This is a genomic window from Pseudomonas sp. GW821-FHT02C04, assembly GCF_059421845.1.
The window spans coordinates 115,343-164,627 of sequence record NZ_JBWKVT010000012.1; the positions used below are offsets into that span (position 1 = coordinate 115,343).

The window sequence follows — 49,285 nt, forward strand, 5'->3', positions numbered from 1 at the left end:
GACAACAGCCTGCGCCTGCCGGGTGAAACCCATGAGCGATTGCTCGATTACTTTTGCGAACACTCGGGCGATCCGCTGTTCGGCCTCAACGCCGCGAATTTCGTGCTGCCCAACTCCTGGAGCGTGCTGGGCTACATCACCATGAATTGCGCGACACTGGGCGACGCCATGAGCCGCATCATGCCGTTCGAAAAACTGGTGGGCGACATGGGTGTGAGCCGCGCCGAGGTGCAGGACAGCCACGTGCACCTGATCTGGAGCTGCCGCTTTGAGCGCCCGCGAATTCGCCGGCATCTGGTGGAAAACGTGCTCGGTTCCTGGCTGCAATACGCACGCTGGATTGCCGATACCCAACTGTCGCCGGCCGCCGTGTGGCTGGAGCACTCACGCCCGGCGGACACGACGCTGGCGCAGTACGAGCAGTTTTTCGAATGCCCGGTGCTGTTCGATCAGCCCTATTCCGCGCTGATCGTGCCGTTGCCGTATTTGCAGTTGCCGTTGCGTCAGGCCGATGCGCATTTGCTGCGCACGCTGGAAGAGCACGCGCAGAGCCTGATGGCGACGCTGGAGGATGCGTCGCTTGAGCAACGGGTCAAAAGCATCCTGCGCCAGTTGCTCAAGGAAGGTCTGCCGCGCAAGGAACAGGTGGCCGAACATCTCGCCGTCTCCGTGCGCACGCTGCAACGCCAGTTGCATCAGGCCGGCACCTCGTATCAGCAGATCCTCGATGACTTGCGCCAGGAACTGGCCGAGCATTATCTGTTGAACAGTACGTTGCCGATTCAGGACATCGCCCAGTATCTGGGCTTCACCGAACCGCGCTCCTTTCACCGCACATTCAAGAGCCGACGCGGGATGCCGCCCGGCGAGTTTCGCCAGACTCACCGGGTATCGAACGACAGTTAGAGACTGATCGCGTTGGTGAACACCAGGCGATTGCCGAACGGATCGGCGATGGTCATGTCCTGACTGCCCCACGGCATGGCCTGAATGCCTGGGTGCGAGAACTTGTAGTTTTTGGCCAGCAGTTGCTGCTGGAACGCCTCAAGCTCATCGGTCTCGATCCGCAGGGCCGAACCCGGTGTCGCATCGCCGTGATGTTCGGACAGATGCAGCACGCACTCACCGCGCGAGACTTGCAGGTACAACGGGAAGCCGGGTTCGAAACGGTGCTGCCAGTCGATCTTGAATCCGAGGAAGTCGACATAGAATTCCACGGCCTTGGCTTCATCGAAAATTCGCAGGATCGGGGTGGTTTTACCGAAGCTCATGGGCATGTTCTCGCGTATGGGATTCGCCCGCCTGAGGCGGGCGTGTCAGGTTCAAACGGCCTGCTCAGCGCACTGTCTTGAGCGTGAGGTCATGGTAGTAGTGGTTGTTCTTGTCGGTACGGGCGAAGAAAAAGTAGCCGTAGTCCTGCAGGTAGTAGTACGTATCCACCCGGCCGTACTGATCATTTTTCTGCTGGCAAGAAAGTTCTTTGGCCCCGCCGCTCAGCGTGGCATTGAGTTCATTGGCAGACAGATCACGAACCACCGTGCATTCATTGCGGCGAGTGATTTCGCCAAGCTTGCCAATCACCGAATTGGACGTGCGCAGTTGCATGATGTAACCCAGCTTGCCGTTGACCGGCATGTGCTGCCAGTCACCACTGAAGCTGAGCTCCTCCACGCTGGAGCCGTCTTTCATCGACGACGGCTTGCCCACGCCGAACTCCGTTTGCCTCACCAGCTCGAACAGCCCACGGAAGGTCACGCTTTTGCCCTCGTAGCCGTTGCCCGTCAAGCGCTGGGTCGACTGGCCACTGACAGCGTCGACACCGAGGAAACGTTCCTCGCGCATGTCCTTGGTCGTGGACTCGTAAGTGGACTTGCCTACCACTTCCACGTAGCTCAGAGGCTTGCTGACCGGGGTCATGTTCAGGTTCTTGATCGCGGAAAGTACCTTGTCGGATACCATCGGCAAAGTCGTTGGCTGGGTCTTCTTGGCACGGGGTACGAACACCGGCAACTGCGCGATGGATTGCGGCTTCTCACAGGCCAGTTTGAACAGCATCTCGTAGTCGTCATTGCTTCCGGCAATTGGCTGGGTGGCCAGCGAAGTGCGGTCCTGGCCGTCGGTCACGGTGTTGTCGACATTGAGGTCATACCCCCCGATCGGACGGAACACCTGTTTGGAACAGTTGACGGCATAGTGCTCACGCTTTTGTGCATAAGGCGCGTTGTAGGGCATATCGAACGCTACATACGGATTGTCGTAAGCGGCCCAGAACTTCAACTCATTGCCTTCGGTCTTGAGGCTGTTGCGGTCGATCATCACCCATTGCTGTTCGCCACTGCCCTTGACCACACGCCAGTCCGCCTGTGGCGTCTGCGCGCAGGCACGAATGAAATCAGGGTGACGCTTGAACGTCGGATACGCCGACGCAGGAATCGGCAAGCCCACGCTGTACTCGCGGCCATTGCCCCCCAGGTAGCGACGCACGGAACTGGTCAGGTACAGCAGGCTGCCGCGATCCGCCGTGCAAGAGGCTTCAAGTTGCGCGAGGATCCCTGATCCCGCTTGAGCGTTGCCTGTGTCGCTGGTTTGAAAGCTCAAGACATCGCCTTCGCGAATGATCGAGTCCTGCACGATCGGACGCATCAGGATGCCCCCTGTTTCAGCCTGGGAGGCGGCGGTTCTGGCCAGCGGGGTGACGGCGCAGCCAGTCAACAGGGTGACGGCTGCGAGCAAACTGACGCGATACATGAAACTCCCTGGGCGACGTACGCCAAATCCACTGAATGTCAGCGATTCGGCTTGGTCGGGGGAATCTTTAGTCTCAATGTGCCATCACCCTATTAATCCAGCTTCCCTGCCCTCACAACGCGCGCGCGAATCCCGCGCGCAAATCCCCCTGTCTGGCCAGGAACCGGCCTGCACTTCGCCCGCTGGCCTGGCCATCGCGGTAACTCAATACACCGCTGATCCACACCCCATCGATCCCTTGCGCAGCTCGCTGCGGGTCATTGAAATCCGCCACGTCACGCACGGTCACCGGGTCGAACAACACCAGATCCGCCCAGTGTCCTTCACGAATTTCGCCCCTTTCCTTCAAGCCAAAACGCGCCGCCGACAGACCGGTCATCTTGTGCACGGCGGTGTGCAGCGGAAACAGCCCGACATCGCGACTGAAATGCCCGAGCACCCGCGGGAAAGCGCCCCACAGGCGCGGGTGCGGGAACGGGTCTTCCGGCAGGCCGTCGGAGCCAACCATCGACAGCGGATGAGCGAGGATCCGGCGCACGTCGTTCTCGTCCATGCCGTAATACACCGCGCCCGCTGGTTGCAGGCGTTTGGCGGCGTCGAGCAATGACAGATTCCATTCGGCGGCGATGTCGATCAAGTCGCGACCACTGACATCCGGATGTGGTGTCGACCAGGTGATGGTGATGCGGTGGGCGTCGGTGACCTGCTTCAGATCCAGGGTCGAAGAACTCGCCGCATACGGGTAGCAATCGCAGCCGACCGGGTGAGTCTTCGCCGCTTCTTCCAGCGACGCAAGCAACTGCGGACTGCGCCCCCAGTTACCGGCGCCGGCACATTTGAGGTGAGAGATGATCACCGGCGATTGAGCATGGCGTCCGATGCGGAAGGCCTCATCCATCGCTTCCAGCACCGGTTCGAATTCACTGCGCAGGTGCGTGGTGTACACCGCGCCAAATGCATTCAGTTCTTCAGTCAGTTGCATGACTTCATCGGTGGACGCGGAGAACGCACTCGCATACGCCAGACCTGTGGATAAACCGAGGGCCCCCGCCTCCAGGCTTTCACGCAACTGCTCGCGCATCGCGCTGATTTCATCGTCGGTCGCGGTGCGAAACAGATCATCGAGGTGATTGCTGCGCAGCGCCGTGTGGCCGACCAGTGCCGCGACGTTAAGCGTGGTGTTGGCCGCTTCGACCGCCGCCCGGTAATCGCTGAAGCGCGGATAGACAAACGCCGCCGCCGAGCCGAGCAGGTTCATCGGATCCGGCGGATCACCGCGCAAACTGACCGGCGCTGCACTGATCCCGCAGTTGCCGACGATCACCGTGGTCACGCCCTGGCTGAGCTTGGGCAGCATCTGCGGCTGGCGAATCACCACGGTGTCGTCGTGGGTGTGCACGTCGATGAAGCCCGGCGCCAGCACTCGGCCGGCGGCGTCGAGTTCATCGGTGGCGCTCACATCGCGCAAGTCACCGATGCGCGCGATGCGGCCATCGAGGATTGCCACGTCGGCGGTGTAACCCGGGGTGTTGCTGCCGTCGATGACCAAAGCGTTGCGAATCAGGGTGTCGTACAGCATGTCAGTCTCCGGCGGCAGCTCGGCGTCAGTGTCTGCCTTTGATCAAATGGTGATCGAATCCTTGTTCGATCAGGTAGCGCCAGGCCACCTCGACTTCCTCGGGAATCACCTGCTCGGCCTGGAAGCCCAGCGAAGGGTAAACCATGATCCGGTGTACATCCCCGACCATTTCGTCGATCAGCCCCAGGACCCCGATCAGGTTGCTGACTTCTCCCGGAAAACCGAACGACGGCGCGTCCACCCAGGTCTCAAGCCCTGGCCATTGAACGGGCAAGGTCAACGCCACGCGCCGGATCGAATTCGGCTTGGTCAGGAACGTCGCCCGACGCACGTCCGGGAACAACTCCCTGGCAAACGCGATGTTCTCGGCGAAGTTGGTGGCACGGGATTCGAGGGTGAATTGATCCGGTGAAACACCTTGAATCATGGCCCGTTGCGCAAAAATATCGGCTTCGGTCCGTTCCCACAAATGCTTCGTCCAGTTTCCCGTGTTGCCGGTAAACAACAGATGCGGGGCGACACCTTTTTTCAGCAACTGGCAGGCGTAATCACAGACCCGCAGGTCGTAGGAGCCGCACACCACAATCAGCTCACAGTCACTGTGTTGGCGCCCTGCTCCGAGGAAATTCCACAGGACGGTCGCGTGTCGCATGGTCGGTGTCATTAGCGTGCGAACCTCTGGGCAAGCTGCCCGCTGATAAACAACCCACCGTCGGCATAGAGGTGTGTATCCACCCCGCCCTGCGAGACCGGGAGCGCTGTGAAATCCGCATACGTACGCAATGCCCCGTGAGCGGTCAGCGTCGGATCGTCGCCAATACCGATGCACAGCGCGCCGCTGCTGACCGCCGACTGCACGCCGCTGACGGAGTCTTCGAAGACCAGGCATTCATCGCTCTGACGCTCCAGTCGGGCGGCGGCCAGACGATAGGGATCAGGGGCCGGTTTGCCACTGCGCACATCGTCGCGGCAGATGATGCAGTCGAAAACCGCCGTCAGGTCGTGTTGCTGCAGGACGTGATCGACTCGCGCTCGCCAGCTGCTGGTCACCAGCGCCAGCGGCACGCGCCCATTCATTTGGGCGATGAACGCAGCGACACCCGGCACCAGCGAACAGCTCGAAACCTCTTCGATGGCGTCGACTTCTTGCTTGATGGCCACGCGCGTCTGTTCGTCGAACTGACCAAACAGGGCCTGCAGGGTATAGCCGCCCGGGCGGCCGTGAATGTGATCGTCGATGAACGCCTGATCGACGGCAACACCGTAGTTGCGCGCCACCGTGGTCCAGGCGAACTCGATGACCTCGCGAGACTGGATAAGCACGCCGTCCATATCAAAGCAGACGGCTGTAAACGTTCGTTGTGTCATCGGTTGCACTTCGCATTTTCTGGTGAGCAATGAATGCCAGCACGGTACCCATCAGGGCAAACAGCGCCATGACATACCAGGACCATTGTGGCTGCGTCTCGTACAGATACCCGGCAAAGGGTGTGGCCAGGCCCATGGGCAAGGCAACCGCCAGCGAGTAATAGACACCCTGGGTAAACACCTGGATGTCTGGTGGTGCATGGTCGCGAATGCAGCGCATGATCGCCGAGTGATACGCCGCGAAACTCAAGGCGTGCAGGCATTGCCCCAACAGGATCACGGGCACCGCATCGCTGTCGGAGAACAACGCCCAGCGCGCCGCCGCACAGACACTGGAAAACATCACGATGGACAACGGCGAACAGAACGACAGGACTTTGTTGGAGAACGCGAAATAAGTGATTTCCGCGATCACCGCCACTGACCAGAACACCCCGATGGCGGTTGAAGAGTAACCCTTCACACCCCAGCCGATCGACGCCGTGGAAAAGTACAGGGTGTGACTCAGTTGAATGAAGCTGGCCGCCGCAATCGCGATCAACAGACTTTTCTGCGCGAACAGTGCCTTCCAGTCCGGTCGTTCGATCGTGCGGCTGACCGGTTCCAGATATGCACGGGAGACCTGACGTTTCAGCCACAGACACGCCAGTGCGGTGAGCAACATGCACACGGCAATCACCACCGGCACCCATGACTGGCTGTACTGCGCAAACAACAGGCCGCCGAAAGTCGATGTCAGGATGAAAGCCGAAGAGCCCACCGCGCGGACCCAACCATAGTTCTGCAGAGCTTGTTTGTCACGCTTGAGCAGATAGGACTCGGACAGCGGCAACACCACCATCCACAGCCCGCCAAACAGAATGCTCAGGCACACGAATCCCCACAGGTGCACCGGCATGAAATAGAACAGCAACGTGCACAACGCCGCCGAGAAGCCGAGAAACGCCGCGAGCCGCAATTGGTCCACGCGCCAATCGGCCACGTACGTAATCAAGACCCCGGTCACCACCTGGGGCCAATAGACCGCCGCGATCAGCAGGCCAATCTGGCTGGCGCTGAAGCCCAGCGAATTCAGCCAGGTCGGCCAGAATGGGTAGATGATGCCTTCTGCCGCAAAGAACCCGAAAAAGATCAGATACATGGGTCAACCATACGCTCGATGCTCCTGAACAGGGCTCCAGCGGAGCCCTGTAACCATCCTTCCATTACTCGAAGCGTTGTTGGGTGAAGCTGTTTTTACCTTTGCGCCAGACAATCAGCGATTCACTCATCACCACCAGATCGACCATCCCTTCTTTCAACGCATCCAGCGCATCCTGAGGCGAACACACGATCGGCTCTTCGTGCCGGTTGAACGATGTGTTGATCAACGCTGCCTGACCGGTCCGGTCATGCCAGGCATTCAACAGACGATGCATGAACGCATCACGCTCAGGGCGAATGATCTGCGGCCGCGCCGTGCCGTCGATATGCACCACCGCCGGGCTCGCTTCGCTGAACTGCGGATGACAATCGTAGGTCATGGTCATGGTGTCTGCTGCCACTTGATCCTCGTCCCACCCGACATAGCAGGCCGCCGCCTGTTCGATGGCGGTGACCGGACCGAAGGGCATGAACTCCGTGCGGTGCATGCGTTTGTTCAACCAGTCGTTCACTTCGCCATCCTGCGCGTGATAGACGATGCTGCGGTTGCACAGAGAGCGCGGGCCGAACTCCATCTTGCCCTTGAACATGCCCAGCACCTGGTTTTCCATCAGTGCGTCGGTCAGCACGTCGATGATGTTCGACGGTGTGTGGTAACCGAGTTCTGGATAGTCGCGATGGATCAGGTTGATGTTCTGCGAAACGCTGCGCGATTCCGGCCCGAGTGTCATCGCCGGGTTCTTGAAGCGGGTGCCGTTTTCCAGGTACGCCGCCCCGACGGCCGCCGCCAGTGCCAGCCCGCCATCGCCCATGCACGGCAGCACATAGACGTTTTTCACGCCGGGAATCTCGCGCAGGCGCTGGTTGAGTTTGACGTTGCCAAACACACCGCCGGCCAGGCACAGGTTGGTGCTGCCGCGTTGTTCCAGGTGATGTTTGACGATCGCCACCAGCAAGTCTTCGGAGTGACGCTGCACGGCGGCGGCGATGTCCTCGGGGGTTTCCCGAGAGAAAAGCGTTTCCAGTGATTCGCTGTAGTTGTTGTAGGACGGCACGAACAGCTCGCCGCAACGGGCCTTGATGCGCCCGTCTTCAAAACGGATCATCTGCTGCATCACCCCCAGCAACTTCTGCGGATCGCCAAAAGCAGCCAGGCCCGTGACCTTGCCTTCATGCCGGTTCGGTTTGTAGCCCAGCAAATGGGTGATCCGGCCGTAGAAATAACCCAGGCTGTCGATGCTGGTTTCGCGCTGCAGCACCGTGGTTTCGGTCGGGCTGTACCAGGTCACGGTCAGCGACTGGAAGTCGCCGCGCCCGTCACAGGTCAGGGTCAAGGCCTCATCGAACGGCGAGCAGACATAAGCACCGAGGGCATGGCATTCATGGTGATCGATGTAATACGCCTTGCCGGCCAGGCCATTGGCGACAATGTATTGGTCGAATTCGGCGCGCTTCTCTCTGTCGTTTCGGACTTCATCGGTGACTCGCTGGCGGAACTGCGCCAGGCCTTCGGGGTTGTTCCGGACTTCCTCGACGATTCGGTCGAAATACAACTCAAGGTGTTTATCTGCGTTGAAACCGGCATTCCATCCGTAAGCCACGTAGTCGAGATCTTCCAGCGACACGCCGGCCTGGCTCAACACAAACTCGATGGATTTGGCAGGCCAGATCTTGTGGTCCTTGATACGGGTGAAACGCTCTTCGCTGACTGCCGAGAGAATCTGACCATCGCGTACCAGGCAAGCGCCCGACAAATCGTTATTGGTAATGCCCAAAATGACCATAACTACTCCTTGTTCTTGCCAATTTCGCGGATGAGTGTGCCCACGACCGAAGAGCGCAATGCTCCGGCCAAGGCGCGTGGCGCCGTGTCATGAACCGTGAGGAGGCGAAATCATCTGGTTCGCCCGGGATATGCCTTTACGTGCAGGCAGCAGAGGTGCGTATTGCCATCGCAAATTCCTTTTTGCAGAAAAATTCCACGGGCGTTACCCACCGACCTGGCCTCATGGCCAGACCACCAGTGGGTGCCCGCTATCCTACAAACCGGCCAGCTGCGTTGGCCATGCCTGTGCGGGGATCAGACTAGTAGGAAATTTCTGAACGTTTCGATGAGCCTCGGCATCCTGTCCGTCTTTTCCGGGGCATAAAAAAACCTGTGGGAGCCGGATGGCTCCCACAGGTTCAAGTGTGGTGTGTGGACTCACACCATTTCGTTGCGAATCCATTCAACTACTGACGTGCGCTTCGGGGCCCAGCCCAGCAGTTCGCGGGCATGCTTGCCACGTACCCGGCTGTTGGAGCCCAGGCCATAGTTGGCCATTTCATAGCCCCACTCTGCTTCGGCGTCTTTCAGCGGCCAGTCTTGTGGCTGGCCCAGGTTCAGGGCTTCGGCCATGGCGGTGGTCATGTCGATGAACGACGCTTCGCCGCTTTCGACGAAGTAGAACGTGCCCGGGACGTTTTTGGTCAGGGCCAGCAGGTACAGCGCAACCACGTCTTCGATGTGCACGTTGGACCAGATGTTCTGGCCGGTACCGACATGACGCACCACGCCGCTTTTGCGCGCCTGTTTCAGCAGGCGCGGCAGTTGCACGCTGTCGCGATTGACGCCCAGGCTGTGACCGTAAATCAGGGTGTTACAGATGACTGCCGAGTTCACGCCGTCCTTCGCTGCCGCGAGGATCAGGTTGTCGATGGCCACCCGTGCGGCTTTGTCGACAGTCGGCTCCGGCAGGTTGTCTTCGAAGTAGATGACGTCGCTGGATTTGCCGCCAGAAGCGTCACCGACGATGCTCGACCCGCTGGTGTGCAGGAACACTTTGTTCGAGCCGCGCAGGGCATCGAGCAAGGCTTCGACGGCGCCACGATGGTCGCTGCTGGCGGCGTTTATCACCGCGTTGGCGGCGCGGGCCTGCTCGGCCAGCAGTGCCTTGTCGTCAAGGGTGCCGATCACCGGGGTGATGCCCAGTGCTTTCAGCTCATTAGCCTGCTCGGCGCTGCGCACAAGACCGGTGACGGTGTGCCCGGCCTTGACCAGACCAGTGGCGATGGAGCCGCCGATAAAACCGGCGGCGCCGGTGACGAATACGTTCATGGAGAAACTCCCTGCGTGAATAAATGATGCAACGAGTATCGACCGGCGAGCCCTGTGGAAAAACCCGCCCTCAACCAATTCACTCTTGCGCAGGGGTCACGAATCAGCCTTTGAAATCGGCGCTGGCGTAAGCCGCCAGTTTGCTCTGGATGAAGTCCAGGAAGCACTGGATCCGCAGCGCCAGTTGCGAGTTGCGGTAGTACACCGCGTTGATCGGCTGGCGATAACCGCTGTTGAATTCCGCCAGCAACACCTTGAGGCGCCCGGCGCGAATGTCGTCGATGGTCATGAAGTGCGAGAGGCAGGCAATGCCCTGGCCTTCCAGCGCCAGATGCCGAACCGTCTCGCCGCTGGAGGCGCTGATCGCCGGGGTGATCGGCCAGCGATCGCCGTGCACGTAACGCAGCGGCCACTGGTTGAGGCCTTCGTTCTGGGTGAAGCCGAGCAAGGTGTGTTCGCTGAGGTCGGCCACTTCCAGCGGCGCGCCGTGTTTTTCCAGATAGGCGGGACTGGCAACGATCAGCAGCGGACTGCAACCCAGCGAGCGGGCATGCAACGTCGAATCGGCGAGGGTGCCGATGCGGATGGCGACGTCGGTGCTTTGTTCCAGCAGGTCAATGATCAGGTCATTACTGTTGAGTTCGAGCTGGATGTCCGGGTACAGCCGCCGGAATTCGTCGATGTACGGCACGATGGCGTGGAGCATGAACGGCGATGCGGCGTTAATTCGCAGCCGTCCTGATGGCGTCTGTTGGCGCGAAGAGAGGCGCTCCTCGAGCTGATCCATCTGGTCGAGAATCAGCTTGGCCTGCTCGAAGAAATACTTGCCTTCCTCGGTCAGGTCCATGCGCCGGGTCGTGCGGTTGATCAGCGTGGTATCGAGCTTGGCCTCCAGCCGCGACAGCGTGCGGCTGACCGCCGACGGCGTCTGTCCGACCTGCTCGGCGGCGGCGGAGATCGAACCGCATTCGATCACGCAGACGAAAATCTGCAACTCATCGGATCTGGCTTTCACGGGTGTCCTCGAATCGAAAGGCCTGCTGCGCAAGCTCAGGCCTTCGATAGTAGCCGAGCGTCAGGCCTTGAGGCCAAACACCTCGGTCAGATGCTGCTCGTAACGCGCCACATCCGCCTCGATGTTCGGGCGTTTCATCACGTCCACACAGAGGAACGTCGGCAGACCGGTCATGCCGAGGAACTCGTTGGCCTTGTGGAACGGGAAGTAAACAGCGTCGACGCCTTTGGCTTCGAAGAAGTCGGTCGGATCATCGAACGCCTGCTGCGGTGCGTTCCAGGTCAGCGACAGCATGTACTGCTTGCCCTGGATCAGGCCTCCGCTGCCGTACTTCTGCGAGGAGTCGGAACGGGTGCGACCGTCGCTGGCGTACAGACTGCCGTGGCCTTCGGTGAAGACTTCGTCGAGGTACTTTTTCACCGTCCACGGCGCGCCCATCCACCAGCCCGGCATCTGATAAATGATCACGTCGGCCCAGAGGAATTTGGCGACTTCTTCGGCGACGTCGTAACCCTCGTCGATGAAGGTGGTCTTGACGTCGAGACCGCCACGATCCAGCACGCTCAGCGCCGCTTCGTGCAGGGTGGTGTTGTAGCGACCGTCGGAGTGGGCGAATTTTTTACCGCCATTGAGCAACAGCACTTTTTTCATGGGACAGCCTCGATCGGATTCCGATGCGCAGCGCAGAGCGCTGGATGGAGAAGGGGAAAAATTGAATGGCGGCAGATTAGCGATCCGCCTCGCGCGGAATAAGCACCGCTTGCGCAAAATTCATTTGAGTAAAACGCACGAATCCAATGCTGATTGTTGCCTTAGGATTGGCCGCCATCTGAATCTGAGGAGTTTTTTTGCGATGAGCGAACGCCAGGGTTTCATCCTGCACGCCAAGACCCGCCCGGAAAAAGCCGAGGCCTTCGAAGCGTTTTTCCGCGCTTATGTCGAGCCGAGCCGCGCAGAGCCGGGCTGCATCGAGTACCACATGCTGCGCGACAAGGAAGATCCGAGCCTGTTCATTTTCTACGAGATCTGGGAAACCCAGGCGCATCTGGACGTGCACTCGAATCTGCCGCACATGCAGCAATTCCTGGCCCAGCGCATGGAGTATCTGGAGCGGGATTTCGATATCCGCCCGATTGAAATGCTCAGCGATTCGTCCGCTAGCCGCTGATCAGCAGATGGGCGCCGAGCGCGCCCAGACCGATGAAAAACACCCGCTTGAACAGCACGGCGCTGATGCGCTGACGCAGCCATTGGCCGAGCAGCATGCCGAGCACCGCCGGGATCAGCGCCAGCAACGAGGCGCTCAATTCTGCGCCGCCGAGCGACCCGCGCCAGAGCAATCCGCCGGCCAGCGCCAGGGTCGACACGGTGAAGGACAGGCCCAGCGCCTGCACCAGTTCATCGCGGTTCAAACCCAGGGCCTGCATGTACGGGACGGCGGGAATCACGAACACGCCGGTGGCCGAAGTGATGATGCCGGTGATCACGCCACACAGCGGCCCCAGCCACGGTTCATGACGGCGACTGACACTCAGCGTCGGCAGGAACAACCCGCTCAACGCATAGAGCAGCAGCGCCGCGCCGAGCCCGCGCACGACCCAATGCCCGCCTGACATGCCGATCCACAAAGTGCCGACGGCCGTGCCGAGAAAGATCGCCAGCAGCATTGGCCACAGCCGTTTCACCAGCCCGCGCAAATGCCCGCCGAACGCCAGTTGCCAGATGTTGGTGAGGGTCGCCGGAATGATCAGCAACGCCGCAGCCTGCGACGGTGCCATAGCCAGACCGAGCAGCCCCATGGCGACAGTGGGCAGGCCGAGGCCGATCACTCCTTTCACCAGACCGGCGACGACGAAAGTCATCAGCACCAGCAAAGACAGGGCCAGACCGAGGTTTTGATAGAAATCTGCGAGTGCGTTCATGGCGATACTGTGCGCCTGCGCGGGTGAACTGAAAATCTGTCATACACTGAGGCAGCCTCTCTTTCAGCAAGAGCCACGACCGATGCACTTCGACCTCACCGACCTGCGCCTGTACCTGCACATTCTCGACAGCGGCAACATCACCGCTGGCGCCGCTCGCAGTCATCTTTCGCTGGCGGCGGCCAGTGCGCGGATCCGGGCCATGGAGGCGTCGCTGGGCACCGAGTTTCTTGAGCGCGGGCGCCGTGGCGTCACGCCGACCCCGGCCGGTAAAGCGTTGGCGCAACATGCGCGTGTGTTGCTGCAACAGGCCGAACGCCTGCAACAGGATCTGGCCGAGTACGCCCGGGGCGTCAAAGGCCAGGTGCGGTTGCTGTGCAACACCACGGCCCTCAGCGAATACCTGCCGGAGGTGCTGGCGGATTTCCTGCGTGAGCATCCCAATCTCGATATCGATCTGCAGGAGTTGCCCAGCGCCCGCATTACTCATGCATTACGCCAAGGGGCGGCGGATCTGGGCATCGTCTCCGATGCGATCGACACCACCGACTTGCAGACCCGAGCCTTTCGCGATGATCCGCTGGTGTTGATTCTGCCGCTGGAGCATCCGCTAGCCGACGCCGCCGAGGTCAGCTTCAGCGATGCCTTGCATCACGATTTTGTCGGCCTCAACGCCGACAGTGCCTTGGCGGTGTATCTGGAAGAACAAGCATTGCATGGCGGTTCGCGGATGCAGATCCGCATCCGCGCCGATGGTTTCGACGGGGTGATGCGCATGGTGGCCCGGGGCGCCGGCATCGGCATCGTGCCGCTGGCGGCGGTCCAGCGTGCCGCGCCGCAGGCCTTCAAGTCCCTGCCGATGAATGAAGCGTGGGCCAGGCGCAAACTGTTGCTGTGCGCCCGCGACTTCGCCGCACTCCCCGCCTACGCCCGCGCCTTGCTGGACGCCTTGACTCTGCCCTGAGGGGCAGACTTTACCCTTGAGGTTTCTTCCTCAGGGGCAGTCATGATGGGCAAGCGGATTTTGTTGATTCTCGGCCATCCATCCAGCGAAAGTTTCTGCGCCGCACTGGCCGGACACTACCTGGCCTCGGCCCGCGAGGCCGGGCACGAGGTGCGGCAACTGTCCCTCGGCCAGCTCGATTTCGACCCGATCCTGCGCGACGGCTACAGCCGAGTTCAGACACTTGAACCGGATCTGCTCCAGGCCCAGGCCGACATCCTGTGGGCCGAACACCTGACGCTGGTGTACCCGATCTGGTGGGGCGGAATTCCGGCGCTGCTCAAAGGTTTTTTCGACCGGGTCCTGCTCCCGGGTTTCGCTTTCAAATACCGCCAGGGCAAAGCCTTTCCCGACAAACTCCTGCATGGTCGCAGCGCCCACTTGCTGGTCACCATGGACACGCCGCCCTGGTATTACCGCTGGATCTATCGCATGCCTGGCCTGCACGAAGTGCGCAAGAACACATTGGCGTTCTGCGGTATCGAACCCCGACGCACGTTGACCTTCGGGCCGGTACTCGGCGCCAGCGACCATCAGCGTGAAACCTGGCTGAAGCAGGCCGGATCCATTGCCCGCCATTGAGTTTTCCGTTATTGCTGCGCAGGCCCGCTGACGGAGAAAAGGGATTTGCACATGTACATCGGCCAGGCCGCACAACGCTCGGGAACCACGATCAAGACCATCCGCCATTACGAATCGATCGGTCTGCTGCCCGAGGCCCGGCGCCAGGGCAAATACCGGGTTTACGATCCGCAGACGGTCGAGCTGCTGAGCTTTATCAAATGCGCACAGGCGCTGGGTTTTCGCCTCAGGGAATTGCAGGCGATCTTTGCCGGCCAACCCGAATTGACGCCCTATGAAAAGGCCCGCCGCGCGATTGCCGGCAAGCAGCAGGAGATCGCAGCGCAGCTCCTCACACTCACCCGACAGCAAGAGCAACTGAGCGCGCTGGAAGCCAGCCTTGAACACGCGCAACAGCAATGCCTGTCGAGCGTATCGACTGCAAAATAAGCACAAGGAATAGCTTGCAAGGTACGGATACATACGTACTATATCGCCAGAGCGAACGTGTTGCCCGATACCCGTTTTCGCACAACGACAACGGACAAGGAAGAACGGATCGGCTCCATTAAACCTACATGGAATGAGGTGACGCGATGGTTGATTCAACGGAGTTTCGTAATGCAATGGCGATGCTGGGGAGTGCCGTCACCATCGTCACGACCGATGGCCCTGCGGGGCGATTCGGCTTTACCGCGTCGGCGGTGTGCAGCGTGACGGATTCACCGCCCACGCTGCTGGTGTGCGTCAATCGCTCGTCGTCCAATCACGAGCATTTCAAGACCAATGGCGTGCTGTGCGTGAACGTCCTGACCGGCGATCACCAGTCGACTTCCGGGGCGTTCGCCAATCGGCAGTTGAGCATGCAGGAGCGTTTTTCCAGCGTGAACTGCCAGACGCTCAAGACCGGATCGCCGGTGATCGAAGAGGCGCTGGTCAGCCTCGATTGTCGGGTCAGCAAGGTCGACGAGGTCGGCACTCACAGCATCTTCTACTGTGAAATCCTCGAACTGCAGCAACACAGCGAGGCCACGGAAGGCCTGGTCTATTTCAACCGCAGTTACTACCGTCTGAACGACGAACTGCGCCTGGCACCCGAGCAGTGATCCAGACACCCGCCGGCATCGCAGATTGCTAGCCGGCGGGTCATGACAGGGATGTAACCATGCTATTCAATGAAGACAACTTCGCGGATATCGACCTGAACCTGATCATCATTTTCCTGGTGCTGTTCCGCGAACGCAGCGTGTCACGCACGGCCGAACGCCTGCACGTCAAACAACCCGCCATCAGCGGATCACTGGCACGACTGCGCAAGCGGTTCGATGATCCTCTGTTTCTGCGCTCATCCAGAACCATGCGCCCGACCTCGAAAGCCGAGGAACTGGCGCAGGCCCTGACGCCCGCCATCAAGCAGATCGAAGCGGTCATCCGGCTCTAAAAAAAATGCGAAAAAAAACCTGCGGGGGTTCGCTCCCGCAGGTTTTTTTCATCAGGCCGACTTGAGCGCCTGAGCGTACTCGACCCGTGCCCAGAACGCCGGCAGAAAGCACTCGCTGACCAGCAGCGCCGAACCATTGCGGGTGAAACGCGAACGCCGGGCCAGCAACCGCTTGGCCTGTGGCGCATAGCGATAGGACAACGCCGCCAACGGTGCGCCGGGGGACAACAAGGCGCATTGGAAGGGTTCGCGCAGAGTCAGCTCCGAGGTGTAGAGAATCTCGGCCAGCGGCCGGCGACCGTAGCCGTTCAGATCCGACCAGTCACCGTTCAGCGCCGGCATACTGGTCAGGCTGCGCGCGGTGACGCAGGCCTCGCCATCCAGTTTCATCACCACCTCGCGCACCCAGCCAATGGTCATCGGCGGCACGTTCAACGCTTGCGCTTCTTCAGGATTGAGCGGGCCATGGGACTGCTCGACCACTTCGATTGAATAGTCGCCCATGGCTTTCAGACGCGGGGTCAGTGCCCCGGGCAAAAACAGCCAGTGATGCTCGGAGCCGGTCAATTCCGACAGGGGTCGCGACGACCAGTAATGACTTGTATCCATACCCGCACACACCTTCCTGGTGATGGTGAATTGATTGGTTGCCGTGGAAGGCCAACCCTTCACCGGCGGTGTCTGTCACTCGGCTCCGTTTTCTTCGGTCACTTCGTGTTTGCTGATCACGCTGATGGTCTGTTCATCGGTCTTGACCGCCGACAGCAGCGAGTCGAGAAGCCCCGGGAAACGCACGTCCATGTCTTCACGACGCAAGGACAGCAGGTTTTCCCGACCGTAGGGGCGCTGCCAAATCAGACCGCTGTCACGCAGTACCCGCCAGTGGTGGGTCATGGTCGACTTCGATGCGCCCTTGAGGATCCGGCCGCATGGATGTTCCTGGCCATCGGACAACACTTTCAACACGGTCAGGCGTAGCGGGCTTCCCAATGCGTTCAGCACATTTTCCAGAAGGATCTGATCCTGATTGGGATGATTCGGGACGTTCATAGGTAGGTACCCTTGATGATATAGGCGGGAATAATCCGGCTTGTATTCGTCTATACGAGAACAGTAAGACTATACACAATATGCCTTTTCCCCGCGACAGCCGCCCCGAAGGCGGCGTCCCGAAAAACACTACAGAGCACTGCTCTGTGCCGTCTCCAGCGCGGGGGCCTGGAACCCGCCGCCCAGCGCCGCCATCAACGAAACCGAGCTGTCGATGTGCTTGCTGTTGAGGAAGGCCAGACGCATTTCGTCCTGAATCAATTGTTGCTCGATATTCAGGGCATCGAGGAACGTGTCCTCCCCGGCCTTGTAGCGCGACTGCGACAGATCGTAAGACGACTGCGCAATCGAACAGGCATCGCGCTGCACGACGATTTGCTGCTCGAAAGAACGCAACTGCGTCACCGAAATCGCCACCTCATGCAGCGCCGAATTCAACACCCGGTTGTACTGTGCAATCGAACTGTCGAGCTCAGCGTTGCCGGCCTTCAGATCGGAGCGCAGACGACCCGCATCGAAGATCGGCAGCGACACCGTCGGCGCCACATTCCAGAATTTGCTGACCCCGGCGAACATCGCATCACCGATCAAGGCATGCGAACCCGCCGCCGCCACCAGGTTGATGTTCGGGTAGAACGTGGTCTTCACCGCCTCGACGTTCCTGGTCTCGGCCTCCACCCGCCAACGTGCGGCGACGATGTCCGGGCGACGACCCAGCAACTGGGCCGGCAACTGCGCCGGCAATGCCACCACGCTGGCCTGCAGATTCGATGGCCGCTCAAGCGTGTGCGCACGGTCGACGCCCTTGCCGATCAGCGCCGACAATTGCAGCCGGGCGATTTCGATGTCTTCGTTGGCGCCGATCAGGGTCGATTCCGAACGCGCCTTGAGACTCTGCACCTGCTTGAGTTGCGACAGGTTGTCGAGCCCCGAGCCGTACCGCGAATCCGTCAGTTCCACCAGTTTGCTCAAGCGTTCGAGATCGCGCTGGTTGAGCTCCGACACCTGCCAGGCGTACGCCAGTTGGTTGTAAGCCTTGACCACGTTGGTCGCCAGAATCAGCCGCGACGATTGCAGGTCGACTTCTGCTGCTCTTGCACTGTTGAGCGCCGATTCCCAGGCGGCACGCTGGCCGCCCCAGAGGTCGAAGGTGTAGCTGAAATTCACCGCCAGATTGCGTGCGGTGAAGTACTTCTCACCTTCGCCGCTGTAGTCCTCGAAACGCGACAGCCGACCGCGAGTGACACCCGCCGACGCGTCCATTTCCGGGTAACGCTCGGCGTCGCGCAGGTCGAGAAATGCGTTGGCCTTGGCGACCCGGGCAGCGACTTCCTGCAAGTCCGGGTTGCTGGCATACGCCTCTTCGATCAACGCGCCCAGGCGCGGATCACCCAGCGATGTCCACCAGTCCGCACGCGGCCATTGGGCCGGCGGCAATTTGTCTTTCAGGCTGTCGGACGGCGCATCGCCGACCGCCAGCAATTTGCCCTGATGATCGATCCCGGCGTAGTTCACACAACCCGCCGCCAACAGGATGGCCGTCGCCAGGGGCGCCAGCATCAAACGTGTAATCGAATACATGTCACGTCCTCACAGGATGGGTTGCGGCACACCGGCCGGTTCGGCTTCGGGTGCGTGGCTCGGTTGCTTGATCGAACTGAGCAGCGTGTACACCGACGGCAGAATGAACAGGGTGAACAAGGTGCCGATCAGCATTCCCACCACAATCACCAGGCCCAGGCCGAAGCGGCTGTTGGCGCCGGCACCGCTTGCGAACAACAGGGGCGCGAGGCCGACCACCATGGCAGCGGTGGTCATCAGGATCGGCCGCAGACGCACCTGCGCGGCGTGCTGGATCGCTTGCACGCGGTCCATGCCTTGCTGACGCTGCAATTCGTTGGCGAACGCGACCATCAGGATCCCGTGCTTACTGATCAGACCGATCAGCGTGATCAGGCCGATCTGGGTGTAGATGTTCATCGAAGTCATGCCCAGCGCCAGCGGCACCAAAGCCCCGCAGATCGACAGCGGCACGCTGATCAGAATGATGAACGGGTCGCGGAAGCTCTCGTACTGCACGCTCAGCACCAGATAGATGATCACCAGGGCCAGGCCGAAGGTGAACGCCAGGCTGTTGCCTTCCTGCACGTATTGGCGGGCATCGGACTGCCAGTCGAAACTGAAGCCGGCCGGGAAGTTTTCCGATTGCTTCTGCAGGAAGCCCACCGCATCGCCCAGGGTCACGCCCGGCGCCGGAATGGCCTGGAACGTGGCGGAGTTCTGCTGGTTGAACTGGGTCAGGCGATTCGGCTCGACCTTGACGCTGAGGGTGGCCAGCGTCGACAGCGGCACCGGATTGCCCTTCTGATCCTTCACGTAATACAGCTTCAGGGTTTCCGGGGTCAGGCGATCCGCCGACACCGACTGCGGGATCACGTCGTAGGAGCGACCGTGGAACGAGAACCGGTTGACGTACTTCTCGCCGATCAGGCTGTTGAGCGTTTCGCCGATGTCCTGCATGCGGATGCCCAGGGCGTTGGCCTTGGCGCGGTCAACCTGGATTTCCACCACCGGGTTGTTGAAGTCCAGATCGCTGTCGACCACCGCGAACAGGCCACTGGCCTGAGCCGCTTTCTTGAGCTGATCCATCACGTTGTACAGCGCCAGATAATCCTGATCGCTGCGGATCACCATCTGCACTGGCAGACCACCGGTAGAGCCCGGCAGCGGCGGCATCTGGAACACGAAAATGCTCGTGCCTTCGATCTGGTTCACCCGTGCCTGCAAGTCAGGCTGGATGGTGTTGGCATCGCGGCCACGCTTTTCCCAGTCCACCAGGTTGATCCCGCCGACGCTGTTGGACAGACCGTCGGAGCCGTTCGCCACCCAGTTGCTGTAGCCCTCGGGGATTTCGTTGAAGGTCTTGTAGAGCTCGTGAGCGTAGGCTTCGAGGTAGTTCAGGTTGGCGTGCTGCGGCGCCTTGATCGCGGTCAGCAGGATGTTCTGGTCTTCCAGCGGCGCCAGTTCGGTCTGCGCCGAGCGGTAGAGAAACGGCAGGCTGAAGAAGATCACCAGCGCCACGCTCAGGCTGATCCAGCGACGTGCCAGCGAACCGCCGAGCAGCGCGCCATAACGACGGGACAGGTACTGGAAGAAACGGTCCGCCTTGACGGCCATGAAGCCTTCGCTGGTTTTCGCGTCCAGCAGACGGGTACTCATGATCGGCGACAGGGTCAGCGCGACGATGCCGGAAATCACCACGGCACCCGCCAGGGTCAGCGCGAACTCCTTGAACAGCGTGCCGGTGAGGCCGCCCATCAGACCGATCGGCGCATACACCGCCGCCAGAGTGAAGGTCATCGCCACCACCGGCCCGGCCACTTCACGGGCACCGATCAGAGCAGCGTCGAACGGTGTCTTGCCCTCTTCGATGTGACGGTGGACGTTTTCCACCACGACGATGGCGTCGTCCACCACCAACCCGATGGCCAGCACCATGGCAAGCAAGGTGAGCAGGTTGAGGCTGAAGCCGAACATCTGCATCAGCATCGCCGCGCCGAGCATCGACAGCGGAATCGTCACCAGCGGAATCAGCACGGTGCGGAACGTGCCCAGGCACAGGTAAATCACCAGAACCACAATCACCAGCGCTTCGAGCAGGGTGTAACTCACTTCATCGATCGACGACTGAATGAAGTGCGCCACTTCGAACGGGATCTGCACGGTCACGCCCGGTGGCAGGGTTTCCTGGATCTGCGGCAGCAATTCGCGCACGCGTTTGACGATGACCAACGGGTTGCCGGTTGGTGCTGCGTCCAGACCGAGGAACAGTGCCGGTACGTCGCTCATCGCACCACTGGTGTCGGTGGAGGCTGCGTTCAGTTCCACAGTGCCGACGTCACGCACACGGATGATGTGGCCGTTGTCGTTGCGCAGCACCATGTCGCGGAAGTCTTCGACGCTGTTCAGGTCAGTGTTGACCCGTAGGTTGCTGACCACGTACAGGCCTTTGACTTGACCTGGTGCTGCCTGGAAGTTGTTGCCTTCAATGGCGGCCGAAACGTCCTGCCCGGTCATGCCGTAACCGGCCAGACGCTGCGGATCGAGCCACAGGCGCATGGACAGTTTCTGCTCGCCCATGATGTTGATCTTGGCCACGCCTTCGATGCCGGCGAACATCGGCTCGACGACACGGGAGATGTAATCCGACATCTCCGGAATGGTCAGGTTGGAACTGGCGAACGCGACGTAGGCCACGCTGGTGAAACCGCCGGAAGTACGTTCAACCACAGGGTCGTAGGCGTCCTTCGGCAAGCGATATTTGATCTGGTTGACCTTGGCCATGACCTCGGTCAGCGCCGCGATGGAATCACTGTTCAGTGCCATGCGGATCGTCACCTGGCTGCGACCCTGGGTCGAGGCCGACGACAGATAGTCGATGCCTTCGACCGAGGCCACGGCCTGGCTGATCGGTTGGGTGACGAAGCCCTGCATCAGCTCCGAAGAAGCGCCGGGATACTGGGTGGTGACCGTGATGGTCGACGTTTCCAGCATCGGGTACTGGCGGATCGGCAGGTTCATCAGCGCACGCACCCCGAACAGCAGGATCAGCGTGCTGACCACCACGGCCAGCACCGGGCGGCGAAGAAAGAGGTCGGTGAAATTCATTTTTCCAGCCCACTGAGTTTAAGAGCAATCGTGTCCGGCACGCCTTCCACCGCCACGCCGTCGTGGAGCTTGAGCTGACCGGAAGTCACCACTTGCACACCTTCGATCAAGCCCTTGTCGACCACCGCCCAGCCGTTGCGACGCTCGCCGACCTTGATCGACTCACGCTTGACCTTCTGCACGCCGGTCTCGTCGGTGTAGACCGAGAACACGCTCTCGCCGTAGGCGTTGTAGGTGATCGCGGTTTCGGGAATCAGCAGCTCGGCGGTCTGTGGCAGGGTCACCGAGACCCGTGCATACATGCCGGGACGCAGGCGTTTTTGCGTGTCGGTAATGACCGCTTGAACGTTGATGGTGTGGGACTGGTTGATCTGCGGGTCGACCGCGACGATCTTGCCGGCGAAGGTCGCGTCACCCCAGGCATCGACCTTGGCCTGCACGGTCTGGCCCAGTTGCACTTGCGAGCCATCGCGTTCGGCGAGGGTGAAGTTGACGCGCAGCAGGCCCGGATCCGTCAGGGTCGCTACCGCGCTGCCGGCTTGCAGGTACTGGCCCAGATGCGCCTGGCGAATGCCGAGGGTGCCGCCGAACGGCGCACGAATGTGCCGTTGAGCGATCTGCGCCTGCATGCGTTCCATGTCGCCCTTGGCCGCGTCGTATTGAGCACGGGCACTGTCGAAGGCGCGACGGCTTTCGGCGCCGGTCTTGGCCAGTTCCTGGACACGGGCAAACTGCGCCTTGGCCGATTCGTACTCGCCTTTCAGGCGAACCAGTTCACCTTGCTCGGGTGCGTCGTTGAGCTTGAGCAGCACCTGCCCCGCCTTCACTTCATCGCCGGACTCGAAATCGATGTCCACCACTTTGCCGCTGACTTCGGCCGACACCAGCACCTGGCGCTGCGCCTCGAGTTTGCCGATGGCTTCGAGGTAGTAGGTGTACGGTTGTTTCTTGACCACGGCCAGACCGACCCGGGTGCTGGGAATCCGTTGCTCGGCCGCAGCCGGTTGCGGCGACCAGAAACGCCAGCCCAGCGCGGCGGACAGCACCACGACCAGAATAATAAACACCAGCGACTTAATAATATTTCGAGCAAGCATGTGGCACTCCCTTGACTCTTTACTGCGAGCACAAAAGTTTGAGATTTAAGAAAATAAAGGTGCAACTTGAAACGGGCGCGCTATTGATCCCTGTGAACATTCACTGATAACGCGCCCGTTTTATTTATCCGCTATTACGCCGCGGCCAGTACGTTGGTTTTATCCAGGTAATACTTGCCGATACCGTGCAAGTTCAAAGGCGACAGAGTGAAGTGCTTCGAACCGGTATGAATATCGCGGAAGCAACGTTCCAGGAAGTGCGACTTGTAGACGGCTTTGGAACCGGCCATCGAGTAGATCTGGTTGACGGCGTTGACCGAGTTTTCAGTCAACACCGACGCTGCCAGACCGACACGGGCGCTGACCGGTTCGCCGATGGTTTCACCACGGTTGATCACCTGATGGATGGCATCTTCAAGAAGCAATTGCGCGGTGTGTACCGAGGAGATGGCGCGGCCGGTCTTCTCGAAGATCACCCCTTCCAGGCCCGGGTCGGTGTTGATCGCACGGTCGTTGCGGAAGTGATCCACGGCGGCCCGGGCCACGCCCAGCACGGTGGACATTGCTGCCAGGGTGCCGAACTCGTAGTAGCCGGTGGCGTATGCTCGGGAGCTGCGCGCTTCGGGGGATTTCTTCAGGGTTTCGACGTCCAGCGAGAACGCCTTGTTGACGATGACGTTGGAGCACTGGAAGTGATGGCTGCCGGTGCCGCGCATGCCCAGGGTGTCCCAGGTCGACAGAATGGTGCACTGGCTGGCGGGTACGAAGAACATCCGCACTTCCGGGGTGGTGTTGTTTTCGGTGCCTTTGACGGTGGCGGTGCAGACCAGCCAGTCGGCGTGGGCCGAGCCGCTGGCGAAGGCCCACTTGCCGCTCAGCAGGTAATCGTCACCCATTGGCAGCGCTTCGCCACCGGAGTGGATGGCGCCGATCACGAAACCGTCGCAGTGGTTGTAGATCGCTTCGGAAGTGGCTTCCGGCAGGTAGTCCGAGAGGCGCCCCATCGCCACTTGAACCGCCAGCTGCCAGGACAGCGAGGCGTCATGCCGGGCAAATTCCAGCACCAGTGCGGATGTGGTCTGGATATCGACCTGGGAGCCGCCGAACGCCCGGGAGACCGACGTACGGCCAAAACCGTCCTTGAAGAAGCGGGACATCACATCCTTGTGAGTCGCATTGGTCTGCTCGCTGTACTCGCGGTGCTGAACAATCAGCGGATTCAGTGCACGCACCTTCTCGAGCCATTCATTGGATTCGGAGGGAAGGCTGTTCCATTGCATTAGATTTTTCATAACGGCTCCTAGCTATTATTTATTTACGATCAGCAGACGAAAAAACAGACGAACTTTTATTGTTGTTAAACCCCGATAAAAATGTACGTCTACAGTCGTACATTTGACAAGCATTATTCTCAGACTTCTTTCACTTTTCAGTAAAAGGCAAATAGCTGTCCTACAATAATTAAATGCGCAAGACTCCAACCGAACTTGCAATGCAAGTTACGCCGTTTAAATCCGATTGATTACTTCACGCCGGCACGCCGGTCACTGACCCGCGACAGCGATGCCCAGTCCTGATCGGCCTGACCATGGGCCATGCCGTCCAGCAAGTTGTCCTTCAACACGCTGGCAAACGGCAACGGCACTTGAGCGGCCTCCCCGGCCTCCAACACCAGGCGCACATCCTTGAGGCCCAGCGACAATTTGAAGCCGGCCGGCTCGAATGTCTCATCGGCCATCTGCTTGCCGTAACCCTGATAGACCGGAACGGGGAACAGGGTCGAGGTGATCATGTCGATGAACGCCGCACGGCTGATGCCGTAGCCACCGGCCAGGGTCGAGGCTTCGGCCAGGGACTCGATCGCCGAGGCGACCATCAGGTTGGCCGACAGTTTGGCGGCGCACGCCACGTCTGCAGCTTCACCGAAGTGCCAGGTCTTGCGCCCCAGCACATCGAACAGCGGCTGCACCCGGGCCAGTGCTTCGGCAGGCCCCGAGGCGAGAATATTCAGATTGCCGGCGGCCGCCACATCGACCCGCCCCAGCACCGGTGCCGACACGTAACCGACGCCGCGCGCCTCGTGCAGGGCCGCCAGCTCTTTGGCCAGCGCCACGGACACCGTGGACATGTTGACGTGAACGTTGCCGGCCTGCAGACCGTCCAGCGCCTTGGCGTCGAGGAACACCGAGCGGATCGCCGCGTCATCGCCGAGCATCGAAATCAGCACGTCGGCCTGCGCCGCCAGCGCGGGGGTGTCGACAGGTTCGGCGCCAGCCCTGGCCAATTCGTCCAGCGGTGCCGACGAGCGATTCCACACGCGGACCCGATGCCCGGCCTTCAGCAGGTTCAGCACCATCGGCGCACCCATCGTGCCCAGACCGATAAATCCCAGTTCCATGTCGCGCTCCTCTCTCGATGAGGTCTTCAAATCCGTTTGTACAACGACCCACGATTGCGATTGTACGTGTACAGGCGTACATTTCAAGTGCCACGTTGATTCATTCTTCGCGGCAAGGGTTTCAAACACACCTTTACCCAAGGCAAGGAGGCTTTATGCAATTCGGGATCTACACCGTTGGCGACGTCACACAGGACCCTACCAACGCCCGTACCCCCAGTGAATCCGAGCGCATCCAGGCCACCCTGCAAATTGCGCAGAAGGCCGAAGACATCGGACTGGACGTGTTCGCCACCGGCGAGCACCACAATCCCCCGTTCATCACCTCCTCTCCCACCACGCTGCTGGCGTACATCGCAGCGAAGACCCAACGCATCATTCTCTCGACGTCCACCACCCTGATCAGCACCAACGATCCGGTGCGACTGGCGGAAGAGTATTCGCTGCTGCAAAACCTCTGCGGCGGACGCATGGACCTGATGCTCGGCCGTGGCAACACCGCGCCGGTCTATCCCTGGTTCGGCAAGAGCATCGCCGACGCCCTGCCCCTGGCGATGGAAAACTATAGCCTGCTGCATCGGCTCTGGCGCGAGGAAGACATCAACTGGAGCGGACGCTTTCGCACACCTCTGAACCACTTCACGTCGATCCCGCGACCGCTGGACGACCTGCCGCCCTTCGTCTGGCACGGCTCGATCCGCACCCCGGAAATCGCCGAACAGGCGGCGTATTACGGCGACGGTTTTTTCGCCAGCCACATCCTCTGGCCCCGGGAACACTTCATGGCGCTGGTCGAGTTCTACCGCACGCGGTTTGCGCATTACGGCCACGGCACGCCGGAACAGGCGATCGTCGGCCTTGGCGGCCACATCTTCATGCGTCGCAACTCTCAGGATGCACGCCGGGAGTTCCGTCCTTACTTCGATAACGCGCCGGTGTACGGCCACGGTCCGTCCCTGGAAGAGTTCATGGAGATGACCCCACTGGCCGTCGGCAGCCCTCAGGAAATCATCGACAAGACCCTGACCTTCCGCGAGCACTTCGGTGACTATCAGCGCCAGTTGTTCCTGTTCGACCACGGCGGTATTCCGCTGAAGACCGTGCTGGAACAACTCGACATGTTCGGCAAGGAAGTGTTGCCGGTGCTGCGTGAAGAAACCCGCAAACGCCGCTCGCCACTGGCGGCCGAAGCGCCGACTCACGCCAATCGCCTGGCCCGTTTGCAATCCCTGCAACCCTCGCCAGCCGAACCACGCACGGGCGTCAAAACCCCGCAACATGACAGTGTGACCGGCCACTGAGACCGTGGGAGCATCCGTGCTCCCACATTGATCTCGCAACGGTCAGGCAGCGCCTTTCAGCGGGCGCTGCGCGTCCATCGAAACCACCACATCATCGTTGATCAAACGGGCCAGATACTGACCGTAACCGGTCTTGCTCATGCTGCCCGCTTGCACCAGCAACTGCGCGTCGTCGATCCAGCCCTTGTTGTAGGCGATCTCTTCGAGGCAGGCGATTTTCAGGCCCTGGCGTTTCTCGATGGCCTGCACGAAGTTGCCGGCCTCCATCAACGCATCGTGGGTCCCGGTGTCCAGCCAGGCCATGCCACGGCCCATCACCGACACGTTCAACTTACCGCGTTGCAGGTAGACGTTGTTGACGTCGGTAATCTCCAGTTCACCGCGCGGCGACGGCTTGATGTCGGCGGCAATCTGCAGCACTTCGTTGTCGTAGAAATACAGGCCGGTGACCGCGTAATTGGACTTCGGATCGCTCGGTTTTTCGCAGATGCTCAGGGCCTTGCCGGCGGCGTCGAATTCCACCACGCCAAAACGCTCGGGATCGGCCACGTAGTAGCCGAACACCGTGGCGCCCTCATCGCGAGACGCGGCTTTCAGCAAGGTCTCACCGAAACCGGCGCCGTAGAAAATGTTGTCGCCGAGCACCAGGCAGACGTTGTCTTCACCGACGAATTCACGACCGATGATGAACGCCTGGGCGAGACCGTCCGGGCTTGGCTGCACCGCGTAGCTCAGGCTCAGGCCCAACTGGCTGCCGTCGCCGAACATGCGCTGGAAGCCCGGCAGATCTTCCGGGGTGGAGATGATCAGGATCTCGCGGATTTCCGCCAGCATCAGCACCGACAGCGGGTAGTAGATCATCGGTTTGTCATACACCGGCAGCGACTGTTTCGAGACGCCCAGGGTGATCGGGTGCAGACGCGAACCGGCGCCGCCTGCCAGCAGAATTCCTTTGTACTTGGCCATGCTTTTTTCCTTTCAAGCAGTGAGATTTGAATGACTGTGTGTTCAGGCCACGAGGGCTTCGTTGCGTTGCTCGCCGAGACGCTCCAGCGCGTAGGCACCGGACATCACCCGCACCCACCAGGCGCGGTTATCCAGATACCAGTCGACGGTTTTCTTCATGCCGCTTTCGAAGGTTTCCTGCGGCGTCCAGCCCAGCGTCGCGTGGATTTTCCCGGCATCGACGGCGTAGCGTTTGTCGTGGCCAGGACGATCCTTGACGAAGGTGATCAGGTCACGGAAGTGCGCGACGCCCGCCGGTTTTTCCGCCCCGCGCGCTTCGAGCAGATCGCACAGGGTTTGCACGACTTCCAGGTTGGTCTTCTCGTTGTGGCCGCCGATGTTGTAGGTCTGCCCGACCTCACCACGCGTAACCACCGCATACAGAGCACGGGCGTGATCCTCGACGAACAGCCAGTCGCGGATCTGCGCCCCATCGCCGTACACCGGCAACGGCTTGCCTTGCAGCGCATTGAGAATGACGTGAGGAATCAGTTTTTCCGGGAAGTGATAAGGCCCGTAATTGTTCGAGCAGTTGCTCATCACCACCGGCAAGCCATACGTGCGATGCCAGGCGCGAACCAGATGATCGGAACCGGCCTTGGTCGCCGAATACGGCGAGCTTGGCGCATACGGCGTACGCTCGGTGAACGCCGGATCTTCGGGTTCCAGGTCGCCATACACTTCATCGGTGGAAATATGATGGAAACGGAACGCCGACTGACGCGCCGCGTCCAGCCGGTTCCAGTAACCACGCGCGGCTTCGAGCATCGTGTAGGTGCCGACGATGTTGGTTTCGATGAAGGCTTGCGGGCCATCGATCGAGCGGTCCACGTGGGACTCGGCGGCCAGGTGCATCACCGCATCCGGTTGCAGCCGTGCGAACAATTCGTCCAGCGCCGGCTTGTCGCAGATGTCCACCTGACAGAACCGATAACGCGGCGAGTCGGACACATCGGCCAGCGACTCGAGATTGCCGGCGTAGGTCAGTTTGTCGACGTTGATCACTTCACATTCGGTCTCTTCGATCAGAAACCGCACCACGGCCGAGCCAATGAAGCCCGCGCCCCCTGTCACTAAAATTTTCATCAGCGCCTCCCCTGGCAAAATGATGATTTAACGTCCTTCGATGCTGCCCGCCGTCATGTGCGGGTCAGTTCAACAGTGCCACCCAGTATTGCGACAGCCCTTGCTCGAGAATCAGCAGCGTCTGGATGCAGACGAAGCTTTCATCGGTGGTCGCCGAGGTCGCATTGAGCGGGCCGAAACCACCGTCCTGCTTCTGATGGGAAGCGATCCAGTCTTTCGATTCCTGCAAATGCGTCGGCTGCGCGTCGAGCAGAAACATCGCCGCGATGGCCATGTAAGTCCCCACCAGACTGACCGCTTTGCCCGGCCGATAGTGGAACGAACCGTTGGCCAGTTGCAGGCTCTGCAGCCAGGCGACGGTCTGTTCGGCATCGACGATGCGTCGGTTGAGAATGAACAGCGTCGACACCACGCGGTACACCGAAAAGGCGTCCGGCGGATACCCGGGCTTGTTGGCGAAACCGCCGTCGGCGGAGCGGCAGCGCAGGGCAAAAGCCATCACGCCCTGCTCGTCCGGCGCCTTGGCTTCCAGCGCGTGCAGCGACAACACCGCCAGGTTGGTGTGCCAGATGTCCGAGCCGAAACCCGGCACATCGCCGAACCCGCCATCGGGGTTCTGGCACGCTTGCAGGTAACGCACGCAACCGCCGATATCGTTCGGCAGCGCGCCCAGCACTCGCAGCGACAACACCGCGCAGTAGGTGGCGAACACATCGCTCAAATGCCCCGGCTGCTCGGCAAATCCACCGTCGGTGTTTTGCGAGGCCCTGATGCAATCGATCAGGCTGGCCTTGTTTTCGATTTGCAGACCCAGGGCATGCAAGTCAGAGATCACATGCAATCCGGAAAACACCTGCCAGGTCTTGTCGGCACGGAAACCCAGCGGCGCGGTTTCAGCGGTCAACCCGTAAGGCGTTTCGTTCGACGCCCGAGCCTTGGCCAGCCACGCCAGGTAACGCTGCAGATCGACATTGATGGCCGGCACGCCATTCGGGTGAATGCGCTGCACATCGCCACCACCATCGATCACTTGCAGCTCACGGTTTACCAACGCCGCATCGTCATGATGAGCAACGGCAGCGGCCGGCTCGATGGCCTGCAAGGCGTGGGCGGCAGCGAGCTGGGTTTTCAGGCTCTTCAGGTGCAGCGGCAGGTACGTCAGGTTGCCGATGCTGAAAATCCCCGGCTGACGCGGCGGCGCCCAGAACTGCCGAATGAACGGCACGGTCGGGTCATCAGGCGTCGACCAGAAGTAGCCCTTGCCCATGAACAGTCCGCCATTGCGGGCGTCATGGAACTCCAGCAAGGCGGCGGTCACCGAAGAGCGGTCAGCATCGCTGGCACCGGAAGGCAAGGCCTGAATGGCCTGCAACAGCAACGCCACGTCGTAGGCGGTCTTGATCGGGAATGGCGACTCGTGGTTCTTGTACGAGGTGTGCCAGTCGCAACGCACTTTGCCGTTGATACCCACCCGGTCCCAGTACCCGCCGTAGGCCGGATCGCGGAACAGCGACAGGGTTTGCAGCAGGAACGAGCGGGCCAGGTTCGACAGCGCGTTGTCGTCCCGCACATCGGCCAGACGCGCCAGCACCAGGCTGACCTCAGCACGCACGGCGCAGCGGGTCAGGGACACATCGACACAGGATGCACTGTCACTGCCGGCCACGCGGCCGATCAGGTTTTCTGCGTGTATCTGCAAGTGCCCGACCAGCCCCAGACCCAACGGCTCGTTGCCGATACGCGCCAGCAAGGCCGTGGCACTGATGTCGAGATCGATCGAGGTCGCCAGCTCCAGCGGCGTCGACCAGTCGCTGCTGTACAGGCCGGCAACCGTGGAACGGGCGTAAAGCGCTTCGACCTTTTCCAGCATCCCGTGGATCACGGCATCGTTCGCCGCGTCCTGCGGCACTCGACGCTGATAGGCAATCAGCGCAGCCAATGCGTCCAGTTGCAACGCCAGTGTTCGGCAACGCCCCGAACCATGCGGCGTCCAGTAGCGGTCAGCGAGCTCGTGAAAACCGGCGTTCGACGCATCGTACAAACGCATCAACCCGTCGTGGGCAAAACGCAGTTGAACATCGTCACCGTGGTCGGCCTGGTAGAGCGTGGCCGCGACCTGATCCTGCAACTGCTTGTCAGTGGAAATCGCGACTTCGCCACTGGCATCGGTGACAGCAAAAAAACCGCCGTACTCAATGTCCTTGAGGCCTTGATCAAATACAAACTGCGGATGCAGCGGCATGGTAAATCCCTCTTCCTTGAGGTTAAGCGGCTTTGCTTTCAGTCAGCGACACAACGCTGCCCTGGCACAATTCGATGATGCGCATGGCGGCACGGGCAGCACCTTCGCCGTCCGGCGCGGCCACTTGACGATGAGGCGCGTAGTAGGTGGAAGCGCGAGTATCTTTCTCCAGCTCGCCCTGGATCAGCTCGACGATCGCGTCGCGATCGTGACCCAGATGCGTCGGGAAACCGAGCAGCTCCAGGCGGCGCAGCGCTTCGAGTTCGTGGTATTCGGATTTGGACGGCAACACGAACAGGGTCGGAATCTGCAGCGCGGCGATTTCCGTCACGGTGATCCAGCCCGGCGCCGAAATCAGCAGACTGGCTTCGCGCAGCAGGCCCATCCAGTCCGGGTAATACGGCACGCAAACCACGCCATCCTGAGCCTGGATATCCTGACGGCCGAGCAACACCAGTTTCAGTTCCGGATTGCGTTCGCGCAGGACCTTGAAGCTGTCGAGGTAAGCGGCGAGCAGCGCGTCCTTGTTCTGCGCAAACATCGTGGTGCCGCTGATCGAGGCCACAACGAACGGCGCATCGCCCAGGTTCAATTGCTCGCGAACGTTCAAACCGCTCTGGACATTGATGTCGCGGATCATCGGCCCGACAAAATGCGCCTTGCCGCTGATCAGCGCTTCAGCGACCGGCGTGCCCTGATCGAGGGAAGCCACGTATGGCTTGTCGGTCAGCACCAGTTGGCTCTGATTGATCATCCAGTTGAACTGGCTGTGCAACGCGGTGCGCGCCCGGGCCATTTCCAGCACGTTGACCTCGAAACCACCGTCGGCCAGGTCGTGATCCTGGAGTTGGCAGAGCGTGAAGTCGTAACGCTCGGTCACGAACACCAGCGGCGTGCCACTGAAAATCGCGGCCAGGCAGGCGGCCATGTTGTAGTCCGACACCAGGGCGGTCGGCTTGTACTCGGCGATCAGGGCCAGGTAAGACAGAATCCGCTCACCGGACAAGAAGGTATTGGCGATATAACCGCCGATGTAATTATTCCAGTCGAGTTCTTTCGACAAGTTGCTCTTTTTCGAGTAATCGACCAAACGGCCGGCAATATCCACCACTTCAACGCCGGACTTTTCGAACATCGGCGTAAAGGTCGGCTGCAAAGAAGCCAGCGCCACGGTCAATGGCATATTCGGACGTTGCTTTTTAATCGCCTGAGCGATCGAAAGCGCGCGCATGTTGTGGCCTGAACCGGTCGGATTGGGGGCAAACAAAATCATTCTTGAATCTCCATTAGTTGAACAACGCCATGAACCACAGTGTTTTCCAATACATCCCTTATCACCACTGAGTACGGTTTGATTACTGCACCGTCACCGATATTCAGTGGACCTACCAAGATGGCGCCCTCGCCAATTACGCAACGACTTCCAATGCGCACAGGTGCCTCCTCCCAGGGCAGTGAGCGGAACGAATGATCATGAGTGGAAGCGACAATCGTGACGCCTTCGGCCAGCTCGCTGAAGGCACCGATGGTCACTCCGCCGGCCGCTTCGATAACCACGCCCGGCGCCAGTCGGGCGCCAGTGCCCAGTTCGATGCCGCCCAGTTGCGACATGCCGCCCTGGCGGCTGCTGCGCCCGATCAGAATGCAGTCCCGGGCGATTTCCACCGAGGCCCCGCCGCGCAATTCGGCATCGATCAAGGCTTCGTCGCTGATGTCCCAGGTCGCGGTGTCAGGGTTCAACGCCTTGAGACGCGGCACCGACTGCGTGGACCGATCGAGCATCGACGGCAAGCCCTGGCGCGCCCGATCCCGGACTTTGGCCAGCACCGGCGCCGGGCTTGGCAGGCCGTCTTCGACGACAGTGCGCAGGGCAATGACTCGCGCCGGGCGGCCGACCACGATGGCATCGGCCGGTACATCAGCAGTCACCAGCGCTCCGGCAGCGATCACCGCTCCCGCGCCGATGGAAACGCCCGCGGTCACGGTGGCCTTGGCGCCCAGCCAGACATTGTCGGCAATGTGTACCGGTGATTGCGCAGTGCCCAGGCACCGCGCGCCGGTGGCAAGCATGCTGGACGCGCCGATGGAAGCGAACTGCAAATCACACTTGAATCCGATGAAACAGTCATCGGCGACCTGAACGTTTTGCAGGCGGCTGCCAGCACGAATCCAGACATGCCGGCCCAACTCACTCGCGTCATTCACGGTCGTCGAAACTTCAATTACGTTTATGTCGTCCACAATAAAGCCTCATTCCATTGATGCCGGGCACATATAAATTCGAAAGGCGTGCGTATCCCGCAGATATAATTCCGCCGATGCACAAATAATAATTAACTGTTTATTTAGGGCTTCTATTCAAAGCACGCACAACATTGCGTCTGCGCAACTTATTAACTGACCGGTTCATTCAATTGTCGTTATTCATTAACAACAGGTAGAAGTTCACGCTTGCGCCGATGGCCAAGTCAGTTTTATGTGAAGAAAAGCCGATTCAAGTCTGTCCGTGACTCTGGTGTAGCTCCATTAGGGTGGGATTGTCCTTTAGTACGAATGTTATAGTACAGACGATTTTGTTTTGCAATAGGTGTCCGAATGGTTATCTCGTTTTGGTCTAAAAATTTATTGAACTTTTATGGTGCGCGCTTGTATTAAAACCGTCATATATGCACAGCATTGGTGCAAATGGCCGGTTTCAGGGGGGATCCCCTCCAGCGCTAACAGGCATCTGGAGGTCGAACCCAGACATTCCGACGGTGCTCACCAACGTTAGGGTGGCGACTCAAACTGCCTTTGGCCTGGAGCCGTCATGCCCGCACCTATCACCGTTCTGCGCGACACCCACCCGCTGCCAGTACTCGACGCCTGTAAATGGGAGAAGCTCGAGGGCGACCCGCACACCGTCAACCTCAACGCCTACACCAGCGAAGACGGCAGCAAGATCATGGGCACCTGGATCTGCACACCAGGCAAGTGGCGCGTGGATTACGTGAAATGGGAGTACTGCCATTTCCAGGAGGGCTACTGCATCATCACCCCGGACGGCCTGGAGCCGATCCACCTGCGTGCCGGTGACATCTTCGTCGTCGAACCGGGCATGAAGGGCACCTGGGAAGTGGTCGAGACCGTGCGCAAATATTTCGTGTTCGCCTGATACAAAAAAGCCGGGAAACCACCCGACGTGATTTCCCGGCAATACCTACTGCATTGGATGTGCAGGCCTGTGACAAGCACAGGCCTGACGACGATTACTGCGGCTTGCGATAGCTGTTGATGATCGCCGAGAAGTCCTTGCCACCTTCCCCGCGCTGACTCATCGCCTGATACAACTGCTGCGCCACGGCGCCCAGCACCACCGGTTGATGCGCCTGACGCGCCGCCTCGGTGGCCAACCCCAGATCCTTGAGCATCAGCTCGGCGCCAAAGCCACCGCTGTAACCACGCGAGGCCGGCGCCGTTTCGACGATGCCGGGCCACGGGTTGTACATTTCCGAACTCCAGCAACGGCCGGTCGAGCTGTTGATGATCCCGGCAAGCACCGTGGTGTCGATGCCCAGCGCATCGCCCAGCGCCATCGCCTCGCTGACGCCGACCATCGAAATGGCGAGCAACAGGTTGTTGCAGATCTTGGCGATCTGCCCAGTGCCGACTTCACCGCAATGCACGATGTTGCGGCCCATTTGCGCCAGCACTGGTTGCAGGGTGGCGAACAGTTCCGGGGTGGCGCCGACCATGAAGGTCAACGTACCTGCGGTAGCGCCGCCAGTGCCGCCGGACACCGGCGCATCAGCCATCGCCACGCCTTGTTTGGCAGCCGCCGCTGCCACGTCGCGAGCAGTCTGCGGATCGATGGTGCTGCAATCCACTGCCGGCACACCTTTGCCGATCCCGGCGAGCACACCGTCTTCACCGAGCCAGACGCTGCGCACATGGACGGCGGCCGGCAACATGGTGATCACCAGCTCTGCATCCTCTGCGGCTTCGCGAGCCGAGGCGCGGATGGTGCCGCCCAGTTGCTCGAGTTCCGCCAGCACGGTTTTGTTCAGGTCCACCAGGTTCAGCGAATGCCCGGCCTTGATCAGGTTGCGCGCCATCGGCGCGCCCATGTTGCCCAGACCGATAAATGCGATTTTCATGGCCATTCCTCAGCGCAGGTTGATGGTGGTGTTCACGCCGTCGTTGACGCTGTCGTCATCGAACCAGCGCGCCGTGACCGTTTTGGTCTGGGTGTAGAACTGCACCACTTGCTTGCCGTACGGGCCGAGGTCGCCGAGTTTCGAACCGCGCGAACCGGTAAAGCTGAAGAACGGCACCGGCACTGGAATCGGGATGTTGATGCCGACCTGACCGACGTCGATTTCATTCTGGAATTTACGCGCCGCCGCGCCGCTCTGGGTGAACAGGCCCGTGCCGTTGCCGAACGGGTTGGCGTTGACCAGCGCAATGGCCTGATCGAGGGTGTCGACTTCCAGCACCACCAGTACCGGGCCGAAAATTTCCTGGGTGTAGATCTGCATGTCGGTGGTCACCCCGGAGAACAGGGTCGGGCCGACAAAGTTGCCTTTCTCGTAACCCGGCACGCTGATGTCGCGACCGTCCAGCTCGAGTTTGGCGCCTTCCTTGATACCGCTTTCGATCAGATCGAGAATCCGCGCCTTGGCCTTTTTCGAAATGACCGGACCGACATCGGTACCCGGCTCGCTGCCGGCGTTGACCTTGAGTTTCTGCGCCAGCGCTTTCAGATCCGGCAGCCACTGCTTGGCCGCGCCCACCAGCACCACCACCGAGGTGGCCATGCAACGCTGACCGGCCGCACCGAAACCGGCGCCGACCAGGGCATTGAGCGCTTGCTCGCGATTGGCGTCCGGCAGCACCACGGCGTGGTTCTTCGCGCCCATCATCGATTGCACGCGCTTGCCGTGTTTACCGGCCAGGTCATAAACGTGGGTGCCGACCGCGGTCGAACCGACGAACGAAATCGCCTTGATGTCCTTGTGGGTGCACAGGCCATCGACCACATCCTTGCCACCGTGCACGACGTTGAGCACACCCGCCGGAACACCGGCCTCGATCGCCAGTTCCACCAGCAGCATGGTCGACAGCGGATCCTGTTCGGACGGCTTGAGCACGAAGGTGTTGCCGCAGGCGATCGCCATCGGGAACATCCACAGCGGAATCATCGCCGGGAAGTTGAACGGCGTGATGCCGGCGCAGACGCCGATCGGCTGGCGCAGGGTGTAAGTGTCGACGCCGCCGGCGACGTTCTCGGCGAACTCGCCCATTTGCAGGCTGCCGATGGAGCACGCGTGCTCGACCACTTCCAGGCCACGGAAAATATCGCCTTCAGCATCGGCAATCGTCTTGCCCTGTTCGGCGCTCAGCACCACGGCGATGCGTTTGGAGTGCTCGCGGATCAACGCTTGCAGCTTGAGCATGATGCGCATGCGCGCGCCGATCGGGGTCAGCTTCCAGGTCTGGAAGGCGCGCTGGGCGGCACTGACGGCAGCGTCGACTTCAGCGGCGGTGGCGAACGGGACTTTGGCCAGCACCTGCTGGGTCGCCGGGTTGACGATGTCATGCCACTCGGTGGTCTGCGACTCGACCCACTCGCCGTCGATCAACAGTTTGACCTTCTGGATCGTGGTTTCGTTGGGCGTAAGCGATGCGTTCATGCTGGTCTCCAGAACTTGTTTTTATCTTAGGAGCCAAGGCGAAGGGTTCGCCTTGAGATGAGGCGTGTGTCACGAATTGGTTGTCGGACTGTTTTTGGAGTATAGATGTGCAAACTTCTAATAAGAACGCACATATAAGCCCGTCCATCATGCAAAAAAACATCACGTCTTTAGGCTCGCTGAACTGGGACGACCTCAAGTTTTTCCTCGAAGTCGCCCGCACCCGCAAGGCCAGCACTGCGGCCAAACGCCTGGCTGTGGACTACACAACGGTGTCGCGACGGATCAGTTCGCTGGAAGCAGCGTTGGGCACATTGCTGTTCGAGAAATCCCGCACCAGCGGCTTCGTGCTGACCGCTGAAGGCCAGCGTCTGCTGAGTTATGCCGAGTCGATAGAAAGCACGCTGCACATGGCCTGCGAGCAGGTGTCCGGTTCCGGCGTCGCGCTGTCCGGGCATGTGCGGATGGGCTGCACCGAGGGTTTCGGCAGCTTCTTCATCACGCCGCAACTGAGCCACTTCGTCGACGCCTACCCGGCAATTTCGGTGGACATCCTGCCGCTGCCGCACTTCATCAGCCTGTCCAAACGCGAGGCCGACATCGTCATCGCCCTCGAACGCCCGGAACACGGGCCGTATGTGTGCTGCAAACTCTGCGACTACCGCTTGCAGCTCTACGCGACCCAGGAATACCTCGACAAACACCCGCCGATCCGCCGCCCCGCTGACCTGGGCAAGCATCAATTCATCAGTTATGTGGATGATCTGGCGTTCAGCTCGGAGCTGCTGTATCTGGCGAACGTGGTACCCGGCGCCAGCGCCAATTTGCGCAGCACCAGCGTGATCGCACAATTCGTGGCAGCGCAGCAGGGGCGCTCGCTGGCGATTCTGCCGTGTTTCCTCGCAGCCCAAGACCCACGCCTGTTACCGGTGCTGCCGGAGGAAATCGACATCACCCGGCAGTTCTGGATGTACTGCCGGGAGGACTTGCGCAAGCTCAAGCGGATCACCCTGTTGTGGGATTACATCCGCGAAGTGACCGAGCGCAATCAGGCGCTGTTGATGGGGCAGACCCGGGAGATGCAGTTTGCCGATTAATCGGCGCTGACCACGATTGATACCCGGCGGTTTTCGGTGCGGCCGGCAACGGTGTCGTTGGAGGCCACCGGTTCGCGGCTGCCGAGGCCTTGCAGCTGAATGTTCTCTTCCTTCATGCCGACCGTGGTCAGCACTTTACCGACGCTTTTCGCTCGGCGCAGCGACAGCTGCTGGTTGTAGCTTTCCTTGCCCGAGGCATCGGTGTGACCATCCACTCGCACCCGTTCGATGCCGACACCCAACAAGGCTTTGCCGATACGCTCGACGATTTCGGTACTTTGCTTGTTCAGGCTTTCGATGTCGCTGCCAAACAGCACTTTGCCCGACAGGCCGAATTCCCAGCCATCGTCGGTCAGTTCAAAGCCTTGCTGTTTGAGCACGGCAATCTGCGCCGGCGTCAGGCCTTTTTGCGGGGCGGTCTGGCATCCGGTCAGGGCCAACATGGCCATCAACATCAGTGTAGAAAACAGTCGAACGGAAAGTGAGAACACGGGCATTAGCTCCTGGTTTGAACGGGATCGACCGGGTGCTCCGACCCGGCCGTGAATTGGGCGCCACGCGACAGGCGCTTGGCTTGATACATGGCAGCGTCAGCCGCATCAAGCAAGGTGCCGGGCGTGGCGCCATGATCGGGGTAAACCGCAATGCCGATACTGAGCGAGGTCACCACACTGGTGTCGCCCGGCAATGCAATCGGGGTGTCCATGCTCGCGAGGATCTTGTCGGCAATGCGCTCGGCGTCTTCGGTCTTGTGCAACGGCGTCAGCAAAACGGCAAACTCATCGCCGCCCAGACGCGCCACCAGATCTTCTTCGCGTAACTGCGCCCGAATCCGGTTAGCCACCGCCACCAGCACCGCATCGCCAGCGGCATGACCGAAACTGTCGTTGATGCCCTTGAAACGGTCACTGTCGAGAAACAGCACCGCCATCCGCTCGTTGAGTTTGCTGGCGCTGCGTAGCGCGCGGATCAGACGGCCTTCGAAGAACGCGCGATTGGGCAATCCGGTGAGGCTGTCGTGGCTGGCCTGATGGGCGAGGGTTTCGTTCTCGCTTTGCAGGTGGGTCTGCCAGGACTCCAGCTCATCGAGCAGGGCATTGAAGTCATTACCGAGGTTGTCGAGTTCGGCGATTTTCGCCGGAGGTACGCGCCGGTCGAGCGCCCGCTCACTGCGGGCGGCGTGGGCGACTCCCGCCAGGCTGTGCAGCGGGCCGATGATCCCGCGCAACTGACGGCGCGCCAGATAGAGCGCCACCCAGGCGCTGATCGCGGTGCAGAGAATGATGCCCGCCAGACCGCTCAACAGAAACTGCATCAAGCTGCCGCCGTGCCCCGTCAGCAGGATCCGGCCGATCTCGCGATCCTGATGCAGGATCGGCAGGCTGATCGGTTTTTCCAGAACGACCCGCGTTATCTGCATTTCCAGCCCGGAAAACAAGCCGTTCTCCGGACGCTGCCAACGCGCAAGCTCCTGGCCCTGGCTGTCCAGCACCTGCGCATCCGCCACCTCTTCGGTCGAGGCGATCAACGCCAGCGCTTCCGTCGCGGCAGGCTTGTCGTTGAACACCACCGCCGCTTCCACGGTGTAACTGATCGAACGAGCGATCAGGTGCAGGTTGTGATCGGCATAGACCCGCAACGCCAGCACGCCGAGCAGGGTCAGGGACACACTGGCCATTCCCACGGCAACCAGCGCGACAATCAAATGCCCGCGACCGATGACCGAACCCAGGGTCGGACGCCCTGTGGATTTGTTGCGTCTCATGGGGCCGCCGGCTTGCGGCGCGACAACTGCAGCACGCTCGGATGAATGCGCACGCCGCTGCGGGCGACGGAGTCGAGATTGACCTCGAACGACACCTGCTCATCACCGACCCGCAGACAGAACAGACTGCCGACCGTGCACTGATCGCCGCCCTCACTGATACTCAATACCGGGTGGCCAATCAGCGAAGCGAACAGTCGGCTGCGTTCATCGGCGGTGAGTTTGCCGATGTACACCGCATCGCACTCGGTGACGATAGACGGGTTGTCGGCCAGCAGGCGACGTACCGTGACAGGTCGGCCCGTAGCCTGGGTCGTGCCTTTCACAAGGTCGTCGGTGTATTCGGTGGGACCGACGATGCACAGGCGCAATTGTGCAGGTTCAACCGGCCAGCGGGCATAACTGAGAATGCCGAGGACCACCTGGGTAACGGATTTTGCCCGTTGCTCGGCCATACCCACCGGTGTTTGCGGCTGGGCAGCAGCCACACCCGTGAGCAAACAGAGCAGACCGGCAAGCAACACTTGCTTGCTGCCAACTACGCGCTCTGTCGCCCAGACAGCCAGCTTCATGCAGGGATTCTCTTGGATCGTAACGAGATGATGCCGCAACGATAGCACAGCGTTGGAACGCCAGCGATACAGCACCCTCTGACCGGCTGGTCAGATAACGCCGGGATCCATCAGCATTTTCATTATCGAGGTCCCACGCCCTCCTCCAGTTCCAGCATCAGACCGCTCAAGCGCTTGACCTTGCGCTGCACCGCCTCTTCAAACACCCCGGCTCGCGGTTCGATCAAGGTGAACCAGTGCTTGGCTCGGGTAATGCCGGTGTAGATCAGCTCTTTGGTCAACACCGGATTCAAGGCGTCCGGAAGGATCAGCGCGGTATGGGCAAACTCCGAGCCTTGCGACTTGTGCACCGTCATCGCGTACACCGTTTCCACATCATTGAGCCGGCTCGGCAACACGAACCGTACCCCGCCGCGCCCGTCGTTACGCGGGAACGCCACCCGAAGGACCGTTTCACCGGCGTTCGGTCCATCACGCTCGGGCAGCTTGAGAGCAATGCCGATGTCACCGTTCATCAGCCCCAGGCCATAGTCATTGCGGGTCATCAGGACCGGGCGACCTTCATACCATTGCTGGTCGCTGTCGATCAGCCGCGCCTTGAGCAGCGCGTCGGTGATGCGTTGGTTGAGTCCTTCGACACCCCACGGCCCTTTACGCACCGCGCACAGCAGCTGGAAGGTATCGAACGCCTGCAAGACCTCACGCGCCCAATCGAGCCACCCTGGATGCTCAAGGGGAGCTCCGGCAGGCGGACGCTGATTGCGCAGAACGCTCAAGTAATGCCGATACCCGTGGGGGCCATCGCCATGCCCCTCCAGAACAAGCCGCTCCAGTGCATGGTCCTGCTCACCCTTGAGCGCCAGTGAATACACGTCGTCATGGCTTCGCCCAGCCAACAGTTGGCGAGCCTCATCCGGCAATTGCTGATTCACCCGACGTGCGAGCTGGCCGATGCCACTGCCCTCGCCGAAACGCCGTGAGTGACGCAACATCACCACTTGCTGCGCCAACGGGTGCGTACCGTCGGTATCCTCGTGCAAACCGCTGCCCTGCAAGGATTCACCGCTCACGGACTCCAGCCACTGGCGGGTCTGCGGACTGTACCAACCCGCCTCGGCGTCGCGGCACAGATCCCCCAGCACCGCACCGGCCTCGACGGAGGCCAGTTGATCCTTGTCGCCCAGCAACACCAGACGAGCGTGTGACGGCAACGCATCAAGCAGGTTGGCCATCATTTCCAGATCGATCATGGACGCTTCATCGACCACCAACACATCCAGTGGCAGACAGTTACCGGCATGGTGACGGAAGTGTCGGGTGCCGGGACGGCTGCCGAGCAAACGGTGAACGGTAGTGACCTCGGAAGGAATCTTTTCCCGAACGGTGTCGGCGACTTTCAGCGATTGCACTTGCTGGCTGATGGACTCGGTCAACCGCGCAGCCGCCTTACCCGTGGGGGCGGCCAGGCGAATGCGCAGAGGCTGACCGGCTTCGACCGCCGGGGCCTGAAGCAACGCCAGCAAACGCACCACCGTGGTGGTCTTGCCGGTGCCAGGCCCGCCCGTGACGATGCTGAAGGCACCTCGGGTCGCCAGTGCGCAGGCGAGTTTCTGCCAGTCGATCGCATCGGCGCTCTTTACCGACCCGAACAACTCGTCCAGCCGCTGCGACAGATCGCCCGGCGTCGGCTCATGCTCCGCCAAGCGCTGACGCAGAGCAGTGTCGATGCGTCGCTCATAGGCCCAGTACCGCCGCAAGTACAGGCGTTTACCGGATAGCACCAGAGGACATTGCCGTGCAGACTCATTGTCGTCGGCAGCCAGCGCCACCAGCGAGCTGCCAGCCAGTACCCTGCACCAGTGCGCCCCTTCCAGGGTTTCAAGCAATTGCGATGGCAGCAACAACACACCCGATTGCACGTCACCCTCCGGCGGCAGGGACAGGGCGAAGTCCGGGGCCTTGAGGGTTTCGAACAAATCCAGGCACACATGACCGTGGCCGAGTTGATGACTGGTCAACGCGGCGGCAAGTAATACCAACGGATCAACGTCAGGCGCCAACTCGTAAAGAAATGCCACGAATGCCTTGTCCAGCGCCCGCAGCCATCCACGCTCGACCCAGAGGTTCAGTAACTGCAACAGGTCATGGGCTCGCGTCAGGGGTGTGAGCTGCGCGAGGCCGTCGGCATCCAGCGAAACCGGCGGAAAATCCGCGATGGTGCGGCTCATAGCAATTCTCCCTGTTCCCACGCGGGCTCGGCTTTCGGTTCCGGTTTGCCCTGGAACATCCGGTCCAGACGCTCGATCAGTTCTCGCGGCGGCCGCACGAAATACACACCACCGCTGTCAGCACGAGTGCCCCGCAGGAACAGATACAGCGCACCGCCAACATGCCGGTCGTAATCGTAATCGGCGAGGCGGGCCTTGAGCTGACGATGCAGTGCCAGCAGATACAGCACGTATTGCAGGTCGTAACGGTTTTCCAGAATCGACTGTTCCATGGCCTGTTCGGTGTAGGCGGCATCATCGACGCCCAGCCAGTTGGATTTGTAGTCCGCCACGTAGTAGCGACCGTCATGTTCAAAGGTCAGGTCGATGAAGCCTTTGAACATGCCGTTGAGTTGCACCGCTTCGGCGGCGACCCGAGCAACACCGTTGTGGGTAAACTTGCGAACCTGTTCGTCGAGCCTGACGACATCGACCTTGTGGCTGGCGAACCAGAACTCCATCTCGACCCGATACTGTTTCAATTGCTCCAACACCACCGGTGGTCGACCGGTGCCTGCGGGCATCGGCGATTTGAGCAGGTGCTGCAGCCAGTCGCTGAGGGTCGTGATCCAGCCTTCCCAGCCGCGTCGATTACAACGCCGGGCGATCGCGTCTTCCAGTGCTTCGCGAGAAACCGCGAACCCTTCATCGCCTGCCCATTCGAGCAGGCCATGCAGAAACGTCCCCGGGTTTGGCCCACGGGGGAAGCGGTGAATCTCGGCGCCTCCCGGGATGATTTCGCGGGGAGCATCGGGCTCAAGGCGCTCGTCGTCGAACAGTTTCTGCGCTTGCGGGCTGTCCGGTGCTTCATCACTGCCCACGCTCAACACATCACTGATTCGCAAGGCACTGTAGGAAGCGATCCACCAGTTCTCGCTGGCCTTGCGTTTGGGGATCAACGTGGCACTTGGGATCGCTTCGTTGCGTGGCGGCTGGTAGCGCTCGCTGGTTGCCAGTGGCATTTCAACGATGCTCAGCGCAGGGCAATGTTGCTGCAGATCGTCGAGCCAGCGAGTCAGACCGCTGGACTCACTCAATGACGCGCCACCACCTACCAGATAACCAAGTGCTGAAAGATGCAGGACCGAGCTGCTGTTATTGCCGCGCTTGAGGTCCGTCACGCCAAGCCAACAGGCATGTTGTGCCCGGGTCAGAGCGACGTAGAGCAAACGCAGGTCCTCCGCCAGCCGCTCATTGTCGGCCAGGGCAATCAGCTCGGCATCAGGTTTGAGACTGACCTGAGCCTTGCCGGATGCATCGTGGTAATGCAATGGCAGACGGCTGCCGTCCACAGGTTTTGCCGAACAGATGAAAGGCAGAAACACCAGCGGATACTCAAGCCCCTTGGACTTGTGGATCGTCACGACCTTGACCAGTTGCTCGTCGCTTTCAAGGCGCAGGATCTGCTCCTCACCCGCTTGACCGGACAGCGCAAGGTGCTCGGCCAGATGCCGGATCAGCGCCTGCTCGCCATCGAGTTCAGAGGCCGCCTGCTGCATCAGCTCCGACAGGTGCAACAGGTTAGTCAGCACCCGCTCACCATCACTGCGCGCGATCAAGGTTTGCGGCAGATGGAAGTCATGCAGAAAGCGCCGCAGCATCGGCAGCACGCCTTGTTTGCGCCAGATCTCACGGTAGGCTCGGAACTGCATGACGCGAGTCTCCCAGACCAGCTCGTCCTGATTCAGGCGTTCCAGCTCAGTCAACGGCAGGTTCAACGTGGTGCAGGCCAGGGCTGCTTTCAACGAGCGCTCGACATCCGGTTCGGCACAGGCCTTGAGCCAGGCCAGCAGATCATGGGCCTCCTGGGCCGCGAAGACAGAATCCTTGTCCGACAGATAGACGCTGCGCACCCCTCGGGCAGCTAGCTCACCACGTATCGCTTGGGCCTCTTTGCCGTCACGCACAAGAATTGCGATGTCCGCCGGTTGCAGCCCGCGAAAACTCTTGCCGTCCTGCGCGAAACCAGCGCTGCCGGCTTGTCCGCCATTGAGCAGGGCAGTGATTTCACTGGCGCAGGCCGCCGCCAACTGCTCGCGATAGACCACACCAGAGACTGGCTGCTCGGTAGATAAACGCCAGATGTTCAGCGCCGGCACGTCTTGCCCGGAAATCAGTAAATGCTCTTTGCGCCCCTGAGAATCCACGGGCTGAAACGGCACCGGGTTGTCACCGTTTTTCTCTCGAAACAGAAACGCGCCGCGTCCCTGTTCACGGGATTCCGCGCGCTCGAACACCTGGTTCACCGCACGGACCATTCCATGACTGGAGCGGAAGTTTGTGCCCAACGTATGTAGCCGCCCGGTGGTGGCTATTCGCGCGCGCAGGTAGGTGTAGATGTCTGCGCCACGGAAGGCATAGATCGCCTGCTTCGGGTCCCCGATCAGGAATAGTCCGGTCTCGGGATTGTTTTCCTCGATGCGATAGATGTTCTCGAAGATCCGGTACTGCACCGGATCCGTGTCCTGGAATTCGTCGATCAGGGCGACCGGAAACTGCTCGCGAATAAGCGTGGCGAGGCGCTCGCCGCCTTCGGATTGCAAGGCTGCGTCGAGTCGCAGCAGCATGTCGTCGAAACCCATTTCGGCGCGTCGACGCTTCTCTTCTTCAAAGCGCTCGCCCACCCATTTGGCAGCGTGCTGCAGCACCGCCGCATCGGGGGTTGGCAGCTCGTCGAGGCTCGACTTGAGTGCCTGCATGGCGTCCAGTCCCGGATGACTCGGTGGCTCGCCTTTCCAGGCTTCGGCCATGCCGTCAGGCGTCAGCCGAGTAAATCCGGTACCGATATCCAGTTGTTCCAGTGACTCGTCTTCAGCCCAGGCCTTGATCTTTTCGAACCAGGGTTCGAAGTAGCGGACCTGCATCTTGCGCCCGTCGACGGTCTTGCTGGCGACGCCCTGATGACAAATGGCGAGCAACTCATCCGCCCACTGTTGCCAGGGCTTTTTCAATTCAACCAATGCAGCCCGGCGCTCTTGCAGACACTCTTCGATCAGTTCGGTCGGAGATCTGCCTTCCGCTCCATTACGTTCAGTACCGAAGAGAGCACGTATGCGAGGCAACAAAGCGGCCGGACCTCCCCAGTGACTGCGAACCCAATTCAGGGCATCCCCCTGCATCGGGTAGCAGAACAGGCGCCAGTAATCGCGGAGCACTTCGCCCAGCAGATCGCTGTGATCGGTTTCGAGGGTCTGGGTAAACAGGCTGCCGCTGTCGAATGCGTGTTCGCGCAGCATTCGCTGACACCAACTGTGGATCGTCGACACAGCGGCCTCGTCCATCCATTGCGCGGCGATGTCCAGACGATTGGCGCAACCGGGCCATTGCTGAGGGTCGAACTGCGCGCGCAACTCATCGATCAACGTATCAGGAGGCGGCGTCTCGTCACGGAAGAAGCGTGCGGCCTCAGCCAGACGTGTGCGAATACGTTCGCGCAACTCCTTGGTCGCTGCGTCTGTAAATGTCACCACCAAAATCTGCGGTGGCAGCAGCTCGCGACCGAATCCACTCGCATCACCTCCGTGACCAAGGATCAGGCGCAGATACAACGCAGAGATCGTGAACGTCTTGCCAGTGCCTGCGCTGGCCTCGATCAGTTGACTGCCCTTTAACGGAAACGCCAGGGCAAGAGGCTGCTTTGCACTCATGAACGTCCCCCCGCGCTGGCCAAGGATTGCCAAGGGGCTTCGAGCAATGGGCGGTATAAAGCGTTGCACCAATCGGGGAATGTCTCTTCGGCCAACAATGCATCGTAATCCGGGAATTGACGGGCCAATGCGGGGCTTTCGCGTCGCTCACCTTCGCTGGTCTGGCCATCACCTTCATAGGCTTTACGGGCAGCAGCTTCAGCTTTCAGCGGGTCATTCTGACCCAGCCATGCAAAAGCGGTTTTCACCGCAACCGGGAGCGGTTGACGCATTCCTGAACGCCAGGCGAGCAGCAGGTCTTCGAGTATTTTCCAGGCCCGATCCTGCTCCATCGGTTCAAGCAAAAGGGTGTCATCACTGGCGACCAGCGCCGTAGTCAGAGAAAGCCCACTCGCACAAGCGACCAGATGATTGACCCATGGTTTGGTCAGACGGTGCCATTTGCGGTTCTTGATCGAACCGATGCTGTTGGGGATCGTCGTCACCGACAGCACACCGCCATCGGCGCGTTGATGCAGACCTCCAAGCCATCCTTCCAGGCGTAACCCCTGTGATTCAAGATTGATCGGGATCGCGCTGGTCAACGGAGTCGGCCAAAGCGTCAGCAGTTGCTGATAGCGTTGCAGCAAGTCAGGAAGCGGTTCGATCAACTCTCGCTGCAGGCACTCACCGAATCCCGCCATGGGCAGCAGCCCGCTGTTTTGCAGGCGCCGAGCCTGAGCCTCAAGCGCCTGATCAACACTCTCCGGATGTCTCAAGGCCGCTTCGAGCAAACTGTCGCTGAGGGTATATCGCTGCAACGCATCCAGCACAAACGGCTCTTCATCGGCTTGAGGCACTTGTGCCGCTTCAAAGTAAACCTTCAATCTCTGAGTGAAAAAGTGTCGCACCGGATTGCGCAGGAAATCCTGCAGCAGTGCGAGACTCAACGGCTCCTCCTGGATATGGGGTTCAAGCATTCCTTTCGCATCAACAGGCTCATGACGTTGATGCAGCATCTGCCATTCGCTGGCGTAGCTGAACAGTTCATCTCCCTCATTGAAGTAACGTGAACTGAATGGCTGCAGCGGATGTTCCTGAGTCAGGGTATGCAAAAGATCCGCACTTTCGTCAGTCGTGCGCCAACCGTTGGCGAGATGATCGCGCAACTGACCGATCAGCACCGAGGGTGGCCGCTCGCTGTTGTCACGAATACTGCGTCCAACCCAACTGATGTAGAGCTGATGACGCGCGGACAACAGTGCTTCGAGCAACAGATAGCGATCATCCTCACGGCGGGAGCGATCTCCTGGCCGGTAATCGCTGCCCATGAGGTCGAAGTCCAGCGGTGGTTGTGCCCGGGGATAATCGCCATCGTTCATGCCCAGAAGGCAAACCAGCTTGAATGGAATTGCCCGCATCGGCATCAGGGTACAGAAGTTCACTGCACCGGCCAGGAAGCGTTGGGACAAACGCCCCTGATCCAGCCCGGCCAGCCAGGCCTCGCGAACAACGGTCAGCGGCAACTCGTCTTCCAGTCCGACGGCTTCGCAGGTTTCCAGCCATGTTTCGCGCAGCTCTTCAAGCTGAGTCAGCAAGTAGTCGTCATGCTCATTGCTCGCTTTGAAAAACACCTGCATCAGTACCTGTAACCGGCTCCCCCACTCTTGAGGTTTCGCAGGCTTCAGCAATTGCTGGTGCGAGTACTCCAAGGCATCCAGCAAGGCGACCAGAGGACCGATCAACGCGGCATCGAGACCGCCAATTTCATCGTAGGGCTCAATACCCGCGCAGGCACTTGAGTCGCCAACCGCATATCCGAGGAGCATCCGCCTCAGGCCGAAACGCCAGCTGTTCTGCTCCAGTTCATTTGGCAATCCCAGTCCGGCGCGCTGGTCAGCGTCCATCCCCCAACGCACACCGGCGCCTTCGATCCAGCGATGCAGAGTCGGCAAGTCCCGCTCCTCCACACCGAACCGTGCGCGTAACGCCGGAACATCGAGCAAGTCGAGGATTTCGCTGACGGGGAAGCGACTGTCTGGCAGTTTGAGCAGATGTTCGACAGCGATCAGTAATGGATCGCGACCGCGTTGCCCCTGGTCTGCCAGTGTGAAAGGAATGAACCGCGGATCATGGCGATCCAGTTGCCCGAACACTGCACGAACATGAGGTGCATAGCTGTCGATGTCGGGCACCATCACGATCACGTCGCGGGGGCGCAGTTCGGGATTGGCGCTGAAGCGCGCCAGAAGCTGATCGTGGAGGATCTCCACTTCACGCTGCGCACTATGGGCAATGTGGAATCGAATCGACTGGTCCTGCTTCAGATCGACATCGGGCCAGAGCTCACGCGTCTCGCCGAGCGGTCGCAGTTCCAGAATGTCATCCTGCAGTTGATTGAGCATATTTTGCGGGACTGTTTCGCTGAACAGATCGATACGACCATTGCGAAATGCCGCGCGATAGCTACCGGGGTCGTCATAGCTGTCGAGCAGATTGATGTAGTCACGACCTTGCTTGCCCCAGGCTGCCAGTAGCGGGTGGGCATGTTGATGCAGTGATTCCGAATCCAGAACCACGGGCATACCGTTCTTGCGAGCCTGACGTTTGTATTGATGGCGCAACAGATCCTTGTCGGCAACGATATCGGCCCAATGATAACGGCAAGGGTTGTGGACACAGAGCAGGACCTGGCTGAAACGGGCCAGCCCTGCCAATGCTTCGAGGACTTGCGCAGGCAGTGAGGAAATTCCGAAAACGATTACTCGTGATGGCAAGTCTTTCGGTGCCTTTTCAAGGTTGTTGATACGCTCGATGAATCGTTGGTGCACGCCCGCGCGGCTTTGAGCCATGCCTTGCTCACCGACATCTTCAAGCAACGCACGCCACAGCTCTGCCTGCCAGCAACTGGTGATGGGTAGCGGCTTTATTTCACCTCTGACATTTCGTAGTTGATGACGCCCCTCGGCCCAATCCTCGAGCCAGTCGGCACGGTACACCTGGTACTGATCGAATAGATCAGCCAGACGCTCGGACAACTGGTAGCGCTTGCGCAAGTCGGAGTCATGGGTCAGGAATCGTTGCAGCGGTTCGAAATGCGGCAGGTCGATGACCTGCGGCAACAAGCGCATCAGCCGCCAGGTCAGAGGTGCCTTGTCGAGCAAGGACTTTGCCGGGATCTCATCTCGTCCCAGGACCATGCGGTAAAGCTGCCACATGAAACTGCCCGGCAACTGCACATCAATTGCGGCGGCAATACCGCAGCCGCCAAGGTCATCCTCTTCAGGATCCTCGGCTAATGCCAGCTTGAGCCATTGGGCGATGCCGTTGCTTTGCACGAGCGCAATTTCGTTCTCCAGAGGAGCCAGCGGATAGCGCCGCATTATGCTGATCACAAGGCTGCGCAGTTCGTCCAGGCTATTGCTCTGAACCACCATGAATGCAGCGTTGAGGGACTGAGTGTCCGGCATGAAGGCTTCCTTGGAAAAGTACAAAAGCTAGGGCTGAACCTTAGCATTGTCGGCAGGCGAGGACAGCCGCAAGGCGTCCGAGAATGTCGTAC

At 60.4% G+C, this 49,285-nt stretch carries 41 protein-coding genes (1 of these 41 only partly in view); 10 read left to right on the forward strand and 31 right to left on the reverse strand.

What is annotated here, in order from left to right:
- A protein-coding gene (gene gliR, locus AC07VV_RS29430) for an AraC family transcriptional regulator GliR (RefSeq protein WP_495038240.1) crosses the window boundary here: on the forward strand, positions 1-906 show its 3' portion. 123 nt of this gene lie to the left of the window's left edge; the window shows 906 of its 1,029 coding nt (coding positions 124-1,029); its start codon lies off the left edge, out of view; its stop codon occupies positions 904-906.
- Here gliR and AC07VV_RS29435 read toward each other — a convergent pair.
- The 10 genes from AC07VV_RS29435 to mdaB all read right to left on the reverse strand — a co-directional run bounded on the left by AC07VV_RS29435 (position 903) and on the right by mdaB (position 11,601).
- Positions 903-1,271, reverse strand: a complete 369-nt coding sequence (locus tag AC07VV_RS29435) for a glyoxalase superfamily protein (protein WP_169428769.1) — start codon at positions 1,269-1,271, stop codon at positions 903-905. The two genes, gliR and AC07VV_RS29435, sit on opposite strands and share 4 nt — an antisense overlap.
- 64 nt (positions 1,272-1,335) lie before the next feature.
- Positions 1,336-2,748, reverse strand: coding sequence for a hypothetical protein (locus AC07VV_RS29440; protein ID WP_495038241.1), 1,413 nt, complete (start codon positions 2,746-2,748; stop codon positions 1,336-1,338).
- Between the two features lie 112 nt (positions 2,749-2,860).
- Positions 2,861-4,327: a D-aminoacylase gene (locus tag AC07VV_RS29445; RefSeq protein ID WP_495038242.1), complete on the reverse strand. Its 1,467-nt coding sequence runs from the start codon at positions 4,325-4,327 to the stop codon at positions 2,861-2,863.
- A 25-nt stretch (positions 4,328-4,352) separates the two neighbouring features.
- Positions 4,353-4,991 (reverse strand): YdcF family protein, encoded by a 639-nt coding sequence (locus tag AC07VV_RS29450; RefSeq protein ID WP_495038243.1) that lies wholly within the window; start codon positions 4,989-4,991, stop codon positions 4,353-4,355.
- On the reverse strand, positions 4,991-5,695 hold the full coding sequence (locus tag AC07VV_RS29455; RefSeq protein WP_495038244.1) for an HAD family hydrolase: 705 nt from the start codon (positions 5,693-5,695) through the stop codon (positions 4,991-4,993). Before AC07VV_RS29455 ends, AC07VV_RS29450 begins: the two co-directional genes overlap by 1 nt.
- The gene (locus tag AC07VV_RS29460) at positions 5,661-6,836 is read right to left on the reverse strand and encodes an MFS transporter (RefSeq protein ID WP_495038245.1); all 1,176 of its coding nucleotides are present in this window, start codon (positions 6,834-6,836) and stop codon (positions 5,661-5,663) included. Before AC07VV_RS29460 ends, AC07VV_RS29455 begins: the two co-directional genes overlap by 35 nt.
- Positions 6,837-6,900: 64 nt before the next feature.
- On the reverse strand, positions 6,901-8,622 hold the full coding sequence (locus AC07VV_RS29465; RefSeq protein WP_495038246.1) for a carbamoyltransferase family protein: 1,722 nt from the start codon (positions 8,620-8,622) through the stop codon (positions 6,901-6,903).
- Positions 8,623-9,041: 419 nt separating this feature from the next.
- Entirely contained in the window at positions 9,042-9,935 is an 894-nt protein-coding gene (locus tag AC07VV_RS29470; protein ID WP_495038247.1) for an NAD-dependent epimerase/dehydratase family protein, read from the reverse strand.
- A gap of 103 nt (positions 9,936-10,038) precedes the next feature.
- Entirely contained in the window at positions 10,039-10,950 is a 912-nt protein-coding gene (locus tag AC07VV_RS29475) for a LysR family transcriptional regulator (RefSeq protein WP_192563425.1), read from the reverse strand.
- A 60-nt stretch (positions 10,951-11,010) separates the two neighbouring features.
- The gene (gene mdaB / locus AC07VV_RS29480) at positions 11,011-11,601 is read right to left on the reverse strand and encodes an NADPH:quinone oxidoreductase MdaB (RefSeq protein ID WP_495038248.1); all 591 of its coding nucleotides are present in this window, start codon (positions 11,599-11,601) and stop codon (positions 11,011-11,013) included.
- A gap of 202 nt (positions 11,602-11,803) precedes the next feature.
- Here mdaB and AC07VV_RS29485 point away from each other — a divergent pair, with 202 nt between their 5' ends.
- On the forward strand, positions 11,804-12,118 hold the full coding sequence (locus AC07VV_RS29485; RefSeq protein WP_495038249.1) for a putative quinol monooxygenase: 315 nt from the start codon (positions 11,804-11,806) through the stop codon (positions 12,116-12,118).
- Here the strand turns inward: AC07VV_RS29485 and AC07VV_RS29490 are convergent.
- Positions 12,108-12,872 carry a sulfite exporter TauE/SafE family protein gene (locus AC07VV_RS29490; RefSeq protein ID WP_495038250.1) on the reverse strand — a complete coding sequence of 255 codons (765 nt, stop codon included), beginning with the start codon at positions 12,870-12,872 and terminating at the stop codon, positions 12,108-12,110. The two genes, AC07VV_RS29485 and AC07VV_RS29490, sit on opposite strands and share 11 nt — an antisense overlap.
- Positions 12,873-12,954: 82 nt before the next feature.
- Here AC07VV_RS29490 and AC07VV_RS29495 point away from each other — a divergent pair, with 82 nt between their 5' ends.
- From AC07VV_RS29495 to AC07VV_RS29515, 5 genes are all read left to right on the forward strand, one after another.
- The gene (locus AC07VV_RS29495; protein ID WP_495038251.1) at positions 12,955-13,836 is read left to right on the forward strand and encodes a LysR family transcriptional regulator; all 882 of its coding nucleotides are present in this window, start codon (positions 12,955-12,957) and stop codon (positions 13,834-13,836) included.
- Positions 13,837-13,878: 42 nt separating this feature from the next.
- Complete coding sequence (locus AC07VV_RS29500) at positions 13,879-14,457, forward strand: NAD(P)H-dependent oxidoreductase (protein WP_495038252.1); 579 nt, start codon at positions 13,879-13,881, stop codon at positions 14,455-14,457.
- A 51-nt stretch (positions 14,458-14,508) separates the two neighbouring features.
- Positions 14,509-14,886 carry a MerR family transcriptional regulator gene (locus AC07VV_RS29505; protein WP_495038253.1) on the forward strand — a complete coding sequence of 126 codons (378 nt, stop codon included), beginning with the start codon at positions 14,509-14,511 and terminating at the stop codon, positions 14,884-14,886.
- A 146-nt stretch (positions 14,887-15,032) separates the two neighbouring features.
- Positions 15,033-15,542, forward strand: a complete 510-nt coding sequence (locus AC07VV_RS29510; protein WP_007953834.1) for a flavin reductase — start codon at positions 15,033-15,035, stop codon at positions 15,540-15,542.
- Positions 15,543-15,601: 59 nt separating this feature from the next.
- Positions 15,602-15,877 carry a helix-turn-helix domain-containing protein gene (locus AC07VV_RS29515; protein WP_085713206.1) on the forward strand — a complete coding sequence of 92 codons (276 nt, stop codon included), beginning with the start codon at positions 15,602-15,604 and terminating at the stop codon, positions 15,875-15,877.
- 51 nt (positions 15,878-15,928) lie between these two features.
- On the opposite strand, the gene AC07VV_RS29520 is transcribed toward AC07VV_RS29515, so the two are convergent.
- The 7 genes from AC07VV_RS29520 to AC07VV_RS29550 form a co-directional block, all read right to left on the reverse strand.
- Entirely contained in the window at positions 15,929-16,486 is a 558-nt protein-coding gene (locus AC07VV_RS29520; protein WP_495038254.1) for a chorismate--pyruvate lyase family protein, read from the reverse strand.
- A gap of 75 nt (positions 16,487-16,561) precedes the next feature.
- On the reverse strand, positions 16,562-16,927 hold the full coding sequence (locus AC07VV_RS29525) for an ArsR/SmtB family transcription factor (protein WP_007953843.1): 366 nt from the start codon (positions 16,925-16,927) through the stop codon (positions 16,562-16,564).
- A 129-nt stretch (positions 16,928-17,056) separates the two neighbouring features.
- Entirely contained in the window at positions 17,057-18,508 is a 1,452-nt protein-coding gene (locus AC07VV_RS29530) for an efflux transporter outer membrane subunit (RefSeq protein WP_495038255.1), read from the reverse strand.
- 9 nt (positions 18,509-18,517) lie between these two features.
- Positions 18,518-21,595, reverse strand: a complete 3,078-nt coding sequence (locus tag AC07VV_RS29535) for a MexW/MexI family multidrug efflux RND transporter permease subunit (protein ID WP_096818710.1) — start codon at positions 21,593-21,595, stop codon at positions 18,518-18,520.
- Positions 21,592-22,692, reverse strand: coding sequence for an efflux RND transporter periplasmic adaptor subunit (locus AC07VV_RS29540; RefSeq protein ID WP_096818709.1), 1,101 nt, complete (start codon positions 22,690-22,692; stop codon positions 21,592-21,594). The genes AC07VV_RS29535 and AC07VV_RS29540 overlap by 4 nt, the downstream gene beginning before the upstream one ends.
- 134 nt (positions 22,693-22,826) lie before the next feature.
- A complete protein-coding gene (locus tag AC07VV_RS29545) occupies positions 22,827-23,984 on the reverse strand; it encodes an acyl-CoA dehydrogenase family protein (protein WP_096818707.1) in 1,158 nt (385 codons plus the stop codon).
- A gap of 230 nt (positions 23,985-24,214) precedes the next feature.
- On the reverse strand, positions 24,215-25,219 hold the full coding sequence (locus tag AC07VV_RS29550; protein ID WP_495038256.1) for an NAD(P)-dependent oxidoreductase: 1,005 nt from the start codon (positions 25,217-25,219) through the stop codon (positions 24,215-24,217).
- 26 nt (positions 25,220-25,245) lie between these two features.
- Here AC07VV_RS29550 and AC07VV_RS29555 point away from each other — a divergent pair, with 26 nt between their 5' ends.
- The gene (locus tag AC07VV_RS29555) at positions 25,246-26,391 is read left to right on the forward strand and encodes an LLM class flavin-dependent oxidoreductase (RefSeq protein ID WP_495038257.1); all 1,146 of its coding nucleotides are present in this window, start codon (positions 25,246-25,248) and stop codon (positions 26,389-26,391) included.
- A gap of 42 nt (positions 26,392-26,433) precedes the next feature.
- On the opposite strand, the gene rfbA is transcribed toward AC07VV_RS29555, so the two are convergent.
- From rfbA to AC07VV_RS29580, 5 genes are all read right to left on the reverse strand, one after another.
- Complete coding sequence (rfbA, locus tag AC07VV_RS29560; protein ID WP_495038258.1) at positions 26,434-27,357, reverse strand: glucose-1-phosphate thymidylyltransferase RfbA; 924 nt, start codon at positions 27,355-27,357, stop codon at positions 26,434-26,436.
- A gap of 42 nt (positions 27,358-27,399) precedes the next feature.
- Positions 27,400-28,482, reverse strand: a complete 1,083-nt coding sequence (gene rfbB, locus AC07VV_RS29565; RefSeq protein ID WP_493072603.1) for a dTDP-glucose 4,6-dehydratase — start codon at positions 28,480-28,482, stop codon at positions 27,400-27,402.
- A gap of 64 nt (positions 28,483-28,546) precedes the next feature.
- On the reverse strand, positions 28,547-30,724 hold the full coding sequence (locus AC07VV_RS29570) for a prenyltransferase/squalene oxidase repeat-containing protein (RefSeq protein WP_495038259.1): 2,178 nt from the start codon (positions 30,722-30,724) through the stop codon (positions 28,547-28,549).
- A 22-nt stretch (positions 30,725-30,746) separates the two neighbouring features.
- A complete protein-coding gene (locus AC07VV_RS29575; RefSeq protein WP_495038260.1) occupies positions 30,747-31,997 on the reverse strand; it encodes a hypothetical protein in 1,251 nt (416 codons plus the stop codon).
- On the reverse strand, positions 31,994-32,929 hold the full coding sequence (locus tag AC07VV_RS29580) for an acyltransferase (protein WP_493158123.1): 936 nt from the start codon (positions 32,927-32,929) through the stop codon (positions 31,994-31,996). The genes AC07VV_RS29575 and AC07VV_RS29580 overlap by 4 nt, the downstream gene beginning before the upstream one ends.
- A gap of 604 nt (positions 32,930-33,533) precedes the next feature.
- Between AC07VV_RS29580 and AC07VV_RS29585 the strand changes: the two genes are divergently transcribed.
- Positions 33,534-33,878, forward strand: a complete 345-nt coding sequence (locus AC07VV_RS29585) for a cupin domain-containing protein (RefSeq protein WP_096818693.1) — start codon at positions 33,534-33,536, stop codon at positions 33,876-33,878.
- 94 nt (positions 33,879-33,972) lie between these two features.
- On the opposite strand, the gene mmsB is transcribed toward AC07VV_RS29585, so the two are convergent.
- Both mmsB and AC07VV_RS29595 read right to left on the reverse strand, forming a co-directional pair.
- Positions 33,973-34,860, reverse strand: coding sequence for a 3-hydroxyisobutyrate dehydrogenase (gene mmsB, locus AC07VV_RS29590; RefSeq protein WP_495038261.1), 888 nt, complete (start codon positions 34,858-34,860; stop codon positions 33,973-33,975).
- A 9-nt stretch (positions 34,861-34,869) separates the two neighbouring features.
- Complete coding sequence (locus AC07VV_RS29595) at positions 34,870-36,396, reverse strand: CoA-acylating methylmalonate-semialdehyde dehydrogenase (protein WP_102619357.1); 1,527 nt, start codon at positions 36,394-36,396, stop codon at positions 34,870-34,872.
- Positions 36,397-36,545: 149 nt separating this feature from the next.
- Between AC07VV_RS29595 and AC07VV_RS29600 the strand changes: the two genes are divergently transcribed.
- Positions 36,546-37,493 (forward strand): LysR family transcriptional regulator, encoded by a 948-nt coding sequence (locus tag AC07VV_RS29600; RefSeq protein ID WP_114881330.1) that lies wholly within the window; start codon positions 36,546-36,548, stop codon positions 37,491-37,493.
- Here AC07VV_RS29600 and yfiB read toward each other — a convergent pair.
- From yfiB to recC, 6 genes are all read right to left on the reverse strand, one after another.
- Entirely contained in the window at positions 37,490-37,990 is a 501-nt protein-coding gene (gene yfiB / locus AC07VV_RS29605) for an outer membrane lipoprotein YfiB (RefSeq protein WP_176504814.1), read from the reverse strand. The two genes, AC07VV_RS29600 and yfiB, sit on opposite strands and share 4 nt — an antisense overlap.
- Positions 37,990-39,258 (reverse strand): diguanylate cyclase DgcN/YfiN, encoded by a 1,269-nt coding sequence (gene dgcN / locus AC07VV_RS29610; protein WP_096818682.1) that lies wholly within the window; start codon positions 39,256-39,258, stop codon positions 37,990-37,992. The genes yfiB and dgcN overlap by 1 nt, the downstream gene beginning before the upstream one ends.
- The gene (yfiR, locus tag AC07VV_RS29615) at positions 39,255-39,830 is read right to left on the reverse strand and encodes a regulatory sequestration protein YfiR (RefSeq protein ID WP_495038262.1); all 576 of its coding nucleotides are present in this window, start codon (positions 39,828-39,830) and stop codon (positions 39,255-39,257) included. Before yfiR ends, dgcN begins: the two co-directional genes overlap by 4 nt.
- A 122-nt stretch (positions 39,831-39,952) precedes the next feature.
- Positions 39,953-42,058 carry an exodeoxyribonuclease V subunit alpha gene (gene recD / locus AC07VV_RS29620; RefSeq protein WP_495038263.1) on the reverse strand — a complete coding sequence of 702 codons (2,106 nt, stop codon included), beginning with the start codon at positions 42,056-42,058 and terminating at the stop codon, positions 39,953-39,955.
- Positions 42,055-45,744: an exodeoxyribonuclease V subunit beta gene (gene recB / locus AC07VV_RS29625; RefSeq protein ID WP_495038264.1), complete on the reverse strand. Its 3,690-nt coding sequence runs from the start codon at positions 45,742-45,744 to the stop codon at positions 42,055-42,057. Before recB ends, recD begins: the two co-directional genes overlap by 4 nt.
- Positions 45,741-49,193 carry an exodeoxyribonuclease V subunit gamma gene (gene recC, locus AC07VV_RS29630; RefSeq protein WP_495038265.1) on the reverse strand — a complete coding sequence of 1,151 codons (3,453 nt, stop codon included), beginning with the start codon at positions 49,191-49,193 and terminating at the stop codon, positions 45,741-45,743. Before recC ends, recB begins: the two co-directional genes overlap by 4 nt.
- Between the last annotated feature and the right edge of the window lie 92 nt (positions 49,194-49,285).

Bases quoted from the DNA above. Each gene is read 5' to 3' on its own strand.
- AC07VV_RS29460 (WP_495038245.1), bottom strand. From the start codon at position 6,836: ATGTATCTGATCTTTTTCGGGTTCTTTGCGGCAGAAGGCATCATCTAC.
- rfbB (WP_493072603.1), bottom strand. From the start codon at position 28,482: ATGAAAATTTTAGTGACAGGGGGCGCGGGCTTCATTGGCTCGGCCGTG.
- AC07VV_RS29440 (WP_495038241.1), bottom strand. From the start codon at position 2,748: ATGTATCGCGTCAGTTTGCTCGCAGCCGTCACCCTGTTGACTGGCTGC.
- recC (WP_495038265.1), bottom strand. From the start codon at position 49,193: ATGCCGGACACTCAGTCCCTCAACGCTGCATTCATGGTGGTTCAGAGC.
- AC07VV_RS29575 (WP_495038260.1), bottom strand. From the start codon at position 31,997: ATGATTTTGTTTGCCCCCAATCCGACCGGTTCAGGCCACAACATGCGC.
- AC07VV_RS29505 (WP_495038253.1), top strand. From the start codon at position 14,509: ATGTACATCGGCCAGGCCGCACAACGCTCGGGAACCACGATCAAGACC.
- AC07VV_RS29595 (WP_102619357.1), bottom strand. From the start codon at position 36,396: ATGAACGCATCGCTTACGCCCAACGAAACCACGATCCAGAAGGTCAAA.
- yfiB (WP_176504814.1), bottom strand. From the start codon at position 37,990: ATGCCCGTGTTCTCACTTTCCGTTCGACTGTTTTCTACACTGATGTTG.
- rfbA (WP_495038258.1), bottom strand. From the start codon at position 27,357: ATGGCCAAGTACAAAGGAATTCTGCTGGCAGGCGGCGCCGGTTCGCGT.
- AC07VV_RS29530 (WP_495038255.1), bottom strand. From the start codon at position 18,508: ATGTATTCGATTACACGTTTGATGCTGGCGCCCCTGGCGACGGCCATC.
- yfiR (WP_495038262.1), bottom strand. From the start codon at position 39,830: ATGAAGCTGGCTGTCTGGGCGACAGAGCGCGTAGTTGGCAGCAAGCAA.
- AC07VV_RS29450 (WP_495038243.1), bottom strand. From the start codon at position 4,991: ATGACACCGACCATGCGACACGCGACCGTCCTGTGGAATTTCCTCGGA.
- AC07VV_RS29535 (WP_096818710.1), bottom strand. From the start codon at position 21,595: ATGAATTTCACCGACCTCTTTCTTCGCCGCCCGGTGCTGGCCGTGGTG.
- AC07VV_RS29545 (WP_096818707.1), bottom strand. From the start codon at position 23,984: ATGAAAAATCTAATGCAATGGAACAGCCTTCCCTCCGAATCCAATGAA.
- dgcN (WP_096818682.1), bottom strand. From the start codon at position 39,258: ATGAGACGCAACAAATCCACAGGGCGTCCGACCCTGGGTTCGGTCATC.
- AC07VV_RS29510 (WP_007953834.1), top strand. From the start codon at position 15,033: ATGGTTGATTCAACGGAGTTTCGTAATGCAATGGCGATGCTGGGGAGT.
- AC07VV_RS29515 (WP_085713206.1), top strand. From the start codon at position 15,602: ATGCTATTCAATGAAGACAACTTCGCGGATATCGACCTGAACCTGATC.
- AC07VV_RS29585 (WP_096818693.1), top strand. From the start codon at position 33,534: ATGCCCGCACCTATCACCGTTCTGCGCGACACCCACCCGCTGCCAGTA.
- mmsB (WP_495038261.1), bottom strand. From the start codon at position 34,860: ATGAAAATCGCATTTATCGGTCTGGGCAACATGGGCGCGCCGATGGCG.
- AC07VV_RS29465 (WP_495038246.1), bottom strand. From the start codon at position 8,622: ATGGTCATTTTGGGCATTACCAATAACGATTTGTCGGGCGCTTGCCTG.
- recD (WP_495038263.1), bottom strand. From the start codon at position 42,058: ATGAGCCGCACCATCGCGGATTTTCCGCCGGTTTCGCTGGATGCCGAC.
- recB (WP_495038264.1), bottom strand. From the start codon at position 45,744: ATGAGTGCAAAGCAGCCTCTTGCCCTGGCGTTTCCGTTAAAGGGCAGT.
- AC07VV_RS29500 (WP_495038252.1), top strand. From the start codon at position 13,879: ATGATGGGCAAGCGGATTTTGTTGATTCTCGGCCATCCATCCAGCGAA.
- AC07VV_RS29570 (WP_495038259.1), bottom strand. From the start codon at position 30,724: ATGCCGCTGCATCCGCAGTTTGTATTTGATCAAGGCCTCAAGGACATT.
- AC07VV_RS29470 (WP_495038247.1), bottom strand. From the start codon at position 9,935: ATGAACGTATTCGTCACCGGCGCCGCCGGTTTTATCGGCGGCTCCATC.
- AC07VV_RS29435 (WP_169428769.1), bottom strand. From the start codon at position 1,271: ATGAGCTTCGGTAAAACCACCCCGATCCTGCGAATTTTCGATGAAGCC.
- mdaB (WP_495038248.1), bottom strand. From the start codon at position 11,601: ATGAAAAAAGTGCTGTTGCTCAATGGCGGTAAAAAATTCGCCCACTCC.
- AC07VV_RS29495 (WP_495038251.1), top strand. From the start codon at position 12,955: ATGCACTTCGACCTCACCGACCTGCGCCTGTACCTGCACATTCTCGAC.
- AC07VV_RS29525 (WP_007953843.1), bottom strand. From the start codon at position 16,927: ATGAACGTCCCGAATCATCCCAATCAGGATCAGATCCTTCTGGAAAAT.
- AC07VV_RS29455 (WP_495038244.1), bottom strand. From the start codon at position 5,695: ATGACACAACGAACGTTTACAGCCGTCTGCTTTGATATGGACGGCGTG.
- AC07VV_RS29540 (WP_096818709.1), bottom strand. From the start codon at position 22,692: ATGCTTGCTCGAAATATTATTAAGTCGCTGGTGTTTATTATTCTGGTC.
- AC07VV_RS29555 (WP_495038257.1), top strand. From the start codon at position 25,246: ATGCAATTCGGGATCTACACCGTTGGCGACGTCACACAGGACCCTACC.
- AC07VV_RS29485 (WP_495038249.1), top strand. From the start codon at position 11,804: ATGAGCGAACGCCAGGGTTTCATCCTGCACGCCAAGACCCGCCCGGAA.
- AC07VV_RS29520 (WP_495038254.1), bottom strand. From the start codon at position 16,486: ATGGATACAAGTCATTACTGGTCGTCGCGACCCCTGTCGGAATTGACC.
- AC07VV_RS29600 (WP_114881330.1), top strand. From the start codon at position 36,546: ATGCAAAAAAACATCACGTCTTTAGGCTCGCTGAACTGGGACGACCTC.
- AC07VV_RS29445 (WP_495038242.1), bottom strand. From the start codon at position 4,327: ATGCTGTACGACACCCTGATTCGCAACGCTTTGGTCATCGACGGCAGC.
- AC07VV_RS29490 (WP_495038250.1), bottom strand. From the start codon at position 12,872: ATGAACGCACTCGCAGATTTCTATCAAAACCTCGGTCTGGCCCTGTCT.